This window comes from Mesorhizobium sp. B2-3-11, assembly GCF_006442215.1.
In the GTDB taxonomy this organism is placed as follows: Bacteria; Pseudomonadota; Alphaproteobacteria; order Rhizobiales; family Rhizobiaceae; genus Mesorhizobium; species Mesorhizobium salmacidum.
On record NZ_VFVS01000012.1, the window covers coordinates 57672 to 112997 of the forward strand.

A 55326-nucleotide genomic window follows, 5' to 3' on the forward strand; every position below is an offset into this window, starting at 1 on the left:
CGACCGCGCCGACCAGCGTCTGCGCCGGCAGCACGGCCCGGATCGCGGAAATGCCTGATGCGCCGAGCACGCTGGCGGGAAAGAATTTCAGCGCCGAGGCGCCGAGCCGGATCGCCTGGAAGGCTTCCGTGGGGGTAAACACGCCGGGCATGGTGACCATGCCGTATGCCCTGGCACGGCCCATGACCTCGGCATCGATGTTGGGGCTGACCAGCAGCCGGCCGCCGGCCTGGTGAAGATTGTCGACGTCGGCCCCCGTAAGCACCGTGCCGGCGCCGACCAGGGCGGTTTTCGGCAGCACTTCGACAATCCTGGCGATCGACGAGAACGGTTCGGGCGAGTTCAGCGGCACCTCTATGGCCTCGATGCCGGCGTCGAACAGCGCCTGGCCCATGGCTATCGCTTCGGCCGGCTTGAGGCCGCGCAGGATAGCGACCAGGCCGCGCTTGAGTTTTGGAAAGGGTGCGGTCTGGCTCATATGGCGGCTCCACTTCTGGCAATCATGCCATTCTCCCGCGCGGCCTCGATCAGGCCGGCGCGTACAGCCTCGTCCGCATCGACTGTCCGCACACCAAGCCCGGCAAGGCTAAGGGCGGCCTGGTAGAGCCCGGCCAACGCGCCCGAGGCAATCAGCACGACCGATGTCGCGCCGGCGCCATGCCGGCGCCGGGCAGAAGCGATCTCGCCGCCGATCAGCAAGCCGGACAGGCAAGCGGCGGCATCATCGGCCTGGAGATCCTGGAGCAGGCCGGCAGCGCGGATGGCAAACAGCCGCGAGGTGACATCACCACCCTCGCCCAGTGCTGTTTCGCACCAGCGGCGGAAGAACGGATTGTCGGGAGCAACCGGGCTGGGATGTTCGCCCAGCGAATGGCGCAGGATCGAGTGCGCGGCAAGCACGGAAAACAGCTCGCCCGTCGGCCAGGTGCCGAAGCCGGCGACGGCGCCGTCCTCGACCAGCACCCATTTCGAATGGGTGCCGGGCATGCAGACCAGTTCGCGGCCTCTGGCAGGCAGGCCAGCGCCGGCAAGCTGCGTCTCCTCGCCGCGCATGACGTCGGGCGCGTCGGCCAGGCGCTGGGCAAGGCCGGGGACGATGCGGATGTCGCGTTTCTGATCTGGCACCCGGGCGGCGCCGCCAAGAATGGCGCCGAGCGGCGACGGCACGCTGACATAGGGCGCCTCCAGCCAGCCCTGGCGGGAACCGGCCATGCCGCAGATGATGACGGGCAATGCCTCCGGCGCGCCCATCGCTGCCAGATGGCCCTCCAGGACGTTGGCGAAGCCCTTTTCGCGCGCGGTGATCAGGCCATCGTCGCCGCGACGTTCGGCAAGCACCTTGCCGCCGCCGTCGATCAGCCAGGCCCGAAGCCGGGTCGTGCCCCAATCGAGTGCGGCGACTGCCGGAACGTTGCTGGCAAACCCTGGGCTCACAGGAAGCCTCCATCGACGATCAGCATTTGCGCGGTCAGCATGCGCGAGGCATCTGAGGCCAGGAACAGCACCGTGCCGACCATGTCGTCCGGCCGCATGACGTCCCTGATGCATTGCTTGGCGACATGGGCGGCAAGTGCCTCTTCCGTCACCCAGCGCTCCTGCTGCCGCTCGGTGATCACCCAGCCGGGCGCGACGGCGTTGACGCGGATGCGGTCGGGACCAAGCTTGCCGGCCAACCCCTTGGTGAGGCCGAGTATGCCCGCCTTGGCGGCGGTATAGGCCGGCATGTCTGGATGGTTGATCAGGTAGGAGGTCGAGGTGAAATTGATGATCGAGCCGCCGCCGGCCCGCTTCATGCCTGGTGCCACGGCCTGCGCGGTGAAGAAATGCGGTCGCAGGTTGATGGCGAGGTTGTTGTCCCAGAAATCGACGGTAACGTCCTCGACGGCATGGCGTTCGTCCCAGGCGGCATTGTTGACCAGCACGGTGACGTCGCCATGCGCGTCGGCGGCCCTTGCCGCAGAGGCGCGCAGTGCCTCGACGTCGCGCAGATCGGTCTTGAGGTAGAGCGGTCGGTGGCCGAGCTCCTTCTCGATGCGACCGGCGAGCGCGGTGCTCGGCGCGTCGGCGATGTCGAGGAAGGCGACCTTGGCGCCCTGGCGCATGAACCCTTCGGTCAACGCCGCGCCGATGCCGGAGCCGCCGCCGGTGATCAGCACCGAAGCGCCTTCGAGGTCGGCAAAACGCGCCGATGGCATCATAATTTTCGTCTCCCGGGTCAACCGGCGCGCATCCTAGCCAGACACGTCCGGCGGGCAAGGGCGAAAAGACGCTATTTCGGCCTTATGTCGGACAAAAAGGCGATGGCGATGGCGCGAGACCGCCAGGCGGCATCGCCGCATGGCCGGCAGCGCCGAATTTCGCCGCTCAGATCGCCTTGGCGCGCAAGGCGCCACGAAAGGAATCGCGGAGGTAGCCCAATGTGGCGTCGGCATCGGCCGGCTTGCCGAAGAGATAGCCCTGCCCGCCGGCGCAACCGAACTGGACCAGCCGGTCGGCCTGCGCCTCCTCTTCGATGCCTTCGGCAACCACGTCCATGGCGAGCCCTTCGCACATGGCGAGAATGGCGCGGATGATGTGTTCCGACGGCCGGTCGTCGAGAATGGAGGAGACGAAGGCGCGGTCGATCTTGAGCTTGTCGAAATGAAACTCGCGCAGGCGGCCGAGCGAGGACTGGCCGGTGCCGAAATCGTCGAGCGAGATGCGGATGCCGACACGGCGCAGATCCTCGACGATCTGCGCGGCCGAGGCAGGGTCGTTCATCAGGCCGGTCTCGGTGATCTCGATCTCCAGCCGGCGCGGATCGAACCCGGTGCGGTCGAGGATCGCCAGTATGTGCAGGCCGGTGTTCTGGTCGACGAGCTGCGAGGGCGACAGGTTGAAGGACAGGAACAGGTCCTTCGGCCAGCTTTTGGCGGCTTCGGTCGCCTTGCGCAGCACCAGCTGCGACAGCGGGCCGATGATGCCGCGCTCCTCGGCGATCGGAATGAAGACGGTCGGCGGCACCGCGCCGAGGTCGCGGTCGGTCCAGCGCGCCAGCGTCTCGAAGCCGATGGTGCGGCGCGTGGTGAGGTCGACGATCGGCTGGAAATGCGGCTCCACCTCGCCGGCGGAGACGGCGCGGCGCAGCGCCTGCTCGATGCGGGTGACGCGCTTGGCGGCCTCTTCCATCTCGCGGGTGTAGACGACGACGCGACCACGGCCGGAGCGCTTGGCATGGTAAAGCGCCGTTTCGGCCTTGTTGATGAGGATTTCGGTGGTCTCGTCGCCGGAATAGAACAGCGAGCAGCCGACAGAGGCAGAAAGTCTGGCGGTGCGTTCGCCGACATCATAGGGCGCCGACAGGATCTCGATCAGCATGCGGGATTTTTCCGCCGCCGCCTCCTCCGAGAATACCAGGGGATAGAGGAAGGCGAATTCGTCGGCGCCGATGCGGCAGACCGTCGAATGGCCGTCCATGGAGGCGCGCAGCCGCATCGCGACCTGAATCAGGATGTCGTCGCCTGCCTTGTGGCCGAACAGGTCGTTGATCGGCTTGAAGCCGTCAAGGTCGAGAATGCCGACGGTGAAGGGCGCGGGATCGTCGGCGCGGTCGCTGATCAGGCGGTCGACCTTGTCGAAGAAACGGCGATGATTGCCAAGCCCGGTCAACGGATCGGTGAACGCCATATCCGTGCTTTCCCTGTTTGCCTGACCGGTGCCAAACTGAGTTTGCATCGGTGTCCCTGCTCGTCCCTGCTTTTGTCGTCGGAATTTATTTCGAGACTGGCAGTAAACCCTTTAGGAAACGTATCGCTTGAATCGATTTTTCGAGACTCGCGAACGATCCCGTGACGCTATCTGAAGCGCTGCAGGTGATCGACAAGTGCGCGCAGCTTCGGCGCCATGTTGCGACGGCCTGGATAATAAAGAAAGAAGCCGGCAAAGCGTGGGCAGTAGGTCTCCAGGATGGGCACCAGAACACCGACCGGAAAATCATGGCTCAACCAGCGCAAAGCCATATGCCGGCATGTGGGTGACAGCCGATGGCCATGTCCGTCACAAGCTGCTTCCAAACGGCCGCTACGACGAAGCGCGTGGGATCCGGGAAAGCGCGTATCGGGGGCGTTACGAAGTTCGGGGGCAATCACATCGACTATTGGGACGATACCGGATTCACCGCCGATGGCACGTTCGTCGACGGCGTGCTGCATCACGGCGGCATGATCCTATGTCGGAAGGAGTAGCGGCTGCCGGTCGGATCAGCCGCCGAGCCGGACGCGGTAGAGTTCCAGGGGGCTGCCCCTGGTCTCCGCCACCGGCTCCAGCCATTCCGGCACGTTGCCGCGCATCAGACCGGCCAGAAAACCGTCCGGCGCCCTGGCCGCGAACAGCCGGCTTTCCGGGTTGCCGCGGCAGAGCGCGACAAGGCCGATATGGTGGCTTTCGACGACGGCTTTCGCGTCGGTGGCCGAGCCCAGCAAGGCGTCGAACACGAGCAGGTTACCGGCGACGTTGCGATGGTAGGGTCCGGCGAACACGCGATGACCGGTAAAGGCGAGGATCGGCGAGCCAAGATTGGAGATGGCAAGCACCGCGGTGGGGGCCATCGCGCCAAGCGCGGCGAACGAAGCCTTGCTGTTGCAGGGCGCATCGATGCCGGCGTCCCTGGCGGGAGCAGCAGCTGCGAAGGCGCTCGATGCCACTTGAGCTGCGCCCGACCAGATCGCGTTGACCGAGATCAGCCAGGCCACGGCCATCCTGAGCACGGAACCACTGGACGGGCTGGCTTCTGCCCGCTGCCGCCATTTGGCGATCCAGGCCGAAAGCGGGATCACCGCGAAGACGATGGAGAAGGTCGAGCCGCGCACTTCCCAGGCACTGACCAGAAGCGCCACCACCAGCAGCGCGGTGACGAGGCTGTCCTGCCGCCGCCAGCCGCCATGGCTGAAGCGGAGCGCCATCAGAACGATCGCCACCAATGGCGTGGCAAAGCGCGCCACCGCCCTTGCCGGATCGTCGGCGACAAGCTGGACGATCGACTGCGCCTCCTCGATATAGCCGAGCCACATTTGCTGCAGGCGCGGATCGAGATGAGCATAGGGGGCCGCCAGGCATTGCGGAAACAGGAGCCCCACGACGAGAGCGAGAGCGACGGCCAGCAGGCCAAGCGACATCAGGCGCCGGGCGGCCGTCGCGTTGGCGGCCTTCCATGAAGCAATGATTGCCAGACCGGCGCCGGCAAGCCCGGTGACGGCGAACTGCACGACCGAGAACGTGTCGCATTGGGCCTGGCCCCAGGACGACACGGGGATGGTTGCGGCGAAGACGAGAGCCGAGGCGCCGGCGACGCCGAGGCCGAAATCCCTGGCGATTAGCCTTTCACCCTCCCGATTGCCGAGAAACAGCAGCGCGACGACGGCGCCGAGGGATCCGGCATAGGGCGCGCTTTCCATGCCGATGGCCAAGGTCAGCGTGGCGCAGAGGCCCGCGACGAGAGCAGCCGGCCGATGCGTTGGCGCCTCGAGCAGCAAGGCGAGGCTCGCCAGCGTCAGCATCAGTTGGACATTGTGATGATCGAGCGCGCCGGGAGAAAAAATCCCGATGTAATACAAGGCCGCCCCGCCGACGACGGCGGCGGGCAGCACCGCGTGCGGGCCGGCGAAAGCGCGCGCGGCGCGGACGATGAAGAAGATCGCGAGCCAGAACTGCAGCGCGGGCCAAAGTATTTGCACGATTTGTTCGGCCAAGGCGGTGCTGCCCGTCAGGGCCGAAACGGCAAGGATGCTCAGTGCCAGCGGCGCGTCGAGCAGCCGCGACCAGTGCATGACGAAGCCGCCTTCGAGACCCATCCTGTACTGGTGCAGGTCGAACCAGCCCTGGCCCGCCAGCAGGTCGCGGACTTCGACCAATTGCAGCAGGCTGTCATTGTCGCCCGCCGGATTGGCCAGTTGCGGGAATCCCTGCTGGGCCTCGAGCGCCAGCAGCAGCAAGGCTGCAAACAACGCAAATGCGATATCGGACTTCCAGGTGGAAGTTCCCCTTGCCGTACCCATCCCGATCGCCCTTGGCGTGAATGCCGGGCCTTTCCAGGCCAATCGACACTCGTGAAGTCGGTCTTAAACCTAGCCTTAACGGCTTCAATAAATAGTAAAACCGCCTGAACGCGGCCGGTTTCCGGAGCGCGGCCGCATGGTCGACAAGGCATTCGGAGACGAAAATGCCCCAAGACATCAGCCGTGAACCCACCATCGCCGTGCTCCTGCCTTGCTACAATGAGGAGCTGACCATCGCCGAGGTGGTACGGCGGTTCCGCGAGACGCTGCCTGCGGCAACCATCTATGTCTACGACAACAATTCGAAGGATCTGACCGCCCTGCGCGCCCGCGCGGCCGGCGCCATCGTGGTTCGCGAGCCGCGCCAGGGCAAGGGCAATGTGGTGCGGCGCATGTTCGCCGACATCGACGCCGACATCTATCTGATGGCCGATGGCGACGGCACCTACGCGCCCGAAGACGCGCCGCAACTGATCAACACGCTCTTGACCGAACGTTGCGACATGGTGGTGGGCACCAGGCGAGGCGTCAACGACGATGCCGGCCGCGCCGGCCATGCCTTTGGCAACCGTGTCTTCAACAGCCTCTACAAATGGCTGTTCGGCGACGATTTCACCGACATCTTCTCCGGCTACCGCGTCTTCACCAGGCGTTTCGTCAAGAGCTTTCCCGCCGTGTCCGGCGGCTTCGAGATCGAGACCGAAATGTCGGTGCACGCCTCGCAGCTCAAATTGCCGGTCAGCGAAATCGCGCTCGACTACGGACGCCGGCCGGAAGGCTCGTCGTCGAAACTGTCGACCTTCCGCGACGGCGCCAGGATCCTGTGGATGTTCGCCATGCTGATGAAGGAGACGCAGCCGCTGCGCTTCTTCGGCGCCTTTTCGCTGTTCTTCCTGGCCTCAAGCCTGTTCCTGATGGCGCCGGTGCTGGTCGAATTCGCCGAAACCGGTCTCGTTCCGCGCATGCCGACATGGGTGCTGTCGGTCGGGCTGCTGCTTCTGTCCATGCTGGCGGCGGTGACCGGACTGATTCTTGATTCGGTCTCGCGTGGGCGCGCCGAACAGAAGCGGATCTTCTATCTCTCCATGCCTTCGGGCCGTGTCGAGCGCCGCACGGGCGATGTGGTTCAGAAGCCGGAACGGGGCAAGGCCTCGCGCGCGGCCTGAACGATGCAACGCGTCGTCCGCTTTGTCGTCGCAGGCGGCATCGGTTTCGTCGCCGACGCGGCGGCACTCTGGCTGCTGCTCGCCGTCACGCCGCTCGGGCCCTTCGTCAGCCGCATGCTCTCGATCGGCTTTGCGCTCTGCGTCACATGGCAGATCAACCGGCATCTGACCTTCTCGCCGTCGAGCAGGGGATTGACACAGGAAGGCGCCCGCTATGGCGGCGTCGGCGTCGCCACCAGCATCGTCAACTATGCCGTCTACTCGGCCATCCTGCTGGTGCTGTCGGCAGCGCCACCATTGGGCGCGCTTGCCATCGCTTCGCTGGTGGCCATGACGCTGTCCTTCGTGGGTTACTCGCGGCTGGTCTTCGACCGTTAGCGGCGTGGCCCGATTGGCAGAAGGCGCCGCGACCCTTATATCGCATGCGTTGACTGCGTTGGGGATCCACCATGAAGCTGAAAATCGCCGTCCAGATGGACCATGTCTCCACCGTGTCGATCGCCGGCGACACCTCGTTCGCGCTGTCGCTGGAAGCGCAGCGGCGCGGCCATCAATTGTTCCACTACACCCCAGACCGGTTGTCGCTGCGCGACGGCAAGGTGTTTGCCCGCATCGAGGAGATGCAGGTGCGCGATGAGAAGGGCAGCCACTATTCGCTGGGCGAAAAGGTGCGCACCGACCTGTCGGAGATGGACGTCATCCTGCTGCGCCAGGACCCGCCCTTCGACATGAACTACATCACCACGACCCATATCCTCGAGCGCATCCATCCGAAGACGCTGGTCGTCAACGACCCGGCCTGGGTGCGCAACAGCCCGGAAAAGATCTTCGTCACCGAGTTTCCCGACCTGATGCCGGACACGCTGATCACCAAGGATCCGCTTGAGGTGGCCGCCTTCCGCAAGGAGTTCGGCGACATCATCGTCAAGCCGCTCTACGGCAATGGCGGCGCCGGCATCTTCCATCTCTTGGAAGCCGACCGCAACCTCGCCTCGCTGCTCGAAATGTTCGGCCAGCTGTTTCGCGAGCCCTATATCGTGCAGCGCTACCTGAAGGATGTACGCAAGGGTGACAAACGCATCATCCTGATCGACGGCGAGCCGGTCGGCGCCATCAACCGGGTGCCGGCCGAGCACGATTCCCGCTCCAACATGCATGTCGGCGGCCGCGCGGAGAAGACCGAGTTGACCGAACGTGAGCGCGAAATCTGCGCCCGCATCGGACCGTCGCTGAAAGAGCGCGGCTTCATCCTGGTCGGCATCGACGTCATCGGCGACTACATGACCGAGATCAATGTCACCTCGCCGACCGGCGTGCGTGAAGTGCAACGCTTCGGCGGCGCCGACATCGCCAGCCTGTTCTGGGACGCGGTGGAAGCGAAACGGGCATAATCCGTTTCCACTTTGTGTTAACCATGTTCCGCTTTTGCAGCCGGGTACAACCGGGGCGCAACCTGTGCGGCTACCGGGTTCCCCCGATGTTCCTGATTTGACCGAGGACTCTTCAGGCCCCGCGCTGTTCGCGCGCCCTGACATCAGCGGTCTCGGCCAGTACCCAGTCCCTGAACAGCCGGATCTTCGGGGTGTTGCGGCGGCCTTCGGAATGCACGAGCCAATAGCCGTCGCCGTCGGACCCCAGCGCCTCGAACGGCTGGATCAGCTGTCCTGTCGTCAGCAATGAGGAGTAGAGATTGCGGGTGAGGATGGCGACACCCTGGTCCGTCAGCGCCGCCATCGCGTCATAGGCCTGTGTGCCGAGCTCCGGACCGGCTATGATGCGATCCGGCTCGAAGCGGGCACCGGCTGCCTCGAACCAGATCTTCCACCAGGGATCGCTCGAACAGCATAGTGGCAGCTTGTAGAGATCCTGCGGGTGGCGGATGCCTCCCACGCTCCGCACCAGCCTTGGGCTGAGCATCGGCGTGTAGTCTGCCTTGAACAGGTAGTGGGCTCCCAGGCCCGGCCATTTCCCGGTGCCGGTGCGAATGCCGATATCCATGCCGTCGCCCAAAATCGGCCAGCCGGGACGATGTATCGACTTTCACGGCAAGGTCCGGATGCATCAGCTGGAATGCTCCAAGGCGCACGGCGAGCCAGGTCGAGGCGAAAGTCTGGACCGTGGTGACGGAGAGCACACCGGTGGCGCCGCCCTTGGTCGCAACCCATGCGTCGGCCAGCGCCGAGAACGCGCCCGATGCCGTATGCACCCGTTTGCCTTTGTTCTTGTATTGTTCTTGCCTAAGCCTGAAATCTGTGGTTGTCTTGAGCTGACGTCGCTCGTGGATTGTTCACAAGGGCTGGGGGCGAGCCGGGCATCGGGGGCAGAATATGGTGGCGCGGGTTCGTACGGTCGCTTTCCAGGGCATCGAGGCCGTGCCGGTCGACGTGCAGGTGATGATCGCACCCGGCAAGGTCAACATGCACATCGTCGGCCTGCCGGACAAGGCGGTGGCCGAGAGCCGCGAGCGGGTCCAGGCGGCCCTTCATGCTTCCGGCCTGTCGATGCCGTCGAAAAAAGTAACGATCAATTTGGCGCCCGCGGATTTGCCCAAGGAAGGCAGCCATTACGATCTGCCGATCGCACTCGGCCTGATGGCGGCCCTCGGCGCCATTCCGGGCGACATGCTGGCCGGCTATGTCGTGCTCGGCGAACTGTCGCTTGACGGGACGATCACGGCGGTTGCCGGTGCGCTGCCGGCGGCGATCGGCGCCAATGCCGAGGGCAAGGGCCTGATCTGCCCGTTCGCCTGTGGGCCGGAAGCGGCCTGGGCGGGGCGGGAATTCGACATTCTGGCGCCGCGCAGCCTGATTGCCATAGCCAACCATTTCCGCGGTACGCAGGTGCTGTCGCGCCCGGAGGCCGGCATCCACGCCTCGGCACGCGACCTGCCCGACCTTGCCGACATCAAGGGCCAGGAGACGGCGAAGCGGGCGCTGGAACTGGCGGCCGCGGGCGGCCACAATCTCTTGATGATCGGTCCTCCGGGCTCGGGAAAATCGATGCTGGCGCAGCGTCTTCCCTCGATCCTGCCGCCGCTGGCGCCGAAGGAATTGCTCGAAGTCTCGATGATCGCCTCGGTGGCGGGCGAGCTCGGCGAAGGCAAGCTGACCGACCGGCGGCCATTCCGCGCCCCGCACCATTCGGCCTCGATGGCGGCTATGGTGGGCGGCGGCATACGCGCGCGGCCGGGCGAAGTGTCGCTCGCCCATCACGGCGTGCTGTTCCTCGACGAGTTCCCCGAATTCACGCCGCAGACGCTCGATGCGCTGCGCCAGCCGCTTGAGACCGGCGACTGCATGATCGCGCGCGCCAACCACCGCGTCACTTATCCGGCACGCATCCAGCTGGTGGCGGCGATGAACCCGTGCCGCTGCGGCATGGCCGGGGAACCCGGCTATCGCTGCCTGCGCGGCGAGCGCTGCCGCACCGACTATCAGGCGCGCATCTCAGGCCCGCTGCTCGACCGCATCGATCTTCGCATTGAAGTGCCGGCGGTCTCGGCCAGCGACCTGATCCGGCCCGACCGGGCGGAAAAGAGCGCCGATGTGGCGCTGCGCGTCGGCCGCGCGCGCACCCTCCAGCGCGAGCGCTTCGAACGGCTCGGCGTCAGCAGCGCCACCACCAACGCGCATTGCTCTCCCGCCGTCATCGAAGCGATCGCCATGCCGGACGCCGCCGGCCTGTCGCTGCTCAAGGACGCCAGCGAAAAACTCGCCTTTTCCGCACGGGCCTACCATCGCGTGCTGAAAGTCGCGCGCACGCTCGCCGATCTCGACGCCAGCGAGGCTGTCGGCCGCATCCATCTGGCCGAAGCGATTTCCTACCGCATGAGTTCGGAGCGCATGGCGCAGGCGGCGTAGAGTTCGCCCGGAGGCCGGCATCCCGCCTCGGCACCTGGACCTGCCGACCTCGCCGGCGGAGAGATGGTCAAGCGGGGAGTTTGAAGTGACGGCGGCCGGCGGCCCTGCTCATTGATCCAATTCAGGACAAAGCGGCAAAAGTGACCCTTCAGGTCATGGCCGCAGCCCTCGCCGGAACCAGCTCGATGAGACGCCGCAGGCTCAGGCGCTCTCCCGCGCCTTCAGCTCCAGCCGCCGCTTATGCAGTACGGGCTCGGTGTAACCATTTGGCTGGCTTGTTCCCTTGAACACAAGGTCGCAGGCGGCCTGGAAGGCGATCGAGCTGTCGAAGTCCGGCGCCATCGGCCGGTAGAGCGGATCGCCGACATTCTGCAGATCGACGATCGCGGCCATGCGCTGCAGCGAATCCCTGACCTGGATTTCCGAGCAGACCTTGTGGCGAAGCCAGTTGGCGATGTGCTGCGAGGAGATGCGCAGCGTGGCGCGGTCTTCCATCAGGCCGACGTCGTTGATGTCGGGAACCTTGGAGCAGCCGACGCCCTGGTCGATCCAGCGCACGACATAGCCCAGAATGCCTTGCGCGTTGTTGTCGAGCTCGCGCTGGATTTCGTCGGGCGTCCAGTTGGGCCGCACGGCCACCGGTACCGAGAGGATGTCGTCGAGTTTCGCCTTTGGCCGGCTCTTCAGCGCCGCCTGGACGGCGTGGACATCGACCTTGTGATAGTGCGTGGCGTGCAGCGTCGCCGCCGTCGGCGACGGCACCCAGGCGGTGTTGGCGCCGGCCTTGGGGTGCGCGATCTTCTCGACCAGCATGGCCGCCATCAAATCCGGCATCGCCCACATGCCCTTGCCGATCTGGGCATGGCCGGCCAGCCCGCATTCGAGACCGGTGTCGACATTCCAGGTCTCGTAGGCGGAGATCCAGGCGGCTTGCTTCATGTCGCCCTTGCGGATCATCGGGCCGGCTTCCATCGAGGTGTGGATCTCGTCGCCGGTGCGATCGAGGAAGCCGGTGTTGATGAACACCACGCGCTCCCTGGCGGCGCGGATCGCCTCCTTGAGGTTGATCGTCGTGCGCCGCTCCTCGTCCATGATACCCATCTTGATGGTGTTTGGGGCCATGCCGAGCAGGGCTTCGACGCGGTCGAAGATCTCGACGGCGAAGGCGACTTCCTCCGGCCCGTGCATCTTCGGCTTCACCACATACATCGAGCCGGCGCGGGAGTTCATCCGCCGCCCCTTCGGCCCAACGTCGTGAAGCGCGATCAGGGCCGTCATCGCCGCGTCCACGATGCCTTCCGGTACCTCGTTGCCGTCGCGGTCCAGGATCGCCGGATTGGTCATGAGGTGGCCGACATTGCGCACCAGCATCAGCGAGCGGCCGGGCACGGCCAGCGTGCCGCCGGCGGGGATGGTGTAGACGCGGTCGGGGTTGAGCTTGCGGGTAAAGCTCCTGCCGCCCTTGGTGATCTCTTCCGCCAGATCGCCCTTCATCAGGCCGAGCCAGTTGCGGTAGACGACGACCTTGTCCTCAGCATCCACCGCCGCGACCGAATCCTCGCAGTCCTGGATGGTCGTCAGTGCCGATTCCAGGATGACGTCGGCGATGCCAGCCGGATCGGTGCGGCCGATCTGGTTGGCGCGGTCGATCAGGATCTCGACATGCAGTCCGTTTTTCACCAGGAGCACGGCTTGCGGATTGGCGGCATCGCCGCGATAGCCAACGAACTGTTTCGGGTCGGCGAGCGTGGTGGAGCCGGCGCCTTCGCCGAGCCGCAACGCGCCGTTGGCCACCGACAGGCCGTTAACCCCTGCCCATTTGCCAGAGGTGAGCGGCACCGACTGGTCGAGAAAATCCTTGGCCCAGGCGATCACCTTGGCGCCGCGCGCCGGGTTGAACCCCTTGCCCTTCTGCGCGCCATCGGTTTCGGGAATGGCGTCGGTGCCGTAGAGCGCGTCATAGAGCGAGCCCCAGCGCGCATTGGCGGCATTCAGCGCATAGCGCGCGTTCATCACCGGCACGACAAGCTGCGGCCCGGCGACGACGGCGATTTCCGGGTCGACATTGGCGGTCGAGACGCTGAAGGCCGGCCCTTCCGGAACGAGATAGCCGATCTCCTTCAGGAACGCCTTGTAGGCGTCCATGTCGATTGGCGCGCCATTGTCGCGATACCAGCCGTCGAGCTTTTCCTGCATGGCATCGCGTTTTGCCAGCAGCGCCCGGTTCTTGGGCGCCAAATCATGGACGATGGCCGAAAATCCGTCCCAGAAGCGCGCCGCCTCGATGCCGGTGCCGGGCAACGCTTCGTCGACGACGAAGTCATGCAGCTCGCGGGCAATGCGCAATCCGGCGATCTCGATGCGATCGGTCATCAGGCTACTCCAGATGAAAGGCTTTGCGGGGCGTTTGGCATGTTTGGGGTTGCGGGGTCAATTCAGCTTAGGGTGAAGGTGGGGCATTTTGGGCGGTTGGCCAACCTACCCCCTCGTGGGGGAGATGCCCGGCAGGGCAGAGGGGGGCGCGAAGGATCGCCGACGTTGCCCACTTTTGCCGTGGGACTTCATCCCAACCAGAATATAGGAGCGAAGGGAGAACGGAGATGCTGGCGGGACAGCGCCCCCCTCTGGCCTGCCGGCCATCTCCCCAACGAGGGGGGAGATCGCTCTTCTTCCTCAAACCGCGATCCTTGGCCTGCCGGAAGCCACCGCCACGACATGCGCTTCGATGAACATGCGCTGCGCTTCGACAGTCGAGACCCGGAACTCCGTTGCCACGTCGATCTCGGCGCTGTCGGTGCCGGCATCAAGGGCCCGCTGGGCGACAATGGCGCGGACATCCGCCTCGGCGGCTGCTATCGCCGCCGCCTCGTCGAGGAAATCGCGCACGGTTTCACCCGAGGCAAGCCGGAACAGGCCTTCTTTGGGCTGGCTGACGCGCGCCTCGGCCGAGACCCTGACCTGGCCGACGACGGCACCAAGCGCGTTGGCGACATCGGTATCCCGGGGCACCACGCACTCATTGCCGACCAACGGCGCCAGGCCGGCATAGTGCAGGGGGGCCGAAGCGCCGAGCCCGATGACCGGACGGTCGAGCGCGACGCTGAGGCGGGCGATGCCGGGGTGGGCGTCGACGGCACGCTGGACCAGCGCGTGCGCCACGGTCGCCGCGCCATCGAGCCCGTCCTCGGCAAAGGCGGTTTCCAGGATATATTCGGCCGACCAGCGCGTCAGCGTCACCAGCACTCGTTCCGAGATCGCTTCCGGGGAGGCCGCGATCGCCTGGCCACGGCCATCGCGCCTGCGGGCGAACAGTTCGGCGCCTAAGCGGGCGGCGGCGGCATCCCAGTTCGCCTGCTTGCCGAGCACATGCGCGGCATCCGACGGCGTGAAGCCTGAGATATGCACCAGCCCGCGCGAGACCAGCCGGTTCAGCGTGGCGTTCTGGGCGTTCGACGTCAGCAGCCTGTCGAGGGCAAGCGGCGTCGCGCCAATCGCCTCGTAGAGCTTCGCCTCCGGTGCGGTCAGCCCCGCGGCGAGCCGGTCCGGCACGCCGGTGCGGACCGCGAAGCGGCCGTCCATGCGGCCGGTGTTGGGGGCGCGCAACTGGCGTTCGAGTTCCGCCGTCACCGCCTCGCCATGCGCCATGCCGGCCAGCGCCAGCGGCACCAGGCGGCGCGGCCCGAGCAGGATCTTCGGATTGAGCGCGCCGTCCTCCAGCGTCACTTCGGAATCGCCGCCTAGGCCGAAAGTGCGCATGGCCACCGCCTCGACCATGGTGCGGAAGCCGCCGACGGTAGCGCCTTCGGGATCGAGCCGCGGCCGGCCGCCGTCGAGCACGGCGACGTCGGTGGTGGTGCCGCCAATGTCGGAGACCACCGCGTTGTCGAGCCCGGTCATGTGGCGGGCGCCGACCAGGCTGGCGGCAGGGCCGGAGAGGATCGTCTCGATCGGCCGCTGGCGGGCAAACTCCGCCGAAACCAGCGCCCCATCGCCGCGCACCACCATCAGGGGAGCGGCAATGTTGCGCGCCTGAAGGAACTCCTCGGTCGCCGCCACCAGCCGGTCGATCATCGAGATCAGTCTGGCATTGAGCAGTGTGGTGAGCGCACGGCGTGGCCCGCCGAGCTTGGCCGACAATTCGTGGCTTGATGTGACCGGCAGGCCGGTCCTGTCGCGGATCAGCTCGCGGGCGGCGATCTCATGCGCGGGATTGCGGGTGGCGAAATAGGCGCAGACGGCGAAACCGGAAACCGACGCGCCGAGTTCCGGCAGCATCGCCTCCAGCCCGGACAGGACGAGTTTTGCCGCGTTGCCGTGCACATCATGGCCGCCCGGACAAAACACCACCGGGTCGGTGCCGAGTGCCGTCTTCAGCCCATCACGGGCAAGATCGGCCTCGGAAAAGCCGATCATGACCAGCGCCACCCGGCCGCCCTGCCCCTCGACCAGCGCGTTGGTGGCGAGCGTCGTCGACATCGAGACCAGCTTGATGTCAGCCGGATCGGTGGCCGCCTTTTCCAGCACCGCGTCGACGGCACCCGAAATGCCGACGGCCAGATCATGCCGCGTGGTCAGCGCCTTGGCCTTGGCCAGCACCTTGCCCTTGTTCGGCCCCTCTTGCGGACCTTCGGTCTCGGACCACAGCACGGCATCGGTGTAGGTGCCGCCGGTGTCGATGCCGAGGAAGAGAGGGGCGGGCTTGGTCTTGGCGGTCATTCTTTGGTGGATCCGGGACGGGAGGCGTTCTTTTCACCCGTGCCCTTAGCCGAAACGGGCCGGCCGATAAAGCAGCGTGAGATGGGCCACGGTGTCGTGAACCCACCGGAAAGTCGGTGCGCCGTCCCGCCAACGTATGTGGGGGTTCCTCGTCGCCACGAGGGGGGAGATTGGCAGCGTCGACGCGCCGCCTTATCCGACAAACCCAACCTTCTTATGACTGCCATCGCAGAACGGTTTGTTCGCCGAGTGGCCGCAGCGGCACAGGAAGACCTTCGTGGTGCGATCGACCGTGTGGCCGGTGCCGGTGACGATCTCGACATTGCCTTCGAGCTTGAGCGGGCCGTTGGTGGTAGGCGTCGCCTTCAGCGGGCCGTCACGGGCCTCCAGCGCGGGCGCGTCCTTCAGCGCCGGTTCGCCGGTGGCGGCAAAGCCCGCCTTGATGTGGCTGTTGTCGCAGAACGGCTTGTTCTGCGAGGCGCCGCAGCGGCAGAGCGTGGCGCGGAAGAATGTCTCGTCGCCAAGCACGATCTCGGCATGCACCGCCAGCGGACCGTTTTCGCGCAACCGCACGGTGTTGACCACAGGCGGTTTTTCCTGCGGTCCGCCATCCTTGCGCATATAGGTGATGGCGCCCGAGGGGCAATTCTCGGCCAGCGCGACGATCTTTTCGACGCTGGCCGCCTCGGGATGGATCCATTGTCCCGGCGCGTTGGGCACGAAGACATTTGGGTCGCCGAGCACGCAATTGCGCGAGTGGATGCAGCGTTTGCCGGAAAATCCGACGTCGATCTTGTCGCTTTCGACCATGCCGGCCATTGGCGTGCTCCCTGTGTGCCTGGAGCACACCGCGCCTGATTGCACGCGGCGTGCCTTGGGTGTTTGGCTATGGTCCCCAGCGGGAAACCCGTCAAGCTGGCAAACCGGTCAGGGGACCAGATCGATCTCCTCGGTCTCGCCGCCGCTGCAGGTATAGCAGCAATCCTCGCATTTTTCCTTGTTGCCGGGGCCGACGCCCCAATAGGTGCCTTCGTCGCCGTCAACCCAGGCGCCGTAGCAGATCGATTCGCCTTCATTGCAGGATATCGGCAGCTGCTTGGTCTCGCCGTCATCGAGATAGAAATCCTTGCCATCGCCCGGCCAGACATAGTCGCGGTCCTGGCTGTAGAGCTCGAGGCGCATGGCGTTGGGGTGGCTGTTCTTGACGGCGAAGGTGACGTCGCCGGCTTGGGCGGTCGATACAAACAGGACGGCAAGCGAAAACGCGGCGGCGAGCCGGCGCGCTGATGTGAAAGACATGAAAACCCCCGATGTAGAATCGGCCCCCACGGCCGACGGGGGATCATGACATGACGCGGGCGGGCACTAAAGGGATGATGCCGGCAATCCCGTCCAAATCATCGCGACATTTCGCCTTATCGCTGCCAGAAGGGCAGTTTGGCGATTTCTTCCTCTACCTGTGGCGTCGTCAAACCGATGTCGTCGATCAGATGTGGACTGACCTCCGACATTCGCTTGAGGTCCCAGCGAAAGCGTGTCCGCTCGCGCCAGGCCGCGATGGTGTTTCGCAAGACCGCCAGGCGCCGACGCGGCGCTTGCTTGGGACTTGCGGGCTGCCGCACTGCCGGCGGAACCGAAACAAGGATATGGTTTATAACAACCTCCGTGGGGCCGGAGCCCTCGAGCTGAAAGAGGTTGCATTCTGCGGAACGCGAACGCCGCCGTAATTAAGGCCCGCCAAATAGTTCTCAAAAGTTCCAAACGGCGCCTAACTCTTTGTTTTCATGCAATTCCTCCAGGGAAAGCGCTATGCGCTTCTCCGGGGCAAACCGCTTCGCACTTTTCCTGGAATTGCTCTATAGATGCGCCATGCAGGGAGAGCGCTTTGCCTTTGGCCCGTTCATGCTCGATGCCGGTGCGGGAACGCTGCTCCGGAACGACGTCCCCGTGGCCATCGGTTATCGCGGGCTGAAGCTGCTCGCGGCGCTGGTCGCAAGGGCCGGCGAAATCCTTGAGAAGGCCGAACTCATGGACGCGGCGTGGCCGGGCACGGCCGTCGAGGAAGGCAACCTCACCGTCCAGATCGCGCAATTGCGCAAGCTGCTCGGTCCGCCCGGCATTGCTACTGAAGGAGGCGGCGAATGGATCGCCACCGTTCCACGCGTCGGCTACCGCTTCACGGGAGCCGTCGAACAGCTCGCCGGCGCCAAGCGAAAACCGTTGCCGCTGCCTGACAAACCATCGATCGCGGTGCTGCCCTTCGTCAATTTCAGCAACGATGCCGGGCAGGACGCTTTCTGCGACGGCTTGACCGAAGACCTGATCACCGACCTGTCGAGGATCTCCGGCCTGTTCGTCATCGCGCGCAATTCGACCTTTGCCTATAAGGGAAGGGCGATGGATGTGCGCGAGATCGCCAGGGAACTTGGCGTCCGCTACCTGCTGGAGGGCAGCGCGCGGCGTGACGCGGGGCGCGTGCGCATCAACGCACAGCTGGTCGACGCGGCGAGCGGCGACCATCTCTGGGCGGAACGCTTCGACCGCGGCCTGGACGATATCTTCGCCGTCCAGGACGAGGTGACCGCCAAGATCGTGGAGGCGTTGCTCGGCCGGCTGCGCGCGCCGCCGCCACGCAACCGGCCCACCAATCTCGATGCCTACGATCTGTGCGTGCGGGCGCGCAAGCTGATCGACGATTCGCCGCAGACGGCACGGGAAGCGCATCTGATGCTGACGCGCGCGGTTGCGCTCGACCCCGACTACGCCGAGGCCTATCGCTGGCTCGCCATGAACCACTGGATGGGATGGGTGCACTGGGGCGAGCCGATCGACCCTAACCGCCGCATTGCCCTGGACCTGGCGCGCAAGGCGGTCGCGATCGATCCGAACGATGCCGGCTGCCACTGGGTGCTCGGCAATTTGCTTGCCTATGAGCATGATTTCGCCGAGTCGGATGCCGAATTCGCCAGGGCGTTCGAACTCGACCCCAACGAGGCCGATGCCTGGGCGATATTGTCCGATATAACGACGCTCGCCGGGCGGGTGGAGGAGGGCCTGCAGCAGATCCGCAAGGCGTTCCGGCTGAACCCGTTTCCGGCAAGCTGGTACTATCTGACGCTCGGCCAGGCGCAATATGCGGCGCGCGACTACGCTGCCGCCGTCGAGACGCTGCGCCGGGACGAGACCTACCGCACCAGCTCACGCCGCTTCCTTGCGGCAAGCCTTGCGCAACTTGGCCGGCTCGACGAGGCGCGCGCGGAGGTCGAGCTGTTCCTCGTCGGCAACCCGCATTTCACGACCCGCCACTGGGTGATGACCGAGCCGTTCCGCGACGACGCGACGCGTGAGCATTTCATCGAGGGCTTCCACAAGGCCGGCCTCCCAGACTGACGCCCGGAATGACTGCCTGGACGGGATCCCCGATCACGGCACCAGGTCGATCGTCTCGGTCGCGTGCTCCACGCAGATGAAACAGCAGGTATCGCAGGGCTGGTCGTTGTCTGGGCCGACGCCGGCGGAAATCTTGTCATTGCCATCGACCCAGGCGCCATAGCAGATGCGTTCGCCCTGGTTGCAGGAGATCGGCACTGATTTCTGCGAGTCCGGATCAACAAGGAACACCTTGTCGTTGCCCGGCCAGACGGTCTCACGGTCGCGGCTGAACAGCTCGACCGCGACCGCCTCCTTGCGCAGGTTCTTGACGAAAAAGGCCATATCGGCGGCATCGGCCGAATTGGCCAGGACCAGTGCCGCCAGCGCAACCATGCGAAACAACGTCACCGCCGACCTCCCCCGAATCATCGCGGGCAGGTTCGCACGGCCGCCCGGAACTAGGAAGACACGCGGCCCTCCGCAGTGATCTCACGCCCCAGCCTCACCGCTTCACGCACCAGCAGATCGAGATCGTCGCGGCGGGTGCGATGATTGGTGATCGCCACACGCAGCCAGTGCTCGCCATGCACGGTGGTGTCGGAGAGTGCCGCGATGCCTTGCTCCTGCAGCCGCAGCATGATCTCGGTGTTGAGCGCCTTCAGCGCTTCGCCCGCCAAACCGGGTTGGTAGCGGAAGCAGACGATGTTGATGGTCGGCGCTGCCGCCAGTTCCAGCGAAGGCTCGGCCTCGATCAGCCTGGCCAGATAGGAGACCTGCGCGATGTTCTGGTCGATCAGGCGGCCTAATTTTTCGATGCCATGCTCCTTCAGCGCCATCCACACTTTCAGCGCGCGAAAGCCGCGCGAGGTCTGCAGGCCATAGTCGTGCAGCCATTCGCCGGATGCGAGGCCGCGCGGCGTCGATTCCAGATATTCCGGCGTCACCGCGAAGGTCCGGCGGTGCGCTGTGGCATCCCTGACCAGGGCACAGCCGACCTCGAACGGCGCGTGCAGCCATTTGTGCGGATCGAGCGCGATCGAATCGGCCCATTCGATGCCGGCGACGCGGTGGGCGTTTTGCGGCGCTATCGCGATCAGCGCGCCAATACAGCCATCGACATGAAACCAGAGTCCTTCCTCGTGCGCGAGTTTGGCAAGCGCCCTGAGATCGTCGATCGCGCCGGTGTTGACCGTACCGGCATTGCCGATGACGCAGGCCGGCGTGACGCCGGCTGCCCGGTCCTCGGCGATCGCCGCGCGCAAGGCCGATATGTCGATGCGCAGCCCGGCATCCGTCGCGATCCGGCGCAGCGCCCGGTTGCCGAGCCCAAGCGCTTCCATCGCCTTGCGATGGCAGGAATGGATCTGGTCCGAGCCGTAGAAGCGCAGCGGTTTTTCGATGGCGGCGACGCCGTGTTCGCGCACATCGATGCCGGCCTTGGCGTTGCGCGCCACGGTCAGCCCGATGATATTGGCCATCGAGCCGCCGCTGACCAGCGTGCCGGAGGCCGATGCCGGAAGGCCCAGCATCTGCTTGCACCAGTTCACCACCTGGTTGTCCATCAGCCCCGCGGCGTGGTTGCCGCCGCCGAGATTGGAGCCCTGGATCGCCGCCAGGAAATCGCCGATCGCGCCGGTGAAGTTGCTCGACCCCATGTACCAGGACCAGAAGCGCGGATGGATGTTGCCCATGGGATAGGACATCACGGTGCGCGAGACCTCGCCGTAGACGGCGGCAAGCGGTGCCGGCGAGCGCGGCAACGGGGCGCTGAAGAAGTCCCGCACATCGGCCGGCATCTCCCGCCACACCGGGCGGTCGCGCACGTCGCGCAGATAATCGACGGCATCGTCGACGACCCGGTGCGACAAGGCCTGCACATCGGCCCAGTCGGCGGGGTCAAGCGTTTCCTCGGCCACCATGCCGACGGTTTCTCGCGCGATGTCCATGACTGCCTCCGTCAAGCCGCCGAAAACTGGCAGCCGGGCGTCGAGCGCGACAGCGCCAGCTCGTCGGCATCCATTTCGGCCTCGATGCCGTCGAACAGCGGTGTCGACATGTAGCGCTCGCCAGTGTCGGGCAACACGCACAGGATCACCGATCCCGCCGGCGCCTTCTCCGCGACCTGCCGCGCCACGGCGAAGGTGGCGCCGCCGGAAATGCCGGTGAAGATGCCTTCCTTCTGGGCTAGCGCCCGCGCCCATTTGATGCCCTCTGGCCCTGCGATCGGCATCACCTCGTCATAGAGGCTGGCGTCGATCGCTTCCTGCAGGACGTTGGGGATGAAGTCCGGCGTCCAGCCCTGGATCGGGTGCGGCTCGAAGGCCGGATGGCTGGCGGCGGGGGCGCCGTCGGCAGCGCGCTGCTGCGCCTTGCCGCTGCCGATCAGTTGCGCGTTGGCCGGCTCGGAGAGCACGATGCGGGCATCCGGCCGTTCGCGGCGCAAGACTCGCGCCACGCCGACGACGGTGCCGCCGGTGCCATAGCCGGTGACGAAGCAGTCGAGCCGCGAGCCGGCGAAATCGTTGATGATTTCGCGCGCCGTCGTCGCCTCGTGGATGGCGGCATTGGCGGCCGTCTCGAACTGGCGGGCGAGGAACCAGCCATTGGCCTCAGCCAGCTCGACCGCCTTCTTGTACATGCCAAAACCCTTTTCGGCGCGCGGCGTCAGCACCACCTTGGCGCCGAGCATGCGCATCAGCTTGCGGCGCTCGACCGAAAAGCTGTCGGCCATGGTGACGACCAGAGGATAGGCTTTTTGCGCACAGACCATGGCGAGGCCGATGCCGGTGTTGCCGCTGGTCGCCTCGACCACGGTCTGGCCCGGCTTCAGCGCGCCGCTGCGTTCCCCCTCCTCGATGATGTTGAGCGCCAGCCGGTCCTTCACCGAAGCGCCCGGGTTGAAGAACTCGGCCTTGACGTAGATGGCCGCATGGGCCGGCGCGAGATTGTTGATGCGCACCGCCGGCGTGTCGCCGACAGTGTCGAGAATGCTGTCAAACAGGCGCCCGCGCCCGGCGGTGGTCCTGATTTTCTGTTTGTTCAACATCGTTGATCTCCTCGATCGTGTTCATTTTCACGGACCGGTTACAAACCGGCGGCCCGGGCGGCGAGGTCTCGAGACCTTGCCGCGCTAGGACTGACGTTGCCGGCGATGCGGCAATGATCGCTGCCGGCGCGAAATTCGCCGCCGGATGCGCCAGATCGTGTTTGGTGATAAAGCAGGGGCCGACAGGCCAGCGTGGGAGCAGGCGTGGGAAGGGACGTGGAATCCGCACCATCGAGCCAGGACGGCGGTATGCCGGGCCTGTCCGTGCGCCTGCTCGGCCAATTGGCGATCACGCGCAACGGTGTGCCGATGGCACTGCCGGCCTCGCGCAAGCTGCGGGCGCTGCTTGCCTATCTGGCGCTGGCGCCGCACCCGGTGGGGCGCAGCCGCCTGTGCGAACTTCTGTGGGACGTGCCCAACGATCCGCGAGGCGAGCTGCGCTGGTGCCTGAGCAAGTTGCGCGGCGCTCTCGACACGCCGGACCGGCGCCGTGTCCGCACTCAGGACGATACGGTCGCGCTCGATCTCGGCGGTTGCCTTGTCGATGCGTTGGAGATCAGCCATGCGGCCACGCACGGGGTCGACACGCTCGATGCCGAGCGGTTGCGAGCGCTGGCAGAACTCTTCGCCGGCGATTTTCTCGACGGGCTGGAACTCGAACGCAATCCGCACTTCAACAGCTGGCTGATCGGCCAGCGCCGCCGTTTCCGGTCCGTCCACGCGGCGGTGCTGGAACGGCTCGTCGCGAGCCTGCCCGCTGATTGCGACGAAGCGACCGCCCATCTCGACAAATGGGTGGAACTCGCGCCTTTCGAGGGGCGCGCGCATACGGCGCTGCTGGCGAGCCTCGCCCGGCGCGGCGAGATCGCCGCGGCCGAGAAGCATCTGGCGGTGGCGGCACAGCTGTTCCAGTCGGAAGACCTGGATTTCGTCCCGCTCCGGACAGCCTGGCGGGTGATCCGCGACCAGCAGTCGGCTGCCTCGCCGCGGCCGCAGCCGGCCTGCCAGTTCACAGCATCGCAATTGACGTCACCTGGTCCGCCTGACTCCGGTCCACTCGACTCCGGTCCACTCGAGCCGAGCCATGCGTCGCTGGCGGTGATGCCGTTTATTGAGGAATCCGGCCTGCGCGGCGGGCTGGCCGATGGCCTTACCCACGACATCATCACCCGTCTCGCCAAGCTACGGGATTTCTTCGTCATCGCGCGCGGATCGGTCTTCGCACTGGCCGACAAGGGCATCGCACCCGAGGAGGCCGGTCGCCGGCTGAAGGTCGACTATGTCGCCACCGGCACGGTGCGCAGCATGGCCGGCCGCCTGATCGTCGGCGTCGAACTCGTCGAGGTGCGTACCGCCAGGATCATCTGGGCCGAGACGTTCGAGCACCGTCCGGACGACATTTTTGCCGTGCTCGACGACATCGGCGACAGCATCGTGTCGTCGATCTCGGTGGAGGTCGAGACCGTCGAGCGTAACCGAGCCCTGCTGAAAGCGCCCAACTCGCTCAACGCCTGGGAGGCCTACCACCGCGGCCTCTGGCACATGTATCGCTTCACCCAGGCCGAGAACGAAACGGCGCGGCATTTCTTTGCCAGGGCCTTGCAGCTCGATCCGACCTTCGCCCGCGCCTATGCCGGCCTGTCCTTCACCCATTGGCAGAACGCCTTTCAGCGCTGGGGCGACCGCGACCGGGAAAGCGCGCTGGCGTTCGAGAGCGCCGGCCAGAGCCTGCTGGTCGACGACCACAATCCGGCCGCACACTGGGCAATGGGGCGGGCGCTGTGGCTGCGCGGCGAACAGGAGGGCTCGCTCGGCGAACTGGAACAGGCGGTGAAACTCAGCCCCAATTTCGCGCTCGGCCATTACGCGCTGTCCTTCGTCCACTCACAGTCGGGCGACCCGAAAGCGGCAATAAGCTCCTCAGACCATTCGCGCCATCTCAGCCCGTTCGACCCGCTGCTGTTCGGCATGCTGGGCGCGCGGGCGATGTCGCATGTCCGTCTCGGCCAGTTCGAGGAGGCAGCCGTATGGGCGCGGAAGGCAGCGGCGCGGCCGAACGCGCACGCCATCATCCTGGCGATCGCGGCACATTGCCTGGCGCTGGCGGGGCGGCTCGACGAGGCGCGCGGCTTTGCAGCCGCGATCCGCAAGACGTTGCCGGATTACCGCGCCGACGATTTCATCGGCACGTTCCGCTTCGAGCCCGAAGCCGAAGCGTTGTTCCGGCAAGGCGCCAGACGGATCGGGCTCGGCTGATTTCAGGCTTGAATCGCCTGCGTTAACGAAGTCGGAAGGAGTTGCTTAACCGTTCACGGCTATGTGACCTCCGGGGGGCCATGGCAAAGTGAGTATGATGAGCAACAGCCCCGACAAGCGCAGCGAATGGCGCGCCATTCTTCATATACAGGCCCGCGTCGCCGTGCTGTTCGTTCCGGTCGTGGCCAGCCTGCTGCTCATCGCCGCCCTTGCCGGCAATGATCGCAAATCCGTTCCGGATGTCGACCGGACAGTTACCGGTTCGGTGCGATAGATCAGACCGGCCCGCTTTTCCCAGCTCGCCGAAGTACTCAGTAAAATCGCGGGATCGGGCCGTTCTGCGGGGTCGTGCGGTCGCCGAGGTCGAGAAAGATCTCGTCGACATAGCACCAGCCCCAGCCTTCCGGCGGGTCATAGCCCTCGATGACGGGATGGTTGGTGGCATGAAAATGCTTGGTGGCGTGGCGGTTGGGGGAGTCGTCGCAGCAGCCGACATGGCCGCAGGTTCGGCAGAGCCGCAGATGCACCCACCACGAGCCGCTCTTCAGGCATTCCTCGCAGCCGAGCGCGCTCGGCGTCACGTCCTTGATCCCAGCCGCGTGTCTGCACTCGTCCGCCATCACACTCCCCCGACCAGTTGAGGCGCGTCGGCATGGCTGCCTTCCCGCGCAAGAAACGCATGCAATGCTGCCACCACCTGGGCGCCTTCGCCGACCGCCGCCGCGACGCGTTTGACGGAGCCGGAGCGCACGTCACCGATGGCGAACACGCCGCTGCGGCTCGTCTCCATCAGGCCATGCGCGGATCCCATGTCCGATCCGGTGCGGATGAAACCCCTGGCATCCAGCGCCACATCGGATTGGGCGAGCCAGTCGGTATTCGGGTCGGCACCGATGAACAGGAAGAGATGGCGGATCGGCCGCGTCGTCGAGGCGCCGCTCGAGCGGTCGCGCCAGCGGACCGTGGCAAGATTGCCTTCCTCGCCGTCCAGCGCCTCGACCTCGGTGCCGGTCAGCACCTCGATGTTCGGCTGCGCCCTGATGCGCTCGACGAGGTAACGCGACATCGAGGCTTCGAGACTGCCGCCACGCGCCAGCAGCGCCACTTTCCTGACATGGCTGGCCAAAAAGACAGCCGCCTGCCCAGCCGAATTGCCGGCGCCGACCAGCGCTACTTCCTGGCCGCCGCAAAGCCGTGCTTCGATGGGCGAGGCCCAATAATGCACGCATGTGCCCTCGAACTCGGCGAGATTGGCGACGTCGAGGCGGCGGTAGCGTGCGCCGCTGGCGATCACCACCGAGCGCGTACGCACCGTCTCGTCGTCGCCGACCGCAAGCTGGTAGCGCGCGCCGTCGGTGGCGGCGCCGAGCAGCTTCACCTCGTCGGGGATGACCATCTCGACGCCGAACTTCTGCGCCTGGTTATAGGCGCGCGCCATCAGCGCCATGCCGGTAATGCCCGTGGGAAAGCCAAGATAGTTCTCGATGCGCGCGGAAGCGCCCGCCTGGCCGCCGAAGGCACGGCAATCGAGCACGATGGTCGACAGCCCTTCGGAGGCCGCATAGACCGCCGCCGCCAGACCGGCCGGCCCGGCGCCGACAATGGCGACGTCATAGACCTTGCTGGCGTCGACCGGCCGCAGCAGGCCGATGCAGCGGGCGAGGTCTTTCTCCGCGGGATTGAGCAGCAGCCTGCCGTTCGGGCACAGCACGACCGGCAAGTGGTGGGGATCGACATGGAAGTGCTCAAACAGGGTCTTCGCACAAGGATCGGTTTTGGAATCGAGCACGCGGTGGGGCTGGCCGCTGCGGGCGAGAAACCCCTGAAGGCGCAGGACGTCGCCGTTGTCGGCCGGTCCGACGATGATGGGACCGATCGTGCCGCTCTCGAGCAGCCCGACGCGGCGCAGGATCAGCGCCCGCATGATGCGCTCGCCGAGATTGGCCTCCTGCACCATCAGGTCGCGCAGCCTCTGCGAGGAGATGACGAACGCCTGCACTGGCTCGGCGGCCTGCGCATTGACCAGCGAGGGACGGGCCGAAAGCTGCGCCAGCTCGCCGACGAAGCTGCCCGGGCCATGCGTGACGATCGTCTCGCGCCGGCCGAGCTTGCCGTCCTGGGTGATGTCCAGCTTGCCCGACAGGACGACGATCAGCCCCGGGGACACATCGCCGGCCTCGAAAATGTGCTCGCCGGCGGCATAGGCGCTGGCCTCACCGAACCGGCGCATGCGCTCGATGTCGGCCTCGGCCAGGGTTGGGAAGGCCTGGTCGCGGCGGGCGCCGAAGATCGCGGTGGCGGATTGAGACATGGGAGCGAGCGTAGCGAAGCCGGAGCCCGGTTTGAAGCGGTTTGTTGGGACTGGCCAGGAGGGGAGGTCATCGGGCAAGAAAAAAGCCCGGACGAACCGGGCTTTTCTCTTGAGCTTCTGAACCGATCGAATGGTTCGAAACGGGAATTTGGTGCCCAGAAGAGGACTCGAACCTCCACTCCTTGCGGAACACGGACCTGAACCGTGCGCGTCTACCAATTCCGCCATCTGGGCTGGTGCGGGCTCAATAGGCGGGCAAGCGATTGCTGTCAACGCGCTTTTTGGAACAGGACGCCAAAAGCTGGGAAGTCGCTTTAGCAAAGCTGGTGGAGGCCCGCCGCCGCAACTCGCCAGCCGTCAGCCTTCCAGCACTTCCTTCGAGGCCACGGTCGAATCGGCGTTGAGCTGGTAGATCACAGGCACGCCGGTGCCGAGCTCCAGCCTGACGATCTCCTCGCCCGACTTGCCGTCCAGCGCCATGATCAGCGCGCGCAGCGAATTGCCGTGGGCGGCGACCAGCACGGTGCCGCCGCGCAGCACGTGCGGCTGCAGATCGTGCAGGTAGTAGGGCCAGACGCGGGCGCCGGTGTCCTTCAGGCTTTCACCGGCGGGCGGCGGTACGTCGTAGGAGCGACGCCAGACATGCACCTGCTCCTCGCCCCATTTCTGGCGCGCATCGTCCTTGTTGAGGCCGGAAAGGTCGCCATAGTCGCGCTCGTTCAGCGCCTGGTCGCGAATGGTCTTCAGGTCGCTCTGGCCGACGGCGTCGAGAATGTGCTGACAGGTCTTCTGCGCCCGGACCAGCGCCGAGGTGAAGGCGATGTCGAATTTCAGGCCGCGCGCCTTGAGCTTCTGGCCGGCGGCCTTGGCCTCGGCGTGGCCCTGCTCGGTCAGGTCGACGTCACGCCAGCCGGTGAACAGGTTTTTCAAATTCCATTCGCTCTGGCCGTGACGCACGAGCACGAGAGTTCTCGACATTTTTGCTCCTCTGGGGTCTGAGCATTCCAGGAAAAGTGTGTAGCGGTTTTCTGTCCGGACTTGCGTAAGAACGAAGATGGTTCAGGGTCGTTTCAGGCAAGCCCGAGCACGTCCCGCATTGAGTAAAGGCCCGGCTTCCTGCCGCGCGCCCAAAGTGCGGCCTTGACGGCGCCGCGGGCGAAGATGGCGCGATCCTCGGCATGGTGGGACAGCGTGATGCGCTCGCCGGTGCCGGCCAGGATCACGCTGTGGTCGCCGACCACCGAGCCGCCGCGCAGGGCGGCGAAACCGATCGAGCCGGTTTGTCGCACACCCGTATGGCCGTCGCGTGAACGCACGTCGTTGCCGGCCAGTGCAATGCCGCGCCCGGCGGCGGCGGCCTCGCCGAGCAGAAGCGCGGTGCCCGAAGGCGCGTCGACCTTGTGCCTGTGGTGCATTTCGAGGATCTCGATATCGAAATCATCGGCATCGAGCGCGCGCGCCGCCTGCTCGACCAGCACCGCCAGCAGGTTGACGCCGAGGCTCATATTGCCCGACTTGACGATGGTCGCGTGGCGCGCGGCGGCGGCGATTTTCGCATTGTCTTCGGCCGAACAGCCGGTCGTGCCGATGACGTGGACGATGCGCGCCTGCGCCGCGTAGCCGGCGAACTCGACCGTCGAAGCCGGGGTGGTGAAATCGAGCACGCCATCGGCCCTGGCGAACACCGGCAGCGGATCGCCGCCGATCGGCACATCGATGCGGCCGACGCCTGCCAGTTCGCCCGCATCCTTGCCCAGATAAGGCGAATCGGCGCGCTCGACCGCGCCGATGACGCGGGCGCCCGGAATGGCGTGGATGGCGCGGATCAGCGTCTGGCCCATGCGGCCGGCCGCGCCGACCACCACAAGTCCCATATCGCTGGCCGGCTCGCCTGATATTGCCGATGTTTCGCTCATGCCGTGCTCCCGGCGATGTTCCCGGTCTCTAATTCCTGAACCAAAATTTCGGCCGGCGCGCTGTCGTCGACAAGCCCCAGGCCCTTAACGCCCTGTATCCGGTGGAAACGGGCATAGACGCTGTGCGGGTCGGCCATCAGCGAGGCGTGCGTACCCTCTTCGACCAGATGGCCCTGTTCCAGCACGATGATGTGGTCGGCATTGACCACGGTCGACAGGCGGTGCGCGATGACGATGGTGGTGCGCCCTTCCATGACCTTGGTGAGCGCCTGCTGGACCCGGGCTTCGGCCTCGTTGTCGAGCGCCGATGTCGCCTCGTCGAGCAGCAGGATCGGTGCCTGGCGCACGATGGCGCGGGCGATCGACACACGCTGGCGCTGGCCGCCGGAGAGCGTGGCGCCATTCTCGCCGACCGGCGTGTCATAGCCTTGCGGCTGCTGGCGGATGAACTCGTCGGCCGCGGCCAGTCGCGCGGCCTGTTCGATCTCGGCGTCGGTCGCCGAGGGGCGGCCGTAGCGGATGTTGTCGCGGATGGTGCCTTCGAACAGGTAGGGCGCCTGCGAGACATAGGCGATCGAGCCGCGCAGCGACTGTTTGGTGACCTTGGAAATGTCCTGGCCGTCGATCTCGATCGTGCCGCTCTCGACGTCGTAGAAGCGCTGCAGCAGCGCCACCAGCGTCGTCTTGCCGGCGCCGGACGCGCCGATGACGGCGGTCATCTTGCCGGCGGCGGCGACGAAGCTCAGACCCTGAAGGACAGGCGCCTCCTCGACATAGCGGAAGGACACGTTGTTGAAGCGCACTTCACCGGTGGTGAAATGTGCCTGTGTGGCGCCTGGAGCATCGCCCTGCTTGGGCTCGAGGTCGAGCAGTTCGTAGATCATGCGCGCGTTGACCAGCGCCCGTTCCATGCCGACCTGCATGCGCGCCAGGCGCCGCGCCGGATCATAGGCCAGGATCAGCGCGGTGATGAACGAGAAGACCGCGCCCGGCGGCTGGCCCAGAACCAGCGCCCGGTAACCGGAATAGGCGATGACGGAGGTGACGGCGAGACCAGCCAGCATGTCGGAGATCGGCGACAGCCGTTCGGAGACGCGGGCAATCTTGTTGGAGCGCTGTTCGGCGTCGTTGGCGAGCTTGCCGATGCGGCCCGACAGCTCGTCCTCCATGGTGAAGGCCTTGACGATGGCGATGCCTTGCGTGGCTTCCTGAACCGCGCCGATCAGCCGCGAATTGATGAGCACGGATTCCCGGGTTATGCGCCGCACGCGGCGGGTGAGGTAGACGACGGCCCAGATCAGCGGCGGCCCGATCAGCAGCGAACTGAGCGACAAGACCGGATCCTGGTAGACCATGACGCCGAGAAGCCCGATCAGCGTCACCGCGTCGCGGGTAATCGAGGTCAGCGTCAACGACAGCAGGTCGCGGATGCCGCCGACGTTTTCGTTGACCTGCGCCGCCAGCCGGCCGGAGCGTGTGTCGTTGAAGAAGCCGACGCCGAGCTTCATCAGGTGATCGAAGATGCGCTTCTGGTAGCGCGCCACCAGATTGTTGCCGATCTTGGCCAGCGCCACCGCCTGGCCATAGCCGGCGAAGCCGCGCAGCAGGAAGGCCGCCATGAAGCCGGCGCAGATCCAGACGATCGCATCGCCACGCCGTTCGTAGAATATCTGGTTGACCATCGGGGCCATGATCCAGGCCGTGAAGGCGGTGGTGCCCGAAACGATCAGCGAGCAGGTGATGACCATCACATAGGTCCAGCGATAGTCGTGGCTGTTCTCAGCCAGAATGCGGCGCAGCACCGCTGTGACCTCGCCGGGCCGGGCTTTCAGCTTGTTTGGAGTTTGAAGTGTCAAATCAGAGGGCTTTGTCGGTTTCCGCTTCCCGTGGCCGGGCAATTCGGCACCCCTATTAACGCCAAGCAGCCGGCTTGCCTATGCCTTGGGGTGACTAACTTCGTCGCGCCAGCGCCGGCCCGATGTCTGGACACCGAACAGCGAGGGGTTCCTGGCATAGGCGGCAAGGCCTAGGAGCGCCGCCAGCGGATGGGTGATGACATAGACCGGCATGGTGCGCATCAGCGCGCTGTGCGGCGCCTTGTCCTCGAAGGCGGCGCGGAAATTGCCCTCCTTCAGCGCCGGCACGATCTTTTGCGCGATGCCGCCGGTGAGGAAAACCCCGCCCCGGCTCATGAACACCAAAGCAAGGTCGCCGGCGGTGCGGCCCAGGCAGGTGACAAAGGTCTCCAGCGCTTCCTGCGCCACAGGATCGGTCTTGGCCAGCGCCGCAGCGGTGACCTCGGCCGGCGTGGTGAAGGGCGACGGCTTGCCGTCGGCCCTGGCCACCGCCCGGTAGACATTGACGAGGCCTCGCCCGGACAGGATCTGCTCGCCCGAAATGCGGCCGTCGAGCTTCTCGATGTGCGGGAACACCTCGAAATCGCGGGCCGAACGCGGCCCGATGTCCATATGGCCGCCTTCGCCGGGCACCGGTATCCAGTGATGAAGCGCGTGGACCAGCCCGGCGACGCCGAGCCCGGTTCCCGGTCCCAGCACGACGCGGCCGGCATTGGGCTCCGGCGTGCTGCCGCCGATCTTTTCCATCTGCTCTTCGCCGAGTGCGACGACGGCCAGCGCCTGCGCCTCGAAGTCGTTGAGCACGACGATGTCGCTCAGGCCGAGGCTGGCGAACATCTGCCGGGGCTTGACGATCCACGGGCAGTTGGTGAGTTCGATCTCGTCGCCATCGACCGGACCGGCCACCGCCAGCACAGCCGAATTGGGCCGGACCGAGGAGCGATCGAGCACGGCCGACTGGATCGCCTCGTCGATGGTGCTGTAATTGGCGGTCTGGACGATGGTCGGCTCGCCGGCCTCGGAATTGGCGTCGAGCACGATCGAAAAGCGCGCATTGGTGCCGCCGATATCGCCGATCAGGATCGGAAACCGCAGCAAAGTCTCGTCATCGCCTGTGCCTGGCATGCTCTTGTCCGTCCCCCGGCGCCCTCGATGGCGTTTCGCCGTTCTTCCGTTGACTAGCGCATGAGTTTGAAAAGGGAAACGGTTTTCGGACCCGGCGATGCGCAGGGAGAGGTTCTGCGGCCAAACGGCCACTGTTTCATGAAAGCAGGCAGCTAAACCGATTGAGCTTGCCGACGGCGCCCGACAATCACTTCGCGGGCGGGCGTGGACGCGGCACCGGCACGCCGACCTCGGGTGTCGCCGTGAAGGCGTTCAACGCGCTTGGCAGGCCTGCCGTGCTGCTGGCCGTGACCGCGGGCAGCGATGGCGTTTCGGGTACGGGCGCGGGCGCCGCCACCGCTATCGGCACCGTGTCGCCGTGATAGGTCGCGGCCTCGGCCGAGGCAGGTCCCGGCGCGTCGAGCACCGCGCGGCATTCCTTGGGCAGGTTGGCCATCGTCATCAGGTCGCGGGCCTTCGGCGCATCCGGGTTCTTATTGGGCCGCCACGGCTCCTGCGTGAACCACCAGGCCAGCGGCTTGCCGCAACCGTCATCATCCGGCGTCGCTTCCTGCGCCTTGCAATTGGGCGAGCCCGGCTGACAGCCGATGCGCATGTGGAAATGATAGTCGTGGCCCCAGAACGGCCTGATCTTGCGCAGCCAGGAGCGGTCGCCCTTGACGGTGTCGCAGAGCTTCTTCTTGATGCCCGGATTGACCAGGATGCGCTCGACCTGCGGATAGCTCGCGGCCCGCTTTAGCAACGCCGTATGCCGCGGCGTCCACAGGGCATCCTTCACCAGATGCGTCTTCTCGTCGACCATCAGCGTGGCGCTCATGGTCTCGCGCTGCGCCCTGCTCATCGTGCGGTCGGGCATCGGCGTCAGCCAGATGTCTGCGTCGAGCCCGATCTGGTGCGAGGCATGGCCGGTCAGCATCGGGCCGCCGCGCGGCTGCGCGATGTCGCCGATCAGCAGGCCGGGCCAACCGTCGGCGACCGCATCGCGCGACAATCTCTCGATCAGCGCGATCAGCGCCGGATGGCCCCAGCGGCGGTTGCGCGATGGCCGCATTACCTGCCAGGTCGGACCATCCATGGGGATGGCGACGCCGCCGGAAAAGCAGCCCTTGGAATAGAAGCCGAAGGATTGCGCCGCGGTAGCCGTCGGCAGTTTCTCGGCGCCGAACAGGTCTTTTGCCCGTTCCTCGGCCGCTGCGGGCTGCGCGGCGAGACCTGCCAGGGCCAGCGCCGCCGCCAATACCGAATTTCTGGCGCCAGGCGATCGCGTCGATGATTTCATGAACCGCACCCCCGTGCCTCCGACGCCGAATCATACCACGCCAAGCGCCGCGCTTCGATCATCCTAACCCCTTCGCGGCCTTCATCGGACTGCGCGGCGCGCCGTCGCGCCAGTCGCCGCTTGCCCACATATGGTCGAAGGCGGCGCGATAGTCCGGAAAGCGAAACCGATAGCCCGCCGCCTTGATCGCCGCATTGGCGACCCGCTTGTTCTCGCCATAGAAGGACCGCGCCATGGGCGAAAGTTGGGCGGTCTCGAACGGAATTTCGGGCGGCGGCGCGATACCCATCAGCGAAGCGGCATAGGCAACGACATCCTGCGGCGGCGCCGGCTCATCGTCGGTGACGTTGAAGATGCCGCCGGTATTGCCGCCGATCAGATGCCAGAGCGCGCCCGATATGTCGTCGCAATGGATGCGGTTGAAGACCTGGTCCGGCTTGACCAGCCGCCTGGCCGTGCCGTTTTCCAGATTGACCAGCGCGTTGCGGCCCGGACCGTAGATGCCCGACAGCCGCAGGATCGCCACCGGCCGGTCGATGTCCTCGCCAAGCGTCAACCAGTCCTGCTCGGCCTCGACCCGCATCGTCGAGCGCTTCGAAACCGGCCGGCACGCGGCCGTTTCATCGACCCAGGCACCGCCATGATCGCCATAGACCCCGACGGTCGAGAGATAGCCGATCCATTTCAGGTCAGGCATCCCTGCGATCGCCTCGCGGGCGGCATTCAGCACGGGATCGCCGGCTTCCTCCGGAGCGACGGAAATCACCAGATGGGTGGTTTTCTCGAGCGCTTCGCCGATTTCGCCGGTTAGCGCGCCATCGAACAGCAGCGGGCCGATGCCGGCTTGGCGCAGCGCTTCGAATTTTTCCTCGGAGCGTGTCGTGCCGAAGATCGGGGCGGCTCCCCTGTTGGCGCGGCCAAAGGCCTTGCCCGAATAGCCGGCGCCGAAGAGGAAGATCCGCTTTTCGTTCATGCATGCGTCCTGTTTGGCCGTGCCAGGCGCCATTCCACGCGGACGGCGCCATCGCCCTCGCTCTTCAGGCCGTTCGCGGCCCGTTCGGCATATTCGGTTTCTGGCACCAGCCGCGCCAGCGCCCATATTGCCGCGCCCCGCACCAGCGGCGAGGCGTCGCCGAGCAGGTCCCGGACGCTATCGGCAAGCGCGGCCTCGCCGGAATTGCCGGCGGCGATCAGCACGTTGCGGACAAAGCGGTCGCGACCGATGCGTTTGATCGGCGAACCGGAGAAGAAGCTGCGGAAGGCAGCATCGTCGAGGGCCAAAAGGTCGGCAAGTTCAGGCTCGCGCAAATCGTCACGCGCGGCGAGCTTGGCCTCCGAAGCCGCGCTTGCGAACTTGTTCCATGGGCAAGCCGCGAGGCAGTCGTCGCAGCCATAGATGCGGTTGCCGATCGCCTCGCGGAATTCATGCGGTATCGGCCCCTTGTTCTCGATGGTGAGATAGGAGATGCAGCGCCGCGCATCGAGCCGATAAGGCGCCGGAAACGCGTCGGTCGGGCAGGCGTCGAGGCAGGCGCGGCAGGAGCCGCAATGGTCGATCTCGGCGCTATCCGGCACCAGTTCGGCCGTGGTGAAGATGGTGCCGAGGAACAGCCAGGAGCCGTGCTCGCGGCTGACCAGATTGGTGTGCTTGCCTTGCCAGCCCAGGCCCGCTGCTTCCGCCAGCGGCTTTTCCATGACAGGTGCGGTGTCGACGAATACTTTGACGTCGCCGCCCGCCCGCGCGACGATCTTGCCGGCGATCTCCTTCAGCCGGCCTTTCATCACCCCGTGATAGTCGCGGTTTTTCGCGTAGACCGAGATCGCGCCGCGGTCGCGCCGGGCCAGCACGTCGCGCGGATCATGGTCAGGCCCATAATTCATCGCCAGCACGACGATCGAGCGCACGCCGGGCCACAGCGTGGAAGGCTCGCTGCGGCGCGCAATCGTCTCGGCGATCCAGTCCATGGAGCCGTGAAAGCCGTCGGCGACGAATTCGGCCAGGCGCGCTGGCGCCAGCGGGATGGCATCGGGAGTGGTGACTGCGACGGCGTCGAAGCCGGCGCGCCGCGCCTCCGCGTCGATCAGCGCACGCAGTTTTGCCGGATCAGAAGTCGAGATCCGCATAGTGCGATACCGGCGACAGGCCGCGCACGCGGTCGGTCAGGAGCGGCCGGAACGAAGGCCGCGATTTCACCCGCGTGTACCATTCGCGCGCGGCGGGGTGTTCGCGCCAGTCGATCTCGCCGAGATAGTCGAGCACCGACAGCGTCGCGGCGGCCGCCAGATCGGCATAGGTGACCCTGCCGCCGGCCAGCCAGTGACGGGTGCCGGCCAGCCAGTTGGTGTATTTCATGTGCTGGCGGATGTTGGCGCGCGCGGCGCGGATGGCGCCCGAATCGGGCGAGCCGCCGCCCGCCGTTTCCGGCATCACCGGCTTCAGCACGCGCTCGCGCACCAGATGGCGCGTCACTTCGCTTTCGGCCTTGTTGAGATACCAGTCGATCAGCCTGCGGATTTCAGCGCGCTGCATCGGGTCCTCGGCGAACAGCCGCTTGTCGCGCTTGAGCACACCGCGCGTCTCGTCGAGATATTCCGAGATCACCGTCGCACCGATGATCGGCACGTCGCCCTCGGCCAGCAGGATCGGCAGCGTGCCGGCCGGATTCAGCGCCAAGAATTCCTTGCGCCGCGTCCACGGCTTTTCCTCGATCAGCGCCAGCTCCTCGCCATACTCGCCAAAGGCGAGGCGGACGAAGCGGCAGGTTGCGAACATGGGATGGTGGAAAAGCGTCAGCATGGTTCCGCGGTGATAAAGCGCACTAATGTGGTTTGGATTTGAAGTTCCTGCCCCTCAATGGCATCCGCGTTCAGGAACTTCAAATCCAAACCACGTTAGAACTCAAAGTTGACAGTGTGGCTCAGAATCCGGAATTCGCGCATTGCGCTCGTCCCGGGTGTGGCGAATTCCGGATTGCCACACTGGCGAATCGCAGGGCGCACCGGTAAGTCTTGGCCGCCCGGTTAGCGGGCCGTCAGGGGTGTTGCGACCTATAGGGGGACTTCGGCGCCATGACAAGCAAGCCATTCTGTTAGCCGTCACGCCAACGCCGAGGTAGAAATGGAAAGCCAGACCATCGTCGAAGCCCTGCTGCTTGGCCTGCTGGAAGGGTTGACCGAATTCATACCGGTGTCTTCGACCGGCCATATCCTGCTCGCCGGCCATTTCCTCGGCTTCCAGTCGACCGGCAAGGCCTTCGAGATCCTGATCCAGCTCGGCGCCATCCTGGCGATCCTCAGCGTCTATTTCCGGCGCCTGTGGCAGATGCTGCTCGACCTGCCGCATGACCGGCTGACGCGGCATTTCGTCATCGGCATCCTCATCGCCTTCCTGCCGGCCGCGTTCATCGGCGCGCTGGCGCACGACTTCATCAAGACGGTGCTGTTCGAATCGCCCCGGCTGATCTGCATCATGCTGATCATCGGCGGCGTGGTGCTGCTGGTCGTCGACCGCATGAACCTCAAGCCGGTCTACCGCGACGTCGAGCGGTTCCCGACCAGGCTTTACCTGCAGATCGGGCTTTTCCAGTGCCTGTCGCTGATCCCCGGCACGTCGCGCTCCGGCTCGACCATCGTCGGCGCGCTGCTCCTGGGTGTCGACAAGCGGGCGGCGGCGGAATTTTCCTTCTTCCTCGCCATTCCGACCATGGTCGGCGCGTTCGCCTTCGACCTGTTCAAGAACCGCAACGTGCTGACCTCGGCCGACCTGCCGATCATCGCCATCGGCTTCGTCGCCGCCTTCGTCACGGCGTTGTTCGTGGTGCGCTTCCTGCTCGATTACGTCTCGCGCAACGGCTACTCGCTGTTCGGCTGGTGGCGGCTGGTGGTGGGTGTTGTCGGGCTGGTGACGTTGATGATCTGGGGGTGAGGAGCGGTCCGCACCTCCGCGCCTTCGTCATCCACGGGCGGAGCAAGGAATGCCCCGCCTCAACTCCTCCCATAAAACGCATTCGGGACATGCACGGGCCAGCGCCAGGGCAGCACGGCGACCATGTCGAAGCGCATCGACAGCCTGCCATAGTCCGGCTGGCGCGACAGCCAGATGTCGGCCGCACCCTCGATGCGACGCTCCGATTCGTGACCGATCGCTTCCATGGCTTCGATCAGCGTGCGGCGCGCCTTGACCTCGACGAACAGCACCAGGTCGCCGCGCCGCGCGATCAGGTCGATCTCGCCAAAGCGCGTGCGGTGGCGGCGCGCCAGGATGCGGTAGCCTTTCAGCATCAGCGCGACAGCCGCCAGCCATTCGCCGCGATGGCCGCGCCGGTAGGCTTTTTGGCGGCTGGCGCTCGGGCGCTCAGCCACTGCCGGCTCCGGAACTTTGCTCGACCATGATCTCTGGACAAACGAAACCGTTTGTCCGAGAAAACCGGCTTCCACTTTTCGGGATCATGGTCTGTCCTTGAGCTCGAGCAGCCGCCGATAGAGCGCCTGCTTCTGGCCGCCGGTCATTTTAGCGGCTTCCGCCGCCGCCTTGGAGGCCGGCATTTCGGCAGCGAGCGACAAAAGCAGACGATCGATGTCTTCGGGTTCGTCGGCCTTGGCCTCGGCCGGGCCGATACAGACGACGATCTCGCCCTTCGGCGTATCGGCCGCCGCATAATGGTCGGCCAGCGCTTGCAGCGTGCCGGTGCGCATTTCCTCGTACGTCTTGGTCAATTCCCGGCCGATCGCAGCTTTGCGTTCGCCGCCCAGCGCCTCGACCATGGCGCCGAGCGACTCAGCCAGCCGGCGCGGTGACTCGAAGAAGATCAAGGTCGCCGGCACCGCCTTCAGTGCCTCCAGCCGTGACAGCCGCTGGCCAACCTTGACCGGCAAAAAGCCGGCGAACAGGAAGGCGTCGGACGGCAGGCCCGACGCCGTCAGCGCGGCAAGCGGCGCCGACGGGCCGGGGATCGGCACGACGCGAATGCCCTGGTCGAGCGCTTCGCCGACCAGCCTGTAGCCGGGATCGGAGACCAGCGGCGTGCCGGCATCCGAAATCAGCGCCACGCTCTGGCCGGCTTCGAGTGCCGCGATCAGCTTCGGCCCGGCCTCGCCGGCATTGTGTTCGTGATAGGCGGTGGTGCGGCGGCGAATGCCGTAGCGGTCGAGCAGCACGCGCGACACACGCGTATCCTCGCAGGCGACGATGTCGGCGGCGGCCAGCGTCTCCAGCGCGCGCAGCGTGATGTCGGCGAGGTTGCCGATCGGCGTCGCCACCAGATAGAGCGCCGGATCGAGCGGACGAGCCGCGATCTCGGCCTGCCCGACCACATAGCTGCGCTTGCCTGTCTCGCCAGTCACCAATGCCGTCTCCGTTCAGGCCTGTCTGGCCCGCCAAATCTTGTTTGGCATGGCTGGCGCCGGCTTGCAAAACTCGCACCGGTGTAAGGCAATCGCCATTCCTTCGCCACAGTAGGGAACGAAACCGGGTTTGGCAGATTTAGCCCCTGATTCCCAAGGGAGGACAGGATGGACAGCCTGACGATACAGGACGCTTTCGAGCCTTACTATGCCGGCCGCAGCCGGAGTGCCGCACGCCAGGACAAACGGCTGCCAGACCGGAACGACACCAGCCTGACCAAGCAGGCCGCGAGTGCCTTGCCAACAGACGTCAGGCTTTCCGACAACAAACCCGACAGCACGACGGAGCACTGACCGGACGATGCCCAATCGCTTCGATATCTTCATCACCCGTCTTGAAACGAAAACCGCCCGCAACGGCGTACCGCAATCTCCGATAGGCGACCAGCACCGTGGCCGCCGCGACAAAGACGGCGCTAAGCCGGTCCGCAGCGGCGAGACGCATGCAGAGAAGGAGCGCGGAAAGCACCGCCACAAACACGACGCCTGATCTGGCTCAGATCGGCAAGGCGGCCGCCGAAGGCGGAGGGGCGAACGCCGGCCAGGCGCTCAGTCCAGATATCGTGAAATGCGCGCCTTCAGAAGCGCTACCAGCTCCGGGTCCATAAATTCATAGTCGTCCGGGATGTCGAGGCAGATCACCTTGGCCGCCTTCAGGCTGGCCTTGAATTTCTTCTGCAGTTTCGTCCGGTGGATTTTCTCCATGACAAAGATGATGTCGGCCCAGGCGACAAGTTCGTGCGTCAGCGAAGTGTCGGCATCATGATTGGTGCCGGCCGAGGCGACTTCGATGTCGCGCCGCGTGGAAAACACCTGCTCGGCGGTAGGGCTGCGCAAGCGGTTCTGGCTGCAGATGAAGAGGACGTTTTTCAAGGGTTTAGCGCGCCAGGTCCGCCACCACGGCGTCGAGCACGATCATGCCGGCCGGCGTGGCGCGCAGCCGCGCATTGCCGATCGGCGCCACCAGCCCCTCACCCTGCAGCACCGACAGCCGCGCGCTCGATAGGCCGCGTCCGGAAAACGCCTCGTAGCGGGAGAGGTCAATGCCTTCGGCGAGCCTGAGCCCCATCAAAAGAAACTCGTCGGCCTCTTCGGAGCGCGTCAGGAGTTCGCCGCCGGTGATGCCATGGCCCTTGGCCTCGACCAGATTGGCCCAGGTCTCCGGCATTCTCTCGGCAATCGTCACCACGCGATGGCCGTTCTCGACGAAGCGGCCATGCGCGCCTGGACCGACGCCGACATATTCGCCGTAGCGCCAGTAGGTCAGATTGTGCCGGCTCTCGGCGCCCGGCCTGGCGTGGTTGGAAATCTCGTAGGCCGGCAGGCCGTGCGCCGATGTGATTTCCTGCGTCAACGCGTAGAGATCGGCGGCGTGATCGTTGTCGGGAATGACGAATTTCTTTGCCGCGTGCAGCGCATGGAAGGGCGTGCCTTCCTCGATAGTCAGCTGGTAAAGCGACATATGGTCGGCGGCATGGCCGATCGCCTGTTCGAGTTCCGCCTGCCAATCCTGTGGCGTCTGCCCGGGGCGCGCATAGATCAGGTCGAAGGACAGGCGCGGAAAGATTTCGCGCGCGAGCCCGATGGCGTGCAAGGCTTCCTCGACGTTGTGCAGCCTGCCGAGAAAGCGCAAATCCTTGTCGTTCAGCGCCTGCACGCCGAGCGAGACGCGGTTGACCCCCGCCGCCCGGTAGCCACGGAAACGCTCCGCCTCGACCGAGGACGGGTTGGCCTCGAGCGTCACCTCGATGCCATCGGGCACCGTCCAGTTCCTGGCCACCGCGTCCAGAACCCTGGCCACCGTTTCCGGCTTCATCAGCGACGGCGTGCCGCCGCCGAGAAAAATGCTGGTCACGTCGCGCGGCCCGGTGCGCTGGCGCATCGTCGCCAACTCGGCCTCGAAGGCGGCGGCAAAGCGCTCCTGGTCGACCGGCTGGTGGCGGACATGGCTGTTGAAGTCGCAATAGGGGCACTTGGCCGCGCAGAATGGCCAATGCACGTAGACGCCAAAGCCGGGACTGCGGTCGAGCGCCATGGTGGTTGCGGGTCCGATCATGCGGAGCCAAGCCTGACCGAATCAAGCCGAGCTTGGGCGAATTTCTGGAAGGCGCGGGCGCGGTGCGACAGCGCCGTCGCCTGGCCTGGCTTCCAGCCGTGCTTTTCCTCGGCACTCATCTCGCCGAAGGTTTTGTCGAAGCCATTGGGCAAGAACACCGGATCGTAGCCGAAGCCGAGCTCGCCGCGCGGCGGCCAGACCAGCGTGCCCTCGGCCTCGCCGCGATAATATTCGGCCTCGCCGTCGGGAAAGGCGAGGCAGATGACGGCGACGAAGCGGCCCGTGCGCCGCTCGGGCGTGGCCGCGCCGACTTCCTGCAACGCGACTTCGGTGCGCTGCATGGCCATGGCGAAATCGCGCGATCCCTCCGGCGTCTCGGCCCAGTTGGCGGTATAGATGCCGGGCGCGCCGTCAAGCGCGTCGACGCAGAGGCCGGAATCGTCCGACAGCGCCGGCAGGCCGGTCGCCTTCGCGGCGGCGAAGGCCTTGATGTAGGCGTTTTCCTCGAAGGTGGTGCCGGTTTCGTCCGGTTCGGGCAGGCCATACTCCTTGGCCGACTTCGCCTCGAAGCCGAATGGACCCATCAGGTCGGCGAATTCGCGCAGCTTGCCGGCGTTGTGGCTGGCAACGACGATCTTCTTGCCATCGAGTGTATGGAGGTTTGGTGAATGCATCAAAGGCTCCAGATTCGTGGCTCGGCGAACTCGATCGAATTGCCCGACGGGTCGCGTATATAGATCGAACGGCCACCTTGCGGCCATTCGAATTCGCTTTCGATGGCGATTTTCTTCGCTTGGAGATGTGTTCTCCAGCCGTCGATTTCAGCGGCGCTGGCGGCAAAGCACAGATGACCCTCGCCGACCGCGCCGTGCGGCGGCACTTTCAGCTTCGCGTCCGGTGCGGGCGGAATTTTGGTCGCTTCGGCGTTGAAGACGAGCAGGACGCCTGGGCCGCAGCGGAAGAAAAGGTGGCGGCCGTCGACCTTGCCGAGGAGGATGAGGCCGAGGATGTCGGTGTAGAAGTGCTCAGCGGCGTCAAGGTCGGTGACGTAGAGGGCCGATTCCAGGATGGCGGAGGGAGTCACGAGGCACCCCCCTCTGCCCTGCCGGGCATCTCCCCCTCAAGGCGGGAGATTGGCAATTTCGATGTTGTTGCACACCCAGCAACGCTGAAAACCAGCGAAGGCCGAGACGGTATCCGATCTCCCTCCTCGAGGGGGAGATGGCCGGCAGGCCAGAGGGGGGCGTTCAAGCTCGGCATTAAACCCTACGCGACCGCCATCTGCTGCAGGCTGACCAGTCGGGAAATGCCCTTCTTGGCCAGGCCCATAAGCGTCGCGAACTGGTCTTCGGAGAAAGGTTCGCCCTCGGCGGTGCCCTGAATCTCGACGATGCCGCCCTTGCCGGTCATGACGAAATTGGCGTCGGTGCCGGCCGAGGAATCCTCGACATAGTCGAGGTCGATGACCGGCTGGCCGTCATGGATGCCGCAGGAAATCGCCGCGACATGGTCTTTCAGCACTTTCGAAACGCTGGCCATCTGCCGGGCTTCCATCCAGCGCAGGCAATCATAGAGCGCCACCCAGCCGCCGGTGATCGAAGCGGTGCGGGTGCCGCCGTCGGCCTGGATGACATCGCAGTCGACGGTGATCTGCTGTTCACCCAGCGCCTGCAGGTCGACCACGGCGCGCAAGGAGCGGCCGATCAGGCGCTGGATCTCCAGCGTGCGGCCGCCCTGCTTGCCGGCGGAGGCCTCGCGGCGCATGCGCTCGCCGGTCGAGCGCGGCAGCATGCCGTATTCCGCCGTGACCCAGCCCTTGCCGGAATTGCGCATCCAGCCCGGCACCTTTTCCTCGAGGCTCGCGGTGCACAGGACGTGCGTGTCGCCGAACTTCACCAGGCAGGAGCCTTCGGCGTGTTTGGAGACGCCGCGCTCGAAGGAGATGGCGCGCATTTCGTCGAATTGGCGTTTGGAGGGGCGCATTCGGCCTGCTTTCTTGTCAGTTTCTTGAAATCGTGGCCGGCTTTTAGACGCAAGGGGGGCAGCGCGCAAAGGAAAACGGACCGGCGATCTGACACAGACACCCGGGGTGATCTGACACAGACACCCGGGGTAATCTGGCACAGACACCGAGGTGATCCGACACAGACAGCCCGGGACACAGACACCGGTTGCGCGCGCCCCACCGAAGTCTATATCCTTGGACCGGAGGTTTTTGGCCAAATGACCAAGCCAGTCGATCCCGCGTCGCAGTCGCCCGCGCTTCAATCGCTCGACATGCGCTCGCGCGACATCTTCCGGCGCATCGTCGATTCCTACCTGAGGGACGGCGAGCCCGTGGGCTCGCGCAGCTTGTCGCGCATCCTGCCGTCCTCGCTGTCGCCGGCTACCATCCGCAACGTGATGAGCGACCTCGAACATCTCGGGCTGATCTACGCGCCGCATATTTCGGCCGGCCGTCTGCCGACGCAGGCTGGCCTGCGTTTCTTCGTCGATGCCTTCATGGAGCTTGGCGACCTCTCCGACGAGGAGCGCCGTACAATCGAGGCGCAGGTGCGGGCCTCCGGCTCGGGCGCGACGCTGGAGCATATGCTGACAGAGGCCAGCCAGATGCTGTCGGGCATGTCGCGCGGCGCCGGCCTGGTGCTGGCCGCCAAGAACGAGGTGGCGCTCAAGCATATCGAATTCATCCAGCTGGAGCCGACCAAGGCGCTTGCCGTGCTGGTGTCGCAGAATGGCGACGTCGAGAACCGCGTCGTCGAGCTGCCCGCCGGCATCACCGTCTCGCAACTGCACGAGGCCTCGAATTTCCTCAACGCGCATATCCGTGGCCGCACGCTGGCCGAGGCGCGCACCGAGATCGCCCGCATCAAGGAAGAGACGAGGACGGCGCTCGACACGCTGTCGCAGGACCTCGTCGAGAAGGGGCTGGCTGTATGGGCGGGCGCCGAAAGCGGCCTGCCAGCCCGGCTCATCGTGCGCGGCCGCGCCAATCTGCTGGAAAACGTCACCGCCCAGGCCGACATCGAATTGCTGCGGCATCTGTTCGAGGACATGGAGACGCAGGATGGTTTGATCCAGCTGCTCGACCTTGCCGAAGAGGGATCGGGCGTGCGCATCTTCATCGGCTCGGAAAACAAGCTGTTCTCGCTATCGGGCTCGTCGCTGGTGGTGGCGCCCTATCGCGATAAGGACGCCCGCGTCGTCGGCGCGCTCGGCGTCATCGGCCCGACCCGGCTCAACTATGCCCGCATCGTGCCGATGGTGGATTATACGGCGCAGCTGATATCGCGCATGCTGCGCTAGGTGTACTGATATTCGGGTGAAGCCGGCCTGCAAACGGCTGATACCTGCGCTTCCGGTGCCACCGTTTTCGACTCGGCCTGACCCGAATCTCGACATACCTTTGGTGCGACACCGAAGGACCGGCTGCAAAGGAGAAAAAGAATGGCGCTGGAATCATTCAAGGCCCAGATCAGCCTGCTGCTCGAAGAAATGGTCAACCAGCCGGAGGACCAGCACGAAATTCAGGAACAGCTGCGCGAAAAACTGCGGGAAATGCGCGCCATGGGCCTGCCGTTGCCGGCCGATCTCGTGGAACTGGAAAAGCGCCTGGACGACGATTTCTACGCTGCCGGGACCTGATCCCGGAAGTTTGCTCACCGTGCGTGACGGAACCCACGGACAAGCCGATCGTTAATTTCCTTCACGACCGGGTGGAGGAAGTGATGCGATTGGCCGGACTGGCGATGTCGGCACTGTTTCTCACGACCGCGGCTCTCGCCCAGCAGGCCGACCGGCCCGTGCTCAAAGGCCCGGCGGCCTTCGGCGACTGGCGCGCGGATAAGCCCGGCGTGCGCCGGTTGATCAAGCCGGAAGACCTGCCGAGACCCTATGTCACCAAATCCGCCTCGAACGGCGCCGGCCTCACGGAGAGGCCGCAAGGCGCCAAGCCACAACTGCCGCCCGGCTTTTCGGCGGAACTCGTTGCGTCCGGCATCGACAATCCGCGTGTCGTGCGTGTCGCGCCGAACGGCGACCTGTTCGTCGCCGACAGCGAAGCCAACCAGGTCCGTGTCTATCGGCTGACGAACGGAAGCGCGAAAGCCGCGGAGAAAAGCATCTTCGCCGGCGGCCTCAACCAGCCCTATGGCATCGCCTTCCATCCACCCGGCAATGACCCGCAATGGGTCTATGTCGCCAACAGCGACAGCATCGTGCGCTTTGCCTACCGCAATGGCGATCTGAAGGCCTCGGGCGAACCGCAAACCATTGTCGACGACATCCCCTCGAGCCACCACTGGACCCGCGACATCGCCTTTTCCCCCGACGGTAAGACACTTTACCTCTCCGTCGGCTCCGGCTCGAATATCGCGGAGGACATGGGCAAAAGACCCAGAGGCGGGCTCGACGCCTGGGTCAAGTCGAAGCCGCTCGGCGCCAGTTGGGGTTCCGAGGCGGGCCGGGCCGAGGTGCGGGCTTTCGACCCCGACGGCAGGAATGGGCGCATCGTCGCCACCGGGCTGCGCAATTGTTCGGGCATGACCGTGCAGCCGGCGACCGGCGCGCTGTGGTGCGTCGTCAACGAGCGCGACGCACTTGGCGACAATACGCCGGCGGAATACGCGACGATGGTCAGGGAAGGTGCCTTCTATGGCTGGCCGTGGTATTACATCGGCAACAATGAGGACCCGCGCCACAAGGGCGAGCGTCCCGACCTCGCCGGCAAGACTGATATTCCCAACGTGCTGATGCAGGCGCATTCGGCGCCGCTCAACATCGCTTTCTACGATGGCAAAAGCTTTCCGGCCGAGTACCAAGGCGACGCCTTCGTGGCCCTGCATGGCTCCTGGAACCGCGGCAACAGGACCGGCTACAAGGTGGTGCGGCTCAAGTTCAAGGACGGCAAGCCGACCGGTGAATATGAGGACTTCATGACCGGCTTTGTCGTCTCCAACGGCGAGGTCTGGGGCCGGCCGGTTGGCGTCGCGGTGGCCAAGGACGGGGCGCTGATCGTCACCGAAGACGGCAACGGCACAATCTGGCGCGTGACCTATAGTGACGGCCGGTCCTGATCCGTCTATTGGCAGCGCCGGCCCCCTCACCAGGTCTCACAGGGAGCTGGTGCAATCGAATCCAGTCCTCAGTAAATTCAATTCCATTCAGATATATGCGATGAAGCGCCCTCATCCGAGACCGAATCCATGACCCTCACCGGATTTCTTGCCTACAGCGCCGCGCTTGGCGTCGCCGCCGCCATCCCGGGCCCCGGCGTCACGGCGCTCGTCGCACGTGCGCTGGGCTCGGGCTTTCGCTCGTCGCTCGCCATGTCCTTCGGCCTGATGCTTGGCGATCTCACTTATTTGACCGCCGTGGTGCTGGGCCTGGCCTTCGTCGCGCAGGAGTTCGGCATGGTTTTCCTGGCGATCAAATGGGCCGGCGTCGCCTATCTCGCTTTCCTCGGCTGGCGCTTCTGGACCGCCGGCATAACGCCCGAAACCATCGAAGCCAGGAAGGGCAAGGGCGGCTTGCTGTCGAGCTTCATCGCCGGCCTCACCGTGACGCTCGGCAATCCAAAGACGATGATCTTCTATCTCGCCATCACGCCGACCATCGTCGACCTGAAGACCATCACGCTTGCCGATTACGGCATTCTCATCGCGCTGACGCTCGTCGTCCTGTTCGTCGTGCTGGTGCCTTACCTGGCGCTGGCGGCCAAGGCGCGCTGGTTCCTGAAGTCGCCGCGCGCGCTCAAGGTGCTGAACCGCACCGCCGGCGCCTTCATGGTTGGCGCGGCGGCGGCGATCGCTGCTCGCCAGTAGGTCGTTTCGACCAAACCATTCCCTGGCCCGGCTGTTTCGAGGAATGCTTTTCCGGGGTCCAGGCGTTTTCAGCACAGGGCCCACTCGGATATTTTCCAGCCGCAGCCTATCTTGCGCGGCTGAAAGCCCTATTCTGTCGGCTACTGCCAATTGCCTGAAATCCAGGGAGCGAAACCAATGAACAAGCCCGTCACTTCAGCCCGCGTGCCCGGCCGCGGCCGCATCTACGATTCCATCACCGACACGATCGGCGATACGCCCCTGGTACGGCTCGACAAGTTCGCCAAGGAGAAGGGCATCGTCGCCAATCTGGTCGCCAAGCTCGAATTCTTCAATCCGATCGCCTCGGTCAAGGACCGTATCGGCGTGTCGATGATCGAGGCGCTGGAGGCGGCCGGCAAGATTACACCCGGCAAGACCACGTTGATCGAACCGACATCCGGCAATACCGGCATTGCGCTTGCCTTCGCCGCCGCCGCCAAGGGCTACAAGCTGATCCTGACCATGCCGGAGACGATGTCGGTCGAACGCCGCAAGATGCTGGCGCTGCTCGGCGCCGAGCTGGTGCTGACCGAGGGGCCGAAAGGCATGAAGGGCGCCATCGCCAAGGCCGACGAACTGGCCGCGACGATCCCCAACGCCATCATTCCGCAGCAGTTCGAAAACCCGGCCAATCCGGAAATCCACCGCAAGACGACAGCGGAGGAAATCTGGAACGATACCCAAGGCGAGATCGACATCTTCGTCGCCGGCATCGGCACCGGCGGGACGATCACCGGCGTCGGCCAGGTCTTGAAGAAGCGTAAGCCCGTGCTGCATGTCGTCGCCGTCGAGCCGGATGCCTCGCCGGTGCTGTCGGGCGGCCAGCCCGGCCCGCACAAGATCCAGGGCATCGGCGCCGGCTTCGCGCCCAAGATCCTCGATACCACGGTCTATGACGAGATCGTCAAGGTCTCCAACGAGGATTCGGTCGCCAATGCGCGCCTGATTGCCCGCCTCGAGGGCGTGCCGGTCGGCATCTCGTCGGGCGCGGCCCTGCAGGCGGCAATCGTCGTCGGCTCGCGGCCCGAAAACAAGGGCAAGACGCTGGTGGTGGTCATCCCCGACTTCGCCGAGCGGTATTTGTCGACGATCCTATTCGAGGGGCTAGGGGCTTAACCCTCGCGTTCTTCCCGCGAGCGCCTGGCCCGCTGAAAAACTCCTCGTGGCCGCCTGCGCGCAGCTTGAGCCGACCCTGCTTCCGGTTCATATCACCCCCGGCCCGCGCACGACTGGCCGGGGAGGATTCCATGTACAAGCTTTATACACGTCCCGGCAGCGGCGGCTTCGTCGTCGAGGCGGCGCTGGCGCTGATCGATGTGCATTTCGAACAGATCGACGTGCCGAAGACCGAGGCACCCGATCCGGCCTTCCTCGCCATCAGCCCGTTGAACCAGGTGCCGGTGCTGATCTTGCCGGACGGACGCTCGATCACCGAATCGGCGGCGATCTGCATCCTGCTCGCCGAGCGCCACCCGCGGGCCGGTCTGGCGCCGGCGGTCGATGAACCGGCGCGCGCCGAGTTCCTGCGCTGGATGGCGTTCATGTCGTCGGCCCTCTATCCGGCGATCCTGCGGTTCTACTATGCCCATCGCTACACGGCGGATGCCGAAGGTACGAAGGCGGTGAAACAGGCGGCGGTCGCCGAGATGGATCGCGGTTTTGCCGTCGTCGATGCCGCCTTGCGCGGCCGCGACTGGCTCGCCGGCGACAAGATGTCGGTGGCCGACATCTATCTCGTCATGCTGGTGGCCTGGCATCCCGACATCGACATGGCGCGGGCGGCCTGGCCCGGTATCGAGCGCCTCTGGGCGCGATTGCGGGAGCATCCGCTTATGAAGACGCTCAACACATCGCACGAGATGTGGCCGGCCTGAACGGACGGACCGACAAGCCACCCGCGCTCCGGGATCTCACTGCACGAGCGCGGTGCGTTTTTCCTGCAGGAAGCGGCGCACAGCCGGATCGCGCTCGAGGCCGATCGCCCGATCATAGGCTTCGACCGCCTGCGGTCCCTGGCCGAGCCTGGCCAGCAGGCCGGCACGCGCGGCCCAGTAGGGTTGGTAGTCATTGAGCCGCTTGTCGTCGCCCAGTACGTAAAGAGCCGCCAACCCCGCCACCGCGCCCTCGGTCTCGGCGATCGCCACCGCGCGGTTGATTGCCACCACCGGCGAGCCCGCGATCGAAAACAGCGCGTCGTAGAGCGCGCGGATCGCGATCCAGTCGGTGCGGCCGGTCAGCCGCCGCGCCGCATGGACGGACTGTACCGCCGCCTCCAGCTGGTAGCGGCCGATGACGCCCTTGGTCGCGGCGCCGCGAAGACATGCTTCGGCCTCGTCGACCAGGGCATGGTCCCACAATGCATGGTCCTGCTCGGCAAGCGGCACATAATCTCCGGCCGGGTCGCGCCGCGCCGCGCGGCGCGCCTCCGCGAACAGCATCAGCGACAGCAGGCCCAGCGCCTCGGGTTCGTCCGGCAGCAGCGAGGCAACCAGCCGGCCGAGCCAGATCCCTTCGGTGGCGAGGTTGCGGCGCCGCGTCTCGGTACCGGCCGGATCGGACCAGCCCTCCGTGAAAGCGGCGTAGATCGCCTCCAGCACCGCGTCCAGCCTTTCACCGAGTTCGGTCCGCTCCGGCACGCGGAACGGAATGCCGGTCTCACGGATGCGACTCTTTGCGCGCACCAGGCGCTGGCCCATCGTGGCCGGCGAGAGCAGGAAGGCGGAAGCGATCGTCGCGGCATCGAAACCGAGGATGGTCTGCAGGATCAGCGGCGCCCGCACGCCGGCTTCGATCGCCGGATGAGCGCAGGCGAACATCAGCCGCAATCGTTCGTCCGGCAGGTCCTCGTCGGTCATGCGTGCCTCCGCTTCCTCGGCAATCAGCTTGAGATGGTCACGGCCGGCTTCGCTGGTCAGCCGCCGCCGCACCGCATCGACACGCCGCCGCCTGGCTACGGCGAGCAACCAGGCTTCCGGCTTTTCCGGCACGCCGGTGAGCGGCCAGCGTTCGAGCGCCGCCGCGAAGGCGTCGGCCAGCGCATCCTCCGCGGCGGCGACGTCGCGCGTGCGCGCGGCGAGCCAGGCGACCAGCTTGCCATAGCTTTCCCGGGCGGCGGCCTCGGCTGCCGCCCGGGCGATATCCGGGCGACTGTCCATCACGCCGTCATTTCTTGGGCATATAGTCGGCCATTTCCCAGATCGGCCGCAACTCGACCGTGCCGGTGCTGGCCGCCGGACAGCGCGCCGCCCAGTCGATGGCGGTATCGATATCGGCCGCCTCGATCATGTAGAAGCCGGCAAGCTGCTCCTTGGTGTCGGCATAGGGACCGTCAATAACGTTGGTTTTGCCATCGGCGATCCGCACCGAGGTCGTCGCCTGGGTCGGGCGCAGCCTTTCGCCGGCCAGCCACGCACCGGACTTCTTCAACGCTTCGGTATAGGCGGCGTAGGCCGCGCTCATCTGCTGGGCTTTCTCGACCGGCGTGTTCGCCAGCGCGGCTTCATCGTTGTTGATCAAAAGCATGTATCGCATGGGTCTTCTCCCGTGGTTTGGAAGGCCGCTTCGTTGCGGGCCGAACGTATGTCGCGCGTCGGCGACCGATTTCGACAGGTTGCGGAAAAAACTTTCGGCTCCGGCCGCGCCTTGCGCAAGCGGGTATGTGTTTGGCGACCTCTCAACCATTCGTCTAACGCGTGGAATTGCGGGTTGGCATTTCCCTTTCGCTGTCTAAACTCGCCTCTCTTCGCATCAGGGAGGTGATGCGGCCACTATTTCAGGGAGGAAACCAGATGTTGAATTTCAGAACGAAATTCGTTGCTGCCGGCGCGATGGCGCTTTCACTTGTCCTTGGTGCGGCGTCGGCCAAGGCGCAGGAATTCATCAATGTGCTGACCGGCGGCACTTCGGGCGTTTACTATCCGCTCGGCGTAGCGCTGTCGGAAATCTACGGCAAGGGCATCGAGGGTGCCCGCACGCAGGTGCAGGCGACCAAGGCGTCGGTCGAGAACCTCAACCTCCTGCAGCAAGGCAAGGGCGAGATCGCGTTCGCGCTCGGCGATTCCGTCAAGATGGCCGCCGAAGGCAACGCCGAGGCCGGCTTCCCCGGCAAGCTCGACAAGCTGCGCGGCATCGCCGCCATCTATCCCAACTATATCCAGATCGTCGCCAGCCAGGAGTCCGGCATCAAGACGCTCGCCGACCTCAAGGGCAAGAGCCTGTCGGTCGGCGCGCCGGCCTCCGGCACCGAGCTCAACGCGCGCGCCATCTTCGCAGCCGCCGGGCTGAAATATGAGGACCTCGGCCGCGTCGAATACCTGCCCTTCGCCGAATCGGTGGAGCTGATCAAGAACCGCCAGCTCGATGCCACGCTGCAATCGGCCGGGCTGGGTGTCGCCTCGATCCGCGACCTCGCCACCTCCGTGCCGATCACTGTCGTTGCCGTGCCGCCCGAAGACGTCGCCAGGATCGGCTCGCCCTATCTGTCGGTGGTCATCCCCAAGGGCACCTATGAAGGCCAGGGCGAGGATGTCGCCACGGCCGCCGTCGGCAATTTCCTCATCACCCGTGCCGATGTCTCGGATGAGACCGCCTACCAGATGACCAAGCAGCTGTTCGAGCATCTCGACCAGCTCGCCGCCGCGCACGCCGCCGCCAAGGCGATCAATCCGGCCAAGGCGCTCGATGGCATGCCGGTGCCGCTGCATCCGGGAGCCGAGCGCTATTACAAGGAAAAGGGGCTGTTGAAGTAAGGTATCGCGGCAATCCGACATGTCTTCGCGAGGCACTGCAATTCGCCTGCTAGGGAGCGCATCCAATGAGCGAAACACCGTCTGGAGCGATAGCCGACGGCAAATCGTCCCTCGCCCATCTCCCCCCGGGCGAAGAGCAGGTCGAAGGGTTGCCGCCGGGCTTCGGCGACGGCATCGCCGGCAAGGCGGCCTTCGCCATCGCGGTCGCCTTTTCCGCCTTCCAGATCTACATCGCCGCCTATGGCAGCCTTCCGAGCCAGGTGGTGCGGGCCATGCATGTCGGCTTCCTGCTGCTGCTCGGCTTCGCCCTGATCGCCAATCTGCGCGCCACCAGCCTGCCGGCAAAAGCCTTCTTCTGGGCACTCGGCCTGCTCGGCTTCGGCACCGGCCTCTATAACTGGGTGTTCTATACCGACCTCATCCGGCGCTCCGGCTTTCTGACCACGCCGGACCTGATCGTCGGCGCGGTGCTGGTGGTGCTGGTGTTCGAGGCGGCCAGGCGGCTGATGGGGCTGCCGCTGGCGGTCATCGCCTTCATCTTTCTCGCCTATTGCTTCGTCGGCAATCATCTGCCGCCGCCCTTCATTCATCGCGGCTATGATTTCGCCCAGCTCGTCGACACCTTCGCCTACGGCACCGAAGGCATTTACGGCACGCCGATCTACGTTTCGGCCGCCTATATCTTCATCTTCGTCGTCTTCGCCGCCTTCCTCGAACGCGCCGGCATGATCGCGCTGTTCAACGATTTCGCTCTCGGGCTGGTCGGCACCTGGCGCGGCGGCCCGGCGCAGGTCTGCGTGCTGTCTTCGGCGCTGATGGGCACCATTTCCGGCTCCGGCGTCGCCAATGTGGTGGCGAGCGGCCAGTTCACCATCCCGCTAATGAAGCGCTTCGGCTTCCGCTCGGCCTTTGCCGGCGCCGTCGAAGCGACGTCCTCGATGGGTGGCCAGATCATGCCGCCGGTGATGGGCGCGGTCGCCTTCATCATGGCCGAGACGCTGAACATCCCCTATGCCGAAGTGGTCAAGGCGGCGATCATCCCGGCGCTGCTCTATTTCGGCGCCTGCTTCTGGCAGGTGCATCTGGAGGCCGGCAAGGCAGGCCTGCGCGGCATGGCCAAGGCGGACCTGCCAAACCCGTGGGACGCGGTGCGACAACACTGGCCGCTGGTGCTGCCGCTCGCGGCACTGATCTACCTGTTGTTCGCCGGCTACACGCCGGTCTTCGCCGGCACGATGGGCCTCGCGCTGACCATCGTGCTGATCCTCGGTACGCCGCTGGCGGCGCTGATCGGGCCGCTCGCCTTCCGCGTCGTCTTCTGGCTGGCGCTCGGGCTTGCCGCCGCCTCCTTCATGAAATTCGGCGTCAACATCCTTAGCCTTGTCATCGCGGCCCTCGTCATTGCCTGCCTTGCCTTCAAGGGCGGCCGCGAGACGCTGCAAATCTGCATCGACTCTCTTGCTGAAGGCGCAAAGAACGCGCTGCCGGTGGGCATCGCCTGCGCGATCGTCGGCATCGTCATCGGTACGCTGACGCTGACCGGCGTGGCCTCCACCTTTATCGGCTGGATCATCTCGATCGGCGAGAACAATCTGTTTCTGTCCCTGGTGTTGACCATGTTGACCTGCCTGGTGCTGGGCATGGGCATCCCGACCATCCCCAACTACATCATCACCTCGTCGCTGGCCGGGCCGGCGCTGCTGTCGCTCGGCGTGCCGCTGGTCGTCAGCCACATGTTCGTCTTCTATTTCGGCATCATGGCCGACCTGACGCCACCGGTGGCGCTGGCCGCCTTTGCCGCAGCGCCGATGGCCAGGGAGAGCGGCCTCAAGATCGGCATCCAGGCGACCAAGCTTGCCATTGCCGGCTTCGTCGTGCCGTTCATGGCGGTCTATACGCCGGCTTTGATGCTGCAGGACGCCGGACCGATCGCCGCGCAGTTCGGCTATCCCGTCGAGGTCGCCTACATCGTTCTCAAGGCGTGCATGGGCATCGTGCTGTGGGGCGCTGCCGCCGTCGGCTTCCTTGCCGCGCGCATGGCCTGGTGGGAGCGGCTCGTCGCCTTCGCCGCCGGCGTGCTGCTGGTGGCGGCGGTGCCGCTGACCGACGAGACCGGCTGGGCGCTGTCGCTGGCCTGGATTGGCTGGCATGTCTGGCGTGCCCGGCAGGCGCCGGCCAGGGCATGATCCCGAACCAAAGGTCAGCGAACGCAAAAAACGGGATCCGGTTTTCGCAGGAGATCCTGCTCAAACGAGGAACCGCATGAGCCTGTGCATCCTCGCCGCCGGCAAGACGGTGACGCTTGGCGTTGCCGCCTTCACGCTGGCCTGGACGCATTCGGTGGAACGGACGCGCTGGGAGGAGGACTGGAAGGTGACGCCGTCCGGCCTGCAGGTGATAGAAGCCCGCATCAAGGGCTCGGGGGCCGGCATGGAGCCACCTGAAGGTGCGATATTGAAAAACGGCTGGTGGCTCTATGCGCCCAAGATGGGCGCGCAGCGTCGAATCCTGCTCGCCGCCTCCGGCGCGACCGGTGATGGCTGGACGCTGTGCACGGTTCAGGGCTGCCTGGAACTCGGCAAGACGGCGGGCGACACGATCTCGCTCGAGCCCTGTGAACTCACCGGCTTCAGCCAGCCGCGATAGCGCACGATCAGGCCGGTGAGCGGGTGTGAAATCTCGACATGGAAGCGGAATTTTCCGCCCTCGACGGTCTCGAAGGAGGTCGAGCGCGGGCAGAGCCACATCGGCAATGGCAGGCCGAGAATGCTCCAGCGCCGCAGGATCAGCCTCAGCTGGCCGCCTTCGGCCACGATTGGACGCCCAATGCATCAGCGGGGCGAGCGGCGACAGCGAGCGGACCATGCCGATGCGCGCCAGCCAGGCAAGGCCGATCAGGGCGCGGTTCAGGGTTTTGGGGAACAGGCTGTGCAAGCCGTGACCAAGCCTTTGATGGGGTCGCTGCCCAAAAGCGGACCTCGTGAGATACCGTTCGGGGTGGAAAGCCGCCATTGCCCACAAAGTCTCCGGCCTGATCAACCGAGCTCCCACGGCAGACACAGGGGGGTGCCGTGTTGCGCGGCGAGAAAGGCTTCCTAGGACGCGCAGGCCGTGAGCTGGGCGGGAAGAAGCTGCTATAAGTCAGCGCGCGCGCCGGTAATGCATGGCGACCGCGCCGTTGCGGAGCGGCTTGGCCGAGATCAGTTCGAGCCGTCGTGTGCTGGGCAGCCCGCTCTGGTAGAGGGTCGGACCGTGGCCGGCGATGCTAGGGTGGACGAGGAGCTTGTACTCGTCGATTAGATCCAGCCGGTCCAGCTCGGTCGCAAGCTTGCCGCTACCGAGGAGCACGCCCGCCGGGGTCGCGTCCTTGAGCCTCTGCACGCCCCTGCGGAGGTCGCCGGCGATGTGGTGGCTGTTGGTCCACGGGAAGGACTTTCGCGTCGACGACACTACGTACTTCGGCTTGGACTCCAGCTTGACCGCCCACTCGCGTATCGCCGGCGGCGCCTCCTCGTCGCCGCGGGCGACTGCCGGCCAGTAGCTCTCCATCATCTCGTAGGTGACGCGACCCCACAGCATCGCCCCGACCTCGTCCATAAGGCGGGTAAAGAAGGCGTGCGTCTCGTCGTCGGCAATGCCCTCCTTGTGGTCGACGCAGCCATCCAGGGTAACGTTGATGCTGAAGGTCAATAGTCCCATGCGGCGAGTCTAAGCCATACAATGGAGAACACCTAGGCCGATTGCTCGCGGTTGATGTTGAATTCCGCAATGGTCGAAACCGGCCTTTATGTTCGTGCCCGCAAGCGGACATAGGTCAAGCGGCTCGTAATGTCCGCTCTCCGGAAGTGAGCCAAGTTCGCTTTACGACCCGTTGTGGACATACCAAGTTCGCAACAGGTTAGGCCCATCGCGCATGCTAGAGCGCGCTTGCGTGCGGGACTCGCCGTCTGTCGGTGAAAGTCGGGCGATAGGCGGTGGCGCGGGTCTCGATGCCCGGCCTGCAGATGCGGCTGTTGTGGCGGCTTTCGAAGGTCATGGTCAGTGCGCACCCAGCGACGTGCCGCGACGGGCGCAGGCCGGACCGGGGCCGCGCATGTAATAGCGCTCGGGCCGATAGGTCGGCGCGACGAATTCGCGGATGGCGGCGACATAGCCGATGAGGTGCATGAGGAAGTTCATTTTACCTGGTCCCTGTCCCGATTTTCGGATGTCCCTTCCGAATTGCGGGAACGATAGCATCGAAGCGTGAATACTCAGTGAACGGGATGTTAATTTCTGGTCGAAAACCCGTCGCTTCGTGGCCGGAATGCGGCTGATTCG

Annotated in this window: 55 protein-coding genes, 1 tRNA gene and 2 pseudogenes (1 of these 58 cut by a window edge); 20 read left to right on the forward strand and 38 right to left on the reverse strand. The window is 65.5% G+C overall.

Annotated features, from left to right (window positions below):
• From FJ960_RS17480 to FJ960_RS17500, 5 genes and pseudogenes are all read right to left on the reverse strand, one after another.
• Positions 1-478, reverse strand: partial view of a 2-dehydro-3-deoxy-6-phosphogalactonate aldolase gene (locus tag FJ960_RS17480; protein WP_140715585.1) — the 5' portion only. Its footprint begins 161 nt before the window's first position; 478 of the gene's 639 nt are visible here — the first part of the coding sequence; it begins with the start codon at positions 476-478; the stop codon falls past the left edge of the window.
• Complete coding sequence (locus FJ960_RS17485; RefSeq protein WP_140715588.1) at positions 475-1434, reverse strand: 2-dehydro-3-deoxygalactonokinase; 960 nt, start codon at positions 1432-1434, stop codon at positions 475-477. Before FJ960_RS17485 ends, FJ960_RS17480 begins: the two co-directional genes overlap by 4 nt.
• A complete protein-coding gene (locus FJ960_RS17490; protein ID WP_140506969.1) occupies positions 1431-2198 on the reverse strand; it encodes an SDR family oxidoreductase in 768 nt (255 codons plus the stop codon). The genes FJ960_RS17485 and FJ960_RS17490 overlap by 4 nt, the downstream gene beginning before the upstream one ends.
• Before the next feature lie 166 nt (positions 2199-2364).
• Positions 2365-3714: an EAL domain-containing protein gene (locus tag FJ960_RS17495; protein WP_140715625.1), complete on the reverse strand. Its 1350-nt coding sequence runs from the start codon at positions 3712-3714 to the stop codon at positions 2365-2367.
• A 119-nt stretch (positions 3715-3833) separates the two neighbouring features.
• Positions 3834-3962, reverse strand: a pseudogene (locus FJ960_RS17500) (LysR family transcriptional regulator); the annotation flags it as partial.
• Between the two features lie 32 nt (positions 3963-3994).
• Here FJ960_RS17500 and FJ960_RS17505 point away from each other — a divergent pair.
• Positions 3995-4223: pseudogene (locus tag FJ960_RS17505) on the forward strand (Atu4866 domain-containing protein); the annotation flags it as partial.
• 15 nt (positions 4224-4238) lie between these two features.
• Here FJ960_RS17505 and FJ960_RS17510 read toward each other — a convergent pair.
• Positions 4239-6074, reverse strand: a complete 1836-nt coding sequence (locus FJ960_RS17510) for a GtrA family protein (RefSeq protein WP_246672863.1) — start codon at positions 6072-6074, stop codon at positions 4239-4241.
• Between the two features lie 122 nt (positions 6075-6196).
• On the opposite strand from FJ960_RS17510, the gene FJ960_RS17515 reads away from it, so the two are divergent.
• The 3 genes from FJ960_RS17515 (at position 6197) to gshB (ending at position 8589) form a co-directional block, all read left to right on the forward strand.
• Complete coding sequence (locus FJ960_RS17515; protein WP_140715629.1) at positions 6197-7198, forward strand: glycosyltransferase; 1002 nt, start codon at positions 6197-6199, stop codon at positions 7196-7198.
• Positions 7199-7201: 3 nt separating this feature from the next.
• The gene (locus FJ960_RS17520) at positions 7202-7576 is read left to right on the forward strand and encodes a GtrA family protein (RefSeq protein WP_140715631.1); all 375 of its coding nucleotides are present in this window, start codon (positions 7202-7204) and stop codon (positions 7574-7576) included.
• A 71-nt stretch (positions 7577-7647) separates the two neighbouring features.
• Positions 7648-8589 (forward strand): glutathione synthase, encoded by a 942-nt coding sequence (gshB, locus tag FJ960_RS17525; protein WP_140715633.1) that lies wholly within the window; start codon positions 7648-7650, stop codon positions 8587-8589.
• A gap of 112 nt (positions 8590-8701) precedes the next feature.
• Here gshB and FJ960_RS17530 read toward each other — a convergent pair whose 3' ends face one another.
• A complete protein-coding gene (locus FJ960_RS17530) occupies positions 8702-9196 on the reverse strand; it encodes a LysR substrate-binding domain-containing protein (RefSeq protein WP_246672864.1) in 495 nt (164 codons plus the stop codon).
• Between the two features lie 329 nt (positions 9197-9525).
• On the opposite strand from FJ960_RS17530, the gene FJ960_RS17535 reads away from it, so the two are divergent.
• Complete coding sequence (locus tag FJ960_RS17535) at positions 9526-11058, forward strand: YifB family Mg chelatase-like AAA ATPase (RefSeq protein ID WP_140506979.1); 1533 nt, start codon at positions 9526-9528, stop codon at positions 11056-11058.
• A gap of 201 nt (positions 11059-11259) precedes the next feature.
• On the opposite strand, the gene FJ960_RS17540 is transcribed toward FJ960_RS17535, so the two are convergent.
• The 5 genes from FJ960_RS17540 to FJ960_RS29910 form a co-directional block, all read right to left on the reverse strand.
• On the reverse strand, positions 11260-13431 hold the full coding sequence (locus tag FJ960_RS17540) for a malate synthase G (protein WP_140715635.1): 2172 nt from the start codon (positions 13429-13431) through the stop codon (positions 11260-11262).
• A 300-nt stretch (positions 13432-13731) separates the two neighbouring features.
• Positions 13732-15774 (reverse strand): hydantoinase/oxoprolinase family protein, encoded by a 2043-nt coding sequence (locus FJ960_RS17545; RefSeq protein ID WP_140715637.1) that lies wholly within the window; start codon positions 15772-15774, stop codon positions 13732-13734.
• A gap of 192 nt (positions 15775-15966) precedes the next feature.
• Positions 15967-16593 carry a CDGSH iron-sulfur domain-containing protein gene (locus FJ960_RS17550; RefSeq protein ID WP_140506984.1) on the reverse strand — a complete coding sequence of 209 codons (627 nt, stop codon included), beginning with the start codon at positions 16591-16593 and terminating at the stop codon, positions 15967-15969.
• A gap of 108 nt (positions 16594-16701) precedes the next feature.
• Positions 16702-17073, reverse strand: a complete 372-nt coding sequence (locus FJ960_RS17555) for a hypothetical protein (RefSeq protein WP_140715639.1) — start codon at positions 17071-17073, stop codon at positions 16702-16704.
• A gap of 116 nt (positions 17074-17189) precedes the next feature.
• Positions 17190-17396, reverse strand: a complete 207-nt coding sequence (locus FJ960_RS29910) for a DUF1127 domain-containing protein (RefSeq protein ID WP_246672865.1) — start codon at positions 17394-17396, stop codon at positions 17190-17192.
• A gap of 247 nt (positions 17397-17643) precedes the next feature.
• Here FJ960_RS29910 and FJ960_RS17565 point away from each other — a divergent pair, with 247 nt between their 5' ends.
• Entirely contained in the window at positions 17644-19164 is a 1521-nt protein-coding gene (locus FJ960_RS17565) for a winged helix-turn-helix domain-containing protein (RefSeq protein ID WP_140715792.1), read from the forward strand.
• Between the two features lie 33 nt (positions 19165-19197).
• Here FJ960_RS17565 and FJ960_RS17570 read toward each other — a convergent pair whose 3' ends face one another.
• Genes FJ960_RS17570 through FJ960_RS17580 form a run of 3 tightly spaced genes read right to left on the reverse strand, consistent with a single transcriptional unit; the run spans position 19198 to position 22192 of the window.
• On the reverse strand, positions 19198-19554 hold the full coding sequence (locus tag FJ960_RS17570; protein WP_140506991.1) for a hypothetical protein: 357 nt from the start codon (positions 19552-19554) through the stop codon (positions 19198-19200).
• A gap of 50 nt (positions 19555-19604) precedes the next feature.
• A complete protein-coding gene (locus FJ960_RS17575) occupies positions 19605-21092 on the reverse strand; it encodes an aspartate aminotransferase family protein (protein WP_140715641.1) in 1488 nt (495 codons plus the stop codon).
• 11 nt (positions 21093-21103) lie between these two features.
• Positions 21104-22192, reverse strand: coding sequence for a pyridoxal-phosphate dependent enzyme (locus FJ960_RS17580; protein WP_140715643.1), 1089 nt, complete (start codon positions 22190-22192; stop codon positions 21104-21106).
• A 249-nt stretch (positions 22193-22441) separates the two neighbouring features.
• Between FJ960_RS17580 and FJ960_RS17585 the strand changes: the two genes are divergently transcribed.
• Positions 22442-24448, forward strand: coding sequence for a BTAD domain-containing putative transcriptional regulator (locus tag FJ960_RS17585; protein WP_140715794.1), 2007 nt, complete (start codon positions 22442-22444; stop codon positions 24446-24448).
• Positions 24449-24542: 94 nt separating this feature from the next.
• On the forward strand, positions 24543-24722 hold the full coding sequence (locus FJ960_RS17590; protein WP_140506998.1) for a hypothetical protein: 180 nt from the start codon (positions 24543-24545) through the stop codon (positions 24720-24722).
• A gap of 37 nt (positions 24723-24759) precedes the next feature.
• Here the strand turns inward: FJ960_RS17590 and FJ960_RS17595 are convergent, their stop codons facing one another.
• The 11 genes from FJ960_RS17595 to FJ960_RS17645 form a co-directional block, all read right to left on the reverse strand.
• Positions 24760-25068: a UBP-type zinc finger domain-containing protein gene (locus FJ960_RS17595; protein ID WP_140715645.1), complete on the reverse strand. Its 309-nt coding sequence runs from the start codon at positions 25066-25068 to the stop codon at positions 24760-24762.
• A complete protein-coding gene (locus tag FJ960_RS17600; RefSeq protein ID WP_140715647.1) occupies positions 25068-26759 on the reverse strand; it encodes an FAD-dependent oxidoreductase in 1692 nt (563 codons plus the stop codon). The genes FJ960_RS17595 and FJ960_RS17600 overlap by 1 nt, the downstream gene beginning before the upstream one ends.
• A gap of 149 nt (positions 26760-26908) precedes the next feature.
• A tRNA-Leu gene (locus FJ960_RS17605) sits at positions 26909-26993 on the reverse strand.
• A 123-nt stretch (positions 26994-27116) separates the two neighbouring features.
• A complete protein-coding gene (locus FJ960_RS17610) occupies positions 27117-27737 on the reverse strand; it encodes a 2,3-bisphosphoglycerate-dependent phosphoglycerate mutase (RefSeq protein ID WP_140507004.1) in 621 nt (206 codons plus the stop codon).
• A gap of 92 nt (positions 27738-27829) precedes the next feature.
• Positions 27830-28675 (reverse strand): 4-hydroxy-tetrahydrodipicolinate reductase, encoded by an 846-nt coding sequence (dapB, locus tag FJ960_RS17615; RefSeq protein ID WP_140715649.1) that lies wholly within the window; start codon positions 28673-28675, stop codon positions 27830-27832.
• Entirely contained in the window at positions 28672-30531 is a 1860-nt protein-coding gene (locus tag FJ960_RS17620; RefSeq protein WP_140507008.1) for an ABC transporter ATP-binding protein, read from the reverse strand. Before FJ960_RS17620 ends, dapB begins: the two co-directional genes overlap by 4 nt.
• A 78-nt stretch (positions 30532-30609) precedes the next feature.
• Positions 30610-31656 carry a glucokinase gene (locus FJ960_RS17625; RefSeq protein WP_140507010.1) on the reverse strand — a complete coding sequence of 349 codons (1047 nt, stop codon included), beginning with the start codon at positions 31654-31656 and terminating at the stop codon, positions 30610-30612.
• Between the two features lie 187 nt (positions 31657-31843).
• Positions 31844-32935 (reverse strand): penicillin-insensitive murein endopeptidase, encoded by a 1092-nt coding sequence (gene mepA, locus FJ960_RS17630; protein WP_140715651.1) that lies wholly within the window; start codon positions 32933-32935, stop codon positions 31844-31846.
• A 58-nt stretch (positions 32936-32993) separates the two neighbouring features.
• Positions 32994-33908, reverse strand: coding sequence for an SDR family oxidoreductase (locus FJ960_RS17635; RefSeq protein ID WP_140715653.1), 915 nt, complete (start codon positions 33906-33908; stop codon positions 32994-32996).
• Positions 33905-35059 (reverse strand): tRNA epoxyqueuosine(34) reductase QueG, encoded by a 1155-nt coding sequence (queG, locus tag FJ960_RS17640; protein ID WP_140715655.1) that lies wholly within the window; start codon positions 35057-35059, stop codon positions 33905-33907. Before queG ends, FJ960_RS17635 begins: the two co-directional genes overlap by 4 nt.
• A complete protein-coding gene (locus FJ960_RS17645) occupies positions 35040-35732 on the reverse strand; it encodes a glutathione S-transferase family protein (protein ID WP_015314714.1) in 693 nt (230 codons plus the stop codon). The genes queG and FJ960_RS17645 overlap by 20 nt, the downstream gene beginning before the upstream one ends.
• A 321-nt stretch (positions 35733-36053) precedes the next feature.
• Here FJ960_RS17645 and FJ960_RS17650 point away from each other — a divergent pair, with 321 nt between their 5' ends.
• The gene (locus FJ960_RS17650; RefSeq protein WP_140715657.1) at positions 36054-36860 is read left to right on the forward strand and encodes an undecaprenyl-diphosphate phosphatase; all 807 of its coding nucleotides are present in this window, start codon (positions 36054-36056) and stop codon (positions 36858-36860) included.
• 59 nt (positions 36861-36919) lie between these two features.
• Here the strand turns inward: FJ960_RS17650 and FJ960_RS17655 are convergent, their stop codons facing one another.
• Both FJ960_RS17655 and rsmI read right to left on the reverse strand, forming a co-directional pair.
• Positions 36920-37297 carry a YraN family protein gene (locus FJ960_RS17655; RefSeq protein WP_140507018.1) on the reverse strand — a complete coding sequence of 126 codons (378 nt, stop codon included), beginning with the start codon at positions 37295-37297 and terminating at the stop codon, positions 36920-36922.
• Between the two features lie 84 nt (positions 37298-37381).
• A complete protein-coding gene (gene rsmI, locus FJ960_RS17660; protein WP_140507019.1) occupies positions 37382-38278 on the reverse strand; it encodes a 16S rRNA (cytidine(1402)-2'-O)-methyltransferase in 897 nt (298 codons plus the stop codon).
• Between the two features lie 168 nt (positions 38279-38446).
• Between rsmI and FJ960_RS17665 the strand changes: the two genes are divergently transcribed.
• Entirely contained in the window at positions 38447-38632 is a 186-nt protein-coding gene (locus FJ960_RS17665; protein WP_140715659.1) for a hypothetical protein, read from the forward strand.
• A gap of 7 nt (positions 38633-38639) precedes the next feature.
• Positions 38640-38828: a hypothetical protein gene (locus tag FJ960_RS17670; protein WP_027142553.1), complete on the forward strand. Its 189-nt coding sequence runs from the start codon at positions 38640-38642 to the stop codon at positions 38826-38828.
• Between the two features lie 59 nt (positions 38829-38887).
• Here FJ960_RS17670 and FJ960_RS17675 read toward each other — a convergent pair whose 3' ends face one another.
• From FJ960_RS17675 to rph, 5 genes are all read right to left on the reverse strand, one after another.
• Positions 38888-39211 (reverse strand): low molecular weight protein tyrosine phosphatase family protein, encoded by a 324-nt coding sequence (locus FJ960_RS17675; RefSeq protein WP_140715661.1) that lies wholly within the window; start codon positions 39209-39211, stop codon positions 38888-38890.
• Positions 39212-39215: 4 nt separating this feature from the next.
• Positions 39216-40394 carry a radical SAM family heme chaperone HemW gene (gene hemW / locus FJ960_RS17680; protein ID WP_140715663.1) on the reverse strand — a complete coding sequence of 393 codons (1179 nt, stop codon included), beginning with the start codon at positions 40392-40394 and terminating at the stop codon, positions 39216-39218.
• A complete protein-coding gene (rdgB, locus tag FJ960_RS17685; RefSeq protein WP_140715665.1) occupies positions 40391-41068 on the reverse strand; it encodes an RdgB/HAM1 family non-canonical purine NTP pyrophosphatase in 678 nt (225 codons plus the stop codon). Before rdgB ends, hemW begins: the two co-directional genes overlap by 4 nt.
• Positions 41068-41478 (reverse strand): VOC family protein, encoded by a 411-nt coding sequence (locus tag FJ960_RS17690; RefSeq protein WP_140715667.1) that lies wholly within the window; start codon positions 41476-41478, stop codon positions 41068-41070. Before FJ960_RS17690 ends, rdgB begins: the two co-directional genes overlap by 1 nt.
• Before the next feature lie 182 nt (positions 41479-41660).
• Entirely contained in the window at positions 41661-42377 is a 717-nt protein-coding gene (gene rph / locus FJ960_RS17700; RefSeq protein WP_027142558.1) for a ribonuclease PH, read from the reverse strand.
• A 240-nt stretch (positions 42378-42617) separates the two neighbouring features.
• On the opposite strand from rph, the gene hrcA reads away from it, so the two are divergent.
• From hrcA to FJ960_RS17730, 6 genes are all read left to right on the forward strand, one after another.
• Positions 42618-43700, forward strand: coding sequence for a heat-inducible transcriptional repressor HrcA (gene hrcA, locus FJ960_RS17705; RefSeq protein WP_140715671.1), 1083 nt, complete (start codon positions 42618-42620; stop codon positions 43698-43700).
• A 141-nt stretch (positions 43701-43841) separates the two neighbouring features.
• Positions 43842-44039: a hypothetical protein gene (locus tag FJ960_RS17710; protein WP_015314792.1), complete on the forward strand. Its 198-nt coding sequence runs from the start codon at positions 43842-43844 to the stop codon at positions 44037-44039.
• Between the two features lie 83 nt (positions 44040-44122).
• Positions 44123-45469, forward strand: a complete 1347-nt coding sequence (locus FJ960_RS17715; protein ID WP_181174268.1) for a sorbosone dehydrogenase family protein — start codon at positions 44123-44125, stop codon at positions 45467-45469.
• A 129-nt stretch (positions 45470-45598) separates the two neighbouring features.
• Positions 45599-46216 (forward strand): LysE family translocator, encoded by a 618-nt coding sequence (locus FJ960_RS17720; RefSeq protein WP_140715673.1) that lies wholly within the window; start codon positions 45599-45601, stop codon positions 46214-46216.
• Between the two features lie 177 nt (positions 46217-46393).
• A complete protein-coding gene (cysK, locus tag FJ960_RS17725; protein ID WP_140507035.1) occupies positions 46394-47374 on the forward strand; it encodes a cysteine synthase A in 981 nt (326 codons plus the stop codon).
• Positions 47375-47505: 131 nt separating this feature from the next.
• Positions 47506-48132, forward strand: a complete 627-nt coding sequence (locus FJ960_RS17730) for a glutathione S-transferase family protein (protein ID WP_140715675.1) — start codon at positions 47506-47508, stop codon at positions 48130-48132.
• Positions 48133-48168: 36 nt separating this feature from the next.
• Here the strand turns inward: FJ960_RS17730 and FJ960_RS17735 are convergent, their stop codons facing one another.
• A complete protein-coding gene (locus tag FJ960_RS17735; protein ID WP_140715677.1) occupies positions 48169-49413 on the reverse strand; it encodes an RNA polymerase sigma factor in 1245 nt (414 codons plus the stop codon).
• A 7-nt stretch (positions 49414-49420) separates the two neighbouring features.
• Positions 49421-49789: a YciI family protein gene (locus FJ960_RS17740; protein WP_027142565.1), complete on the reverse strand. Its 369-nt coding sequence runs from the start codon at positions 49787-49789 to the stop codon at positions 49421-49423.
• Between the two features lie 257 nt (positions 49790-50046).
• Here FJ960_RS17740 and FJ960_RS17745 point away from each other — a divergent pair, with 257 nt between their 5' ends.
• From FJ960_RS17745 to FJ960_RS17755, 3 genes are all read left to right on the forward strand, one after another.
• Positions 50047-51006: a TAXI family TRAP transporter solute-binding subunit gene (locus tag FJ960_RS17745; protein WP_140715679.1), complete on the forward strand. Its 960-nt coding sequence runs from the start codon at positions 50047-50049 to the stop codon at positions 51004-51006.
• Positions 51007-51071: 65 nt separating this feature from the next.
• Positions 51072-53192 carry a TRAP transporter permease gene (locus tag FJ960_RS17750; RefSeq protein ID WP_140507042.1) on the forward strand — a complete coding sequence of 707 codons (2121 nt, stop codon included), beginning with the start codon at positions 51072-51074 and terminating at the stop codon, positions 53190-53192.
• Positions 53193-53268: 76 nt separating this feature from the next.
• Complete coding sequence (locus tag FJ960_RS17755) at positions 53269-53652, forward strand: DUF1850 domain-containing protein (RefSeq protein WP_140715681.1); 384 nt, start codon at positions 53269-53271, stop codon at positions 53650-53652.
• On the opposite strand, the gene FJ960_RS17760 is transcribed toward FJ960_RS17755, so the two are convergent.
• The 3 genes from FJ960_RS17760 to FJ960_RS17770 all read right to left on the reverse strand — a co-directional run bounded on the left by FJ960_RS17760 (position 53565) and on the right by FJ960_RS17770 (position 55185).
• Complete coding sequence (locus FJ960_RS17760) at positions 53565-53753, reverse strand: DUF4166 domain-containing protein (RefSeq protein WP_246672869.1); 189 nt, start codon at positions 53751-53753, stop codon at positions 53565-53567. The two genes, FJ960_RS17755 and FJ960_RS17760, sit on opposite strands and share 88 nt — an antisense overlap.
• A 394-nt stretch (positions 53754-54147) precedes the next feature.
• Positions 54148-54705, reverse strand: coding sequence for a dihydrofolate reductase family protein (locus tag FJ960_RS17765; RefSeq protein ID WP_140715683.1), 558 nt, complete (start codon positions 54703-54705; stop codon positions 54148-54150).
• A 339-nt stretch (positions 54706-55044) separates the two neighbouring features.
• Positions 55045-55185, reverse strand: a complete 141-nt coding sequence (locus FJ960_RS17770; protein ID WP_140715685.1) for a hypothetical protein — start codon at positions 55183-55185, stop codon at positions 55045-55047.
• Between the last annotated feature and the right edge of the window lie 141 nt (positions 55186-55326).

Excerpts from the sequence above, each read along its gene's own strand:
- FJ960_RS17745 (WP_140715679.1), top strand. The coding sequence starts at position 50,047 with ATGTTGAATTTCAGAACGAAATTCGTTGCTGCCGGCGCGATGGCGCTT.
- hrcA (WP_140715671.1), top strand. The coding sequence starts at position 42,618 with ATGACCAAGCCAGTCGATCCCGCGTCGCAGTCGCCCGCGCTTCAATCG.
- hemW (WP_140715663.1), bottom strand. The coding sequence starts at position 40,394 with ATGATCGGACCCGCAACCACCATGGCGCTCGACCGCAGTCCCGGCTTT.
- FJ960_RS17625 (WP_140507010.1), bottom strand. The coding sequence starts at position 31,656 with ATGCCAGGCACAGGCGATGACGAGACTTTGCTGCGGTTTCCGATCCTG.
- FJ960_RS17555 (WP_140715639.1), bottom strand. The coding sequence starts at position 17,073 with ATGTCTTTCACATCAGCGCGCCGGCTCGCCGCCGCGTTTTCGCTTGCC.
- dapB (WP_140715649.1), bottom strand. The coding sequence starts at position 28,675 with ATGAGCGAAACATCGGCAATATCAGGCGAGCCGGCCAGCGATATGGGA.
- FJ960_RS17750 (WP_140507042.1), top strand. The coding sequence starts at position 51,072 with ATGAGCGAAACACCGTCTGGAGCGATAGCCGACGGCAAATCGTCCCTC.
- FJ960_RS17710 (WP_015314792.1), top strand. The coding sequence starts at position 43,842 with ATGGCGCTGGAATCATTCAAGGCCCAGATCAGCCTGCTGCTCGAAGAA.
- FJ960_RS17495 (WP_140715625.1), bottom strand. The coding sequence starts at position 3,714 with ATGCAAACTCAGTTTGGCACCGGTCAGGCAAACAGGGAAAGCACGGAT.
- gshB (WP_140715633.1), top strand. The coding sequence starts at position 7,648 with ATGAAGCTGAAAATCGCCGTCCAGATGGACCATGTCTCCACCGTGTCG.
- FJ960_RS17755 (WP_140715681.1), top strand. The coding sequence starts at position 53,269 with ATGAGCCTGTGCATCCTCGCCGCCGGCAAGACGGTGACGCTTGGCGTT.
- FJ960_RS17580 (WP_140715643.1), bottom strand. The coding sequence starts at position 22,192 with ATGTTGAACAAACAGAAAATCAGGACCACCGCCGGGCGCGGGCGCCTG.
- FJ960_RS17595 (WP_140715645.1), bottom strand. The coding sequence starts at position 25,068 with ATGGCGGACGAGTGCAGACACGCGGCTGGGATCAAGGACGTGACGCCG.
- FJ960_RS17575 (WP_140715641.1), bottom strand. The coding sequence starts at position 21,092 with ATGGACATCGCGCGAGAAACCGTCGGCATGGTGGCCGAGGAAACGCTT.
- queG (WP_140715655.1), bottom strand. The coding sequence starts at position 35,059 with ATGCGGATCTCGACTTCTGATCCGGCAAAACTGCGTGCGCTGATCGAC.
- FJ960_RS17535 (WP_140506979.1), top strand. The coding sequence starts at position 9,526 with ATGGTGGCGCGGGTTCGTACGGTCGCTTTCCAGGGCATCGAGGCCGTG.
- FJ960_RS17715 (WP_181174268.1), top strand. The coding sequence starts at position 44,123 with ATGCGATTGGCCGGACTGGCGATGTCGGCACTGTTTCTCACGACCGCG.
- cysK (WP_140507035.1), top strand. The coding sequence starts at position 46,394 with ATGAACAAGCCCGTCACTTCAGCCCGCGTGCCCGGCCGCGGCCGCATC.
- FJ960_RS17610 (WP_140507004.1), bottom strand. The coding sequence starts at position 27,737 with ATGTCGAGAACTCTCGTGCTCGTGCGTCACGGCCAGAGCGAATGGAAT.
- FJ960_RS17545 (WP_140715637.1), bottom strand. The coding sequence starts at position 15,774 with ATGACCGCCAAGACCAAGCCCGCCCCTCTCTTCCTCGGCATCGACACC.
- FJ960_RS17740 (WP_027142565.1), bottom strand. The coding sequence starts at position 49,789 with ATGCGATACATGCTTTTGATCAACAACGATGAAGCCGCGCTGGCGAAC.
- FJ960_RS17635 (WP_140715653.1), bottom strand. The coding sequence starts at position 33,908 with ATGAACGAAAAGCGGATCTTCCTCTTCGGCGCCGGCTATTCGGGCAAG.
- FJ960_RS17665 (WP_140715659.1), top strand. The coding sequence starts at position 38,447 with ATGGACAGCCTGACGATACAGGACGCTTTCGAGCCTTACTATGCCGGC.
- FJ960_RS17515 (WP_140715629.1), top strand. The coding sequence starts at position 6,197 with ATGCCCCAAGACATCAGCCGTGAACCCACCATCGCCGTGCTCCTGCCT.
- FJ960_RS17650 (WP_140715657.1), top strand. The coding sequence starts at position 36,054 with ATGGAAAGCCAGACCATCGTCGAAGCCCTGCTGCTTGGCCTGCTGGAA.
- FJ960_RS17540 (WP_140715635.1), bottom strand. The coding sequence starts at position 13,431 with ATGACCGATCGCATCGAGATCGCCGGATTGCGCATTGCCCGCGAGCTG.
- FJ960_RS17760 (WP_246672869.1), bottom strand. The coding sequence starts at position 53,753 with ATGTGGCTCTGCCCGCGCTCGACCTCCTTCGAGACCGTCGAGGGCGGA.
- FJ960_RS17735 (WP_140715677.1), bottom strand. The coding sequence starts at position 49,413 with ATGGACAGTCGCCCGGATATCGCCCGGGCGGCAGCCGAGGCCGCCGCC.
- rdgB (WP_140715665.1), bottom strand. The coding sequence starts at position 41,068 with ATGCATTCACCAAACCTCCATACACTCGATGGCAAGAAGATCGTCGTT.
- FJ960_RS17600 (WP_140715647.1), bottom strand. The coding sequence starts at position 26,759 with ATGTCTCAATCCGCCACCGCGATCTTCGGCGCCCGCCGCGACCAGGCC.
- FJ960_RS17520 (WP_140715631.1), top strand. The coding sequence starts at position 7,202 with ATGCAACGCGTCGTCCGCTTTGTCGTCGCAGGCGGCATCGGTTTCGTC.
- FJ960_RS17730 (WP_140715675.1), top strand. The coding sequence starts at position 47,506 with ATGTACAAGCTTTATACACGTCCCGGCAGCGGCGGCTTCGTCGTCGAG.
- FJ960_RS17585 (WP_140715794.1), top strand. The coding sequence starts at position 22,442 with ATGCCGGGCCTGTCCGTGCGCCTGCTCGGCCAATTGGCGATCACGCGC.
- FJ960_RS17770 (WP_140715685.1), bottom strand. The coding sequence starts at position 55,185 with ATGAACTTCCTCATGCACCTCATCGGCTATGTCGCCGCCATCCGCGAA.
- FJ960_RS17720 (WP_140715673.1), top strand. The coding sequence starts at position 45,599 with ATGACCCTCACCGGATTTCTTGCCTACAGCGCCGCGCTTGGCGTCGCC.
- FJ960_RS17530 (WP_246672864.1), bottom strand. The coding sequence starts at position 9,196 with ATGGATATCGGCATTCGCACCGGCACCGGGAAATGGCCGGGCCTGGGA.
- FJ960_RS17765 (WP_140715683.1), bottom strand. The coding sequence starts at position 54,705 with ATGGGACTATTGACCTTCAGCATCAACGTTACCCTGGATGGCTGCGTC.
- rph (WP_027142558.1), bottom strand. The coding sequence starts at position 42,377 with ATGCGCCCCTCCAAACGCCAATTCGACGAAATGCGCGCCATCTCCTTC.
- FJ960_RS17550 (WP_140506984.1), bottom strand. The coding sequence starts at position 16,593 with ATGGCCGGCATGGTCGAAAGCGACAAGATCGACGTCGGATTTTCCGGC.
- FJ960_RS17590 (WP_140506998.1), top strand. The coding sequence starts at position 24,543 with ATGATGAGCAACAGCCCCGACAAGCGCAGCGAATGGCGCGCCATTCTT.
- FJ960_RS17565 (WP_140715792.1), top strand. The coding sequence starts at position 17,644 with ATGCAGGGAGAGCGCTTTGCCTTTGGCCCGTTCATGCTCGATGCCGGT.
- FJ960_RS17490 (WP_140506969.1), bottom strand. The coding sequence starts at position 2,198 with ATGATGCCATCGGCGCGTTTTGCCGACCTCGAAGGCGCTTCGGTGCTG.
- FJ960_RS17670 (WP_027142553.1), top strand. The coding sequence starts at position 38,640 with ATGCCCAATCGCTTCGATATCTTCATCACCCGTCTTGAAACGAAAACC.
- mepA (WP_140715651.1), bottom strand. The coding sequence starts at position 32,935 with ATGAAATCATCGACGCGATCGCCTGGCGCCAGAAATTCGGTATTGGCG.
- FJ960_RS17645 (WP_015314714.1), bottom strand. The coding sequence starts at position 35,732 with ATGCTGACGCTTTTCCACCATCCCATGTTCGCAACCTGCCGCTTCGTC.